This window comes from Marinovum sp. (assembly GCF_048263515.1).
In the GTDB taxonomy this organism is placed as follows: Bacteria; Pseudomonadota; Alphaproteobacteria; order Rhodobacterales; family Rhodobacteraceae; genus Marinovum.
Genome location: NZ_JBLXEC010000001.1, coordinates 1 through 56,162, shown reverse-complemented (window position 1 = coordinate 56,162; position 56,162 = coordinate 1). Strand labels below are relative to the sequence as shown.

The window sequence follows — 56,162 nt, the reverse complement described above, 5'->3', positions numbered from 1 at the left end:
GATCCTGATCGCCCTGGCGACGATGATCATGTCGCTGGCGGTGTCGATCCTCGCCGCCTATGCGCTGTCGCGCTTCCGGCTGCGCGGCGGTACCGGGCTGGGGCTGTTCATCCTGACCTCCAAGATGCTGCCGGCGACGCTGATGATCATCCCGCTGTTCGCGATCTTCAAGTCCGTCGGGCTGGTGGGTTCGCTCTGGTCGGTGGTGATCGCCCAGGCGACGCTGATCGTGCCGTTCTGCACCTGGATGCTGAAGGGCTACTTCGACACCATTCCGCCGGAACTGGAGCAGGCGGCGCTGGTCGACGGCTGTTCGCCGCTGGGCACGATCTTTCGCATCGTGCTGCCGGTGGCGGCCCCCGGTCTTGCGGCAACGGCGCTTTATGCCTTTGTGGTCAGCTGGTCCGATTTCCTGTTCGGGCGCACCTTCCTGACCACCAATGACGACAACTGGACGTTGCAGATGGGCATCGCCTCGCTCAAGGGCGAGTTCGTGACCGAATGGAACGTGATCATGGCCGGATCGCTGATGGCGTCGGTGCCGATCATCATCGTCTACCTTTTCCTTGAACGCTTTCTCGTCGGTGGCCTGGCCGCCGGATCCGAGAAGTAACGGAGCGACAGAAATGGCAACCGTACAATTCGACCACATCCAGAAGAGCTATGGCGCCGTCGAGGCGATCTCGGACTTCAACCTGCATATCGAGGACGGCGAGTTCTGCGTCTTTGTCGGGCCTTCGGGCTGCGGCAAGTCCACCGCGCTCAAGATGCTCGCAGGGCTCGAGGCGACATCTGGCGGCACCATCCAGATCGGCGGCAGGGACGTCACCGAGCTGGGGCCGGGCAAGCGCGACATCGCCATGGTGTTCCAGAATTACGCCCTCTACCCGCACATGTCGGTGCGCAAGAACATCGGCTTCGGCCTGAAGATGGCCGGGATGGATGCGCAGAACATCAATGCAAGGGTGGAAGAGGCCGCCCGGGTGCTGGAACTGACGCCGTACCTCGATCGCAAGCCGCGCGCCCTGTCCGGCGGTCAGCGCCAGAGGGTGGCGCTGGGCCGGGCCATCGTGCGCGAGCCCAAGGCGTTCCTGATGGACGAGCCGCTGTCCAATCTGGATGCCAAGCTGCGGGTGCAGACCCGGTCCGAAATCGTCAAGCTGCAGAAGCGGCTGGGGGTGACCACGATCTATGTCACCCACGACCAGACCGAGGCGCTGACCATGGCCGACAAGATCGTCGTCATGCGCGGCGGGGTGATCCAGCAGGTGGGCAGCGCCGAGGAGCTGTTCCACCAGCCGCGCAACATCTTTGTCGCCGGTTTCATCGGCTCGCCGGGCATGAACTTCTTCCGCGGTCCGGTCGCGGACGGCGCGCGCGGCCCCGTCACCCGGTTCGGCGGACAGGAGATCGCCCTGCCGGAGCATTGCCGGTCGGTGGTGGGCCGCGACATGGTGTTCGGCATCCGCCCCGAGCATATCCGGGTGTCCGAGCATGGCGCCACCATCGGGCTGTCGCTGGTCGAGAACCTCGGCACCGAGAAGATCCTGCATTTCCACACCCCGGGCGAGAACATCCTCGAGCTTGACCGCACGGTCATGGCCAATGACGAAGAGCGCGACGCCCAGACCATGCTGATCCGGGTGATCGATGATCGGCGCTACCATGACGGCGACAGCCTCGGCCTCGCTTTCCCGGTCGACAAGATTCATGTATTCGATCCTGATACACATGAGGTCGTGGGATAAGCGCTTGGACAGGTTTGACAAAATAGCCGAAAGATTTCCAGGGGCCGGAACGCTGGTCAAGGGGCTGCAAATCCTCGAGATCCTCGACCAGATCGGCCGGCCCGGCACCTCGGCGGAACTGCTCTCGGCCTCGGGCCTGCCGAAGGCGACCTTTTACCGTCTGCTGGGCGCGCTGATCGAGTTTGGCTACGTGCGCCACGATGCGCGGCTCAAGACCTATGCGCTGGGTCATCGGCTGATCGAACTGGCTGGCAAGTCGATGGCCTCCTTCGATCTGCGCACCGCGGCCGAGGCCGAGGTGCTGCGCCTGTCCAAGGAGTTGAACGAAACCGTCAGCCTGACGGTGATGGAGGGCGACCGGATCATCTATGTCGATGTCCGTCGCCCCTCCAATCCGCTGGCCATCGGAGTCGAGATCGGCCGTGAGCTGCCGGCGCTGGAAAGTGCCTCGGGCCACGCCATCCTCTCGGCGATGCCGCCGCATCAGGTCAACAGTCTGATCGGGCGGCTGCCGTCGGAGGATCAATCGGCCCTGCTGGCCGATTTCGCCATCAGCCGGGCGCGGGGTTATTCGCTGGCCAATTCGCGCTCGCTGGAAGGCGTGGTGGTGATTGCCGTGCCGGTCAGCGGACCGCCCGGCATGGGGCATGGCGCGATTGTCGTCACCGCGCTCGCCAGCCGCCTGCCTTATGAACGCCGCCACGTGATCGGACGCGACCTGATGGAGGCCGCGCGCCGGGTGATCGGCAATATCGGAAGTGCCCCTGTGAGCATCACGCCCAATCCGCGCCGCACGGCTCATGTTGAAGAAGGTCTCGAATGCCTGTCAGCCGCCGGCGCCATCGTCGGCGAAGGCCCGGTCTGGGATGCCCGCGAAGGCGTGCTGCACTGGGTCGATGTCGCGGCCCCGGCGTTTCACGTCTATGACCCCAAGCGCGGCGAAGACCGCATGACGCAGGCGCCTTACCTCGTCAGCGCCGTGCTGCCCGGCCCGGGCAACGACATGGTGGCGATCACCCAGAACGGGCTCGAACGCTATGACCCGGTGACCGGCGCGCTCGAGACGATCTACAACCCCGAAGCGCATATGCCCTCGAACCGCTTCAACGACGCCAAGACCGACAGCCGCGGCCGGGTCTGGACCGGCTCGATGAGCCTTGACGCCTCGATGCCCTCGGGCTCGCTCTACCGCTTCGACAGCCGCGCCTCGGCCAAGGCGGTGGACGGCGGCTTCCAGGTCTCGAACGGGCTCGACTGGAGCCCGGACGGGCGCACCTTCTATTTCACCGACACCGCGCTTGGCATCGTCTTTGCCTATGACTTCGACGCCGAGAGCGGCGCGATCTCGAACCGTCGCAGCTTCCTGTCGCTCGATCCGTCGGATGGCAAGCCCGACGGGCTCTGCGTTGACAGCGAGGGCAACCTCTGGGTGGCGATCTGGGATGGCTGGCGGGTGGCGTGCTACGGCCCCGATGGCACCCTGAAGCGCGAGATCGACCTGCCGGTGCCGCGCCCGACCAGTTGCTGCTTTGGCGGACCGGACCTGAAACGGCTGTTCATCACCAGCGCCTCGATCCGCCTGCCGGCCAGTGTGCTGGAGGAGGCGCCGCTCTCTGGCGCGCTCTTTGCCATCGACGTGGATGTTGCCGGGCAGCCAGTGACCGAGGTGGCGCTGTGAGCCCGCGCCATGCCGAGTTTGCCGGGCGTCACGTGATGGTCACCGGCGCAGCCTCTGGCATCGGGCGCGCCACGGCGCTGGCGTTTGCCGCCCAGGGCGCGCGGGTGACCGCCGTGGACCTGAATGCCGAGGGGCTGAAGGACACCGCCGCCGGAGCCTCTGGCATCACCGCGCTGACCTGTGACCTCGCCGACCCGGAGGCCATGCAGCAGATGCAGGCCGAGGCCGCAGCAGCCAATGGCCCGGTGAGGGTGCTGGTGAACAACGCCGGCGTTGACCGGCGCATTCCCTTTGACGAGCTGACGGCTGAAAGCTGGCGCTGGATGCTGGCGGTCAACCTCGATCACCATGCGCTCCTGTCAGGGCTGGTGGTGCCGGGGATGGCAAGCGCCGGCGGCGGTGCCATCGTCAACCTGTCCTCCACCGCCTGGATGAAGCTGGCGGGCAACCTGACTGCCTATCATGCCGCGAAATCCGCCATCGTGGGTCTGACCCGCGGTCTGGCGCGCGACCTCGGGCCGCAAGGCATCCGCGCCAATGCCATTGCCCCGGGCCGTGTGGTGACCGAGCGTGTGGCGGGAGAGGTCAGCGAAGCCTGGGTGGCCGAGACCCATGCGTTGCAATGCATTCCCGACCTGATCCGCCCCGAGGACATCGCCGATTGCGCGCTCTGGCTTGCCTCTGATGCCGCGCGCATGGTGACCGGGCAATGCATCGTGGTGGATGGCGGCGTGGTCTGACGGGCTGACCGCACAAGGCGTCCATGCAGACAGCTACAGCGTCCCGGAGATCTGCCAGGCCGTCGATCAGATCGCCTGCTGGTTCACGCGCTTCGACAGTGCGGCCGGGCTCTCCTTGCGCTCGCTGTAGCGATCCAGCAGGTAGGCCTTGTTGTCACGGGTGAGGAGGGTGAACTTCATCAATTCCTCCATGACGTCGACCATGCGATCGTAGAACGGCGACGGCTTCATCCGGCCGGTGTCGTCGAACTCGAGATAGGCCTTCGGCGTGGACGACTGGTTCGGAATGGTCAGCAACCGCATCCATCGGCCGAGGATGCGCAACTGGTTCACCGCGTTGAAGCTCTGCGAGCCGCCGCTGACCTGCATGACGGCCAGCGTCTTGCCTTGGGTCGGCCGGACACCTCCGAGCGACAGCGGTATCCAGTCGATCTGGGTCTTCATTATCCCTGTCATCGCACCATGCCGTTCGGGCGAGCACCAGACCATGCCCTCGGACCAGGTGACGAGATCGCGCAGCTCCCGCACCTTCGGATGATCCGCATCCCCGTCGTCGGGCAGGGGCAGGCCCGAGGGGCGATAGGTTCGGGTCTCTGCCCCGAGCCGCGTCAGGATGCGGGCGGCTTCCTCGGTCATCAGGCGGCTGAAGGAGCGCTCTCGCAGCGAGCCGTAGAGCAGCAGGATGCGCGGCGCGTGTGAGGCGCGTTCGGGCGACAGCAAACGCGCCGTGTCGATCGGCTGAAAATGGCGTTCCTGAAGGTTCGGGGTATCAGACAAGGCGATTTCCTTCTGCGTCGATGAGTGGCGTGCCATCCTCTTTTGCCAACGGACCGGGCGGCAGGCTGTCGAGCAGGTCCAGCACGGTCTCGCTCGGGCGGCAGAGGCGCACACCCTTGGGTGTGCAGACGATGGGCCGGTCGACCAGGATCGGATGGGCGAGCATCGCGGTCAGGACCCTATCGTCGCTGACAGCGGGGTCGAGCAGGCCCAGATCCCGTGCCGGGGATTTCGTCGTGCGCAGTGCGGTGCGGGGCGTCAGACCGGCCGCGGCGAAGAGCGCCAGCAGCTGTGGCCGCGTCCATCCGGTCTTGAGGTATTCGATCACCTCCGGCGCCGCGCCGGAGGCCTTGATGATCGCAAGCACATTGCGCGACGTGCCGCATTCGGGGTTGTGGTGGATCACGACGCTCATGACGGGTCATCCGCGGCCGGGAACCAGTGTTGCGTCCGATTGGCAAAGGCAACGAGAGAGAGCATCACCGGCACTTCGACAAGCACGCCCACCACCGTGGCCAGTGCAGCCCCCGACCCCAGGCCGAACAGGCTGATCGCGACCGCCACCGCCAGTTCGAAGAAATTGGAGGTGCCGATCAGAGCGCAGGGCGCGGCGACGTCGAACGGAATGCCCCAGGCGCGCGCCGCACCGTAGGCGGCAAGGAAGATGCCGTAGGACTGGATCAGAAGCGGCACCGCGATCATCGCGATGACCAGAGGCCGCTCGAGGATGACTTCGCCTTGAAACCCGAAGAGCAGCACCACCGTCACCAGCAGCCCGAAGATCGAGAACGGTTGCACCCGGCTCTTGAAGGCCTCGACCGCGGCTTCGCCGCCTTTCGCGACGAGGCTGCGGCGCGTCAGGTAGCCCGCGGCCAGCGGCAGCATGACATAGAGGCCCACTGACAGCAGAAGCGTATCCCAGGGCACGACGATATCCGTCACCCCCAGCAGAAAGGCGACGATGGGCGCGAAGGCAAAGACCATGATCACGTCGTTCACGCTGACCTGCACCAGCGTGTAGGTTGCATCGCCCCGCGTCAGGTTGGACCAGACAAAGACCATCGCCGTGCAGGGCGCCGCGCCAAGCAGGATCACGCCCGCCAGATAGGCCTGCGCGTCCTCCGGCGGGATCAGCCCGGCAAAGACATGCTCGAAGAACAGCACGCCCAAGGCCGCCATGGTGAAGGGCTTGATCAGCCAGTTCACCACCAGTGTCACCACGAGGCCCTTCGGCTTGTCGCCCACATGGACCAGCGCACTGAAATCGACACCGACCATCATCGGGTAGACCATCGCCCAGATCAGCACGGCCACCGGCAGGTTGACCGAGGCGATCTCCAGCCCGGCCATAGCGCCGAACAGGCCGGGAAAGAGATTGCCGAGCACGAGCCCCGCCCCGATGGCAAGCGCCACCCAGAGCGACAACCAGCGCTCGAAGGGTCCAAGACCCGCGGCGGCGGGCAGTGAGGTTTCGGCCATGTCAGTCTTCCTGAGGCTGTGGGCAGGCAATCGAGTCGATGACGGGCTGGCACAGTTCAGGACGGCCAGCACAGCAGTCCTCCATCAAGAACGCCAGCAGCCCGCGCACACCGTCCATGTCGGCGAAGTAGCGGATGCTGCGACCTTCCCGCTCGTTCCGCACCAGGCCGGAGCGCGCCAGGATCGAGAGGTTGGCCGACATCGTGTTCTGGCGCACGTCGAGGGTCTCGCCGATGTCTCCGGCTGACATGCCGACTTCGCCAGCCTTGATCAGCAGGCGGAACACATCGAGCCGGGTCGACTGGCTTAGAGCGGCAAAAGCTTCGAGGGCGTCTTTTTTATCCATATATCGAGAACTATTGATGCGATTGAAGAGTGTCAAGTGAAACTGGCTTGCGACACGGAACGGTCGGCTTGGTCCGCAAGACAGATCCTGGCCTGAGCCGCCGTCTACCACTGGTCAAGAACGCTGCGGTGCGGCCGGCGATTGCTGCCCTTCGCAGTGCTTCGGTAGTCCCCTCTGCATCAGTCCTTCAGGTAAGCCGACCTTCGTTGCGCGCAGGAGCAGTGAGTGTGATGGCGAAAGATCTCGGATGAGGCCGTGGTCGCATTGCGGTGCCGGGCCTCCGCTACATCAGCCAGACGCCTGCCCGCGAGCGACAATGGACCGGGCCCGGATCACCAGCGGCAAATCGATCATCTGGCCGTCGACCTTCGTCACGCCTTGACCCTGCCTGGTGGCAGTTTCGGCTGCCTCGACGACACGTCGCGCCCAGTCAAGCTCGGCCTCGGTGGGCGAAAAGACGTCGTTGAGAACCGCAACCTGTGCCGGATGTACCGCGTAGCCGCCCGTGGACCCGATGGCGCGAGCGTAGGACGCGGCGGCCCGCAGGCCGTCGATATCACGAAAATCGGACATGCTCGCGGCGACGGCAAAAGACGCGATCGAGGCGGCGCGAGCGGCCTGGTTGACCTGTTGAACAGCAGGTTTCAGAACATCCGGCGTGGCGGCAACGCCCATTGATGTCGCATAATCTTCGACGCCCACCGTCATGGCGACGAGCCGAGGGGAGGCGGTCGCGATCTGTCGCGCATTGAGCACCGCACCGGCCGATTCAAGCAACGTGACGAGACGGATTTCTCCCTGAGGCAGGCCACGTTCCCTTTCCAGCTCGCCGATCATCTCACTGACGGCATGGACCTGCGCGGCGGTCTCGCACAGCGGCAGATGGATCGCCGAGACGCCGTCGATCACGCAGACCTCGAGGTCGCGAAACGCCTGGGTCCAGAGCGCATTGATCCGGACCGTCACATCGACTTCAGGCGCAAGACGCGAGACCGCGCCCGGCAGCGCCACCCGGGCCTCGACCTTGCGGGCGGGATCGACGCCGGCTTCGAGATCGAGCACGATGGCATCGGCGCCGCGGCTCGCGGCCTTGGCCAAGAACTTTTCTTCCAGAACAGGTATGAACAGGAGAGAGCGCCACATGGTCATGCGCCTTCCTTGGCGCGGCGGGCCTGGCCCGGATCATCGATGCCGAGCTCGGCCAGAATTTCCGCAGTGTGCTCCCCCAGCCTCGGTGCGGGCGCGCGCACGGCACCCGGCGTGGCGCTCAGACGCGGAAAGGTCTGGTGCATGGGCAACCGCGCCATGCCGTCGCACTCGAAATCCTGCAACACCTCGCGGCCGCGAATATAGGGATGATCGACCAGGTCCGAGATGTCGCAGATCGGGCCGACAGTGACGCCTCGCGCTTCGAAATGGGCGAGGTTTTCGTCAAGCGTCCGGGTCTTCATGTTCGCGGCAATGATGGCATCAAGCTCTGCTGCATGTTCGACCCGGGCGCGCGAGGTCGCATAGCGCGGATCGTCGCACAGTTCGGGCCGTCCGATGGCGGCTGCGAGCTTTTCCCACATCGACTGCATGGAGGCCGACATCACGATATATTTTCCGTCCTTTGTCGGATAGAGGCCGCGCGGGGCCGCGACTTCGCTGGAGTTCCCGGTCCGCCGCGGCACCTTGCCTGTCGCCTCATAGGCCGCCGCCCAAGGGCCGAGGATGCCGAACAGCGGCTCGAAGAGCGAGAGGTCCACGACCTGGCCTTTTGTCTGGCCCTTGTCGCGGGCAATCACGGCGGACAGCACGCCGCCGAAGCCGGCAAGTCCGGCGACCATGTCGGCCAGGGCAAGCGGCGGCAGCAGCGGTGGTTTGTCTTCCCAGCCTGTCATCGCGGCGAAACCGGACATGCCCTCTATCAGGCTGCCGAAGCCCGGCTTGTCCTTGTAGGGTCCGGTCTGCCCCCAGCCCGACACCCGCACGATGATCAGGTTTTCATTGGCTTGCCAAAGCTCCTCCGGCCCCATCCCCCATTTTTCAAGCGTGCCGGGAACGAAGTTCTCGCAGAGGATGTCGGCGCTGGCGATCAGCTTGTCGAGCACGGCGCGCCCTGCCTCCGAGCGGAAATCAAGCTCCATGCTTCGCTTGGAGCGGGCGTAGACCTTCCACCAGCTTTCGGCTTCGCCGAAGCGGCGCAGATCGTCGCCCTTGCCGGGGCGTTCGATCTTGATCACGTCGGCGCCGAAATCGGCCAGCATGTGGGTCATCATGTTGCCGGCAGCGAGCCGTGTCATGTCGACGACGCGCAGGCCGTCGAGCGGGCCTTTGGCATCAGGCGAATAAGGGGTCTTCATGGGGTTCCTTTCCTTTAGCCGTCGGACAGGCGGTTACGATCGCGGATCAGCAGCCACGCCACGAACGGTGATGCGGCAAACAGGATGAGCGCGAAGGGGTGATCGAGGATGGCAGCGGGATTGCGGCTGAGCAGGATCACGGATTGGCGGATCGACAATTCGATCATCGGGCCGAGCACGAGCCCGATGATGAAGCAGACGATGGAGATCTCCAGCTTCAGCATGAAGAAGCCCAGCACCGCGAAGGCCAGCATGACCCCGACGGCGAAGAATCCGCCCTGGCTCACGTAAATGCCCACGACGCAGAGCAGCAGCACGATGGGATAGATGACGAAGGGCGGGACCTTCACGATCAGCGCGAAGGCGCGAAGCCCCACGCTTCCGATGATCAACACCATGACATTGGCCATGATCATTGCCGCAAAGAGCCCGTAAATCAGCGATGTATCGCGCTGGAAGATCAGCGGCCCTGGCGTCACGCCATGGATCAGGAAGGCACCGACCAGAAGGGCGGCGGTGAGGTTGCCGGGGATACCCAACGTCAGAAGGGGGATCAGGTTCGCGCCCGAGACGGCAGAGTTGGCGCTTTCGGTCGCCGCAATGCCCTCGGTGGCGCCGGAGCCCAGTTTCTCGGGCGCTGTCGAGAACCGTTTGGTGGCGGCGTAGCTGAGGAAAGCCGCCAGCGTCGTGCCAAGGCCCGGCAAGGCGCCGATGGCCGTGCCGATACCCGCGCCACGCAAGACGGTGCGTCTCAGCGTCAGGAATTCGCGGAACGGCAGGCGGTCATCGCCCTCGCTGTTGGTTACGACCTTGCTGGCGTCGGGGCGGTAGCGACGGCCCTCCTGCAGCCTCAGAATGATTTCCGGCACGGCGAGGACGCCAATGGCAACAGCCGCGAGGGGAAGGCCGTCGAAAAGGTCGACCTGCCCGAAGGTAAAGCGCGGGGACGCGGTTTCCGGGTCCACCCCGACGGTCGCAAGGAAGGCGCCGAGGGCTGCGGCAAATATCCCCTTGGTCAGCGACCGGCCCGACAATGAGGCGATCAGCGTGAGCGAGATCACCAGGATGGCCGCAAGTTCGACCGGTCCGGCCCGCAGGGCAAAAACTGCGAGCGTGGGGGCCAGCAGGATCAGCACGAGGTCCGAGCAACTGTCCCCCGCCACCGAGGAATAGAGCGCGGTCTGCAAGGCCTTGCGCGGCTTGCCGCCCTTGGCGAGGGGATGGCCGTCGAGGGTCGTCGCCGCAGAGTGCGGCTCGCCCGGCGTATTGAGCAGGATCGCCCCGATCGCTCCGCCGAAGCCGCCGCCTTTCATCACGCCCACCAGCATGCCGATTGCCGCGAGCGGCGCCATCGTGAATGTCAGCGGGATCGCCACCGCGATCGCCATGGGGGCATTCAGCCCCGGTACGGCGCCGATCACGATCCCGATCGTGACGCCAAGCACGACCGACAGAAACGTCGTCAGCGACAGCGCGTCGAGCATGGCTGCGAATATGAGTTCCATGTAGTGCGTCCTGTCAGGGCAAAGGCAGTTCCAGGCCCCACCAGAACCCGGCATAGATCACGGCGGGCGCGGCCACTGCGTTGAATGCATAGGCCCAAAGCGGGGCACGGGTGTGGATCAGCGTGAATGCGATCAATCCCAGGGGGGCCGCGATCCAGAACCCCGAGTAAGGCCGTCCGATCGCGTCTCCGACCACCCCCATCACGATCAGCATCAGCGCGACCGCAAGGATGCAAAGCGCAAGGTGCCCGGTATCCTGCCACGTCAGTCTCCCGGCCAGCGGGTCGTCCTCACCCTGACGCAGGTTGCCGGCAATCAGCACGGCGCCAAGTGCGGCCATGAGCCAGGCCAGCGCGCGGGGCGCAAGGCTGGGCGGAAGCCCGAAGGCCCCCACGTCATTCACCTGGGCAGGAATGATCCAGAAGAGCAGGAGAAGGCTGAACAGGACAATCACGATCCCGAGGATCAGGTCGGTCGCAAGACCCGGCGACGCGGTGCCGCCGGGCCCTTCGGGAGAACGTGGCATCGCGCCTTACTCCGAAATGAAGTCGAGCAGGTCGCGATAGGCCTCGGCGTCGGAGGCGATGCCTTGGGCGGTCTCGGTCCCGGTCTTGAAGGTCTCGAAACCGCGGAACTTGGTGTTCACGAAATCCTTGAAGGTGTCGGATTGCACGGCCTCTGCCAGCGCGGATTCCAGCGTCGCCACGGCGTCGGCATCCATGTCGTCCGGCCCAAAGAACACGGCGGCCTCGACGGCACTGACGCCATAGCCAAGCGCGTCCAGCGTCGGAATGCCGGGATGTTCCTCGATGCCTTCGGGGTTCAGGGCAGCGACGACCTTGAGCGCGCCGTCTTCCATCATCGGCAGCGCGTTAGAGCCCGAGAACGCCAGGTCCACATGCCCGCCAAGCACCGCCTGTCGCGCACCGGCGCCGCCCCGGGTCGGCACGATGTTGACAGCGATGTCTTCCTTTTTGCCGACATACTGCATGAGCGCGCGGTCCAGCGGAATGATCGACGCATAGTTGATCCAGCCACGTTCCTTGGCGGTTTCGAGCATGCCGGCCCAGTCGTCAAACGGGGCATCCGCCGGGGCGGCCATCACGGTCCGATAGCCATGTGTCGTGGCGATGAAGGTCACGTCGTCCGGCGTATAGGCGACGCTGCCGGTGAGCGGGGTGAACGAGAACGTCGTCGCGACGGCGAACCCGATGGTGTAGCCGTCAGGGTCTTGCGCGCGGACGTATTCTGTCGCAACCGCACCACCGGCGCCGCCGCGGTTCTCGACGATGATCTTCTGCCCCAGCGCGGCTTCCATCTCGGTCGCCAGGATGCGCGCTGCGGTGTCGCTGCCGCCGCCCGCGCGGAACCCAACCACGAGGTTGATCGGCTCTTCCGGGAACTCGGCCCAGGCCGGCGCGGCGAACGCAACTGTGGCTGCCGCAAGCGCGAGAGTATGTGAATGTTTCATGTTGGCTCCTCCCAAACCGCACGCAGAGCACGTGCCTTGCTCGTATCTTAGGGGACAGTTGCGGCGATACAGAAATACAATATTGATATTCACATTATTCCAATTTATTATATCTACGTGATCGAGAACAAACATATACGCAGCTTCCTGCGCGTCTTGGACCTGGGAAGCTTCTCGAAGGCGGCAAGGTCGCTGAATATCGCGCAGCCTGCGCTCAGCCAGCATGTGCGAAAGCTCGAGGACGCGCTTGGAACACGGTTGCTGGATCGCAGTGCGCATGGTGTTTCGGCAACGGCCAACGGGCGCGATTTCAGCACCCATGCGCGCGAGATCCTGACGCTTGTCGACCGGGCGGAGCGACGCTACCGCCGAGGCACTGACGAGATTCACGGCGAGATCCGGCTGGGCCTGCCCGGCTCGGTCTGCCCGGTGCTGGCGCCACCGCTGATGCTGGCCGCGGCAGAGAAATACCCGGGCGTGCGGCTCCAGATATTCGAGCTCATGAGCGGCGATCTGGCGGAATACCTGCGCGAGGGTCGTGCGGATATCGCGGTGCTGTTCAACGTTCACGAGACCGATGACCACACGTCGGAGGCCCTCCTGACCGAGCGATTGCACCTTATCGGCGCCGCCGACGCCCCTCTTGTTCAGGGTGACACGGTCGACGCGCAACAGCTTGCCAAAGTGCCCTTGGTCGGCACGCGACCGCCACACGGCTTGCGGCTTGTCCTCGAACGATGGTCGAGCGATGCCGGCATCGCCCTGAACTTTCGGTTCGAGGCAGACGCACCGTCGGTACTGGTCAGACTTGCTTCGGAAGGATCGTGCTATTCGATCGTCTCCAAGGCGGCAATTGCGCATGAGGTGCTCGGTGGATCGATCCGCGCCGCAGAGATCGTCAATCCGCCTATCCAGCGAACCGTCTGTCTGGCGTCCTCCAAACGGCTGCCGCCTAACAAGGCCCGCAACGTCGTGTTTGACCTGACCCGCGATGTGGCTCTTGCGCTGTTATCCAATTCCAGATGGGCAGGAGCGTCGTCGGCTACGGGCGTTCGCTGATCCAGGGCATTGGTCAGTGCCAGCTTGCCGCTGCTGCCGATCCAGCCGGCATCGAAACCGCGATGCCGTTCTGTGCACTGAAGCCGCCTTTCGTCCGTCAATACTGTCGGCCCCTCGCTTGATGAGTGCGGTCCGAGGGGGCAGGTCACAGGTCATTCAAGGGACGGTCCGCGACGCCATGCCAGACCGCACGCGACGCAGAAGTTGCATGTCGAGAGGGCAGATCAAGGTTTCCGATCAAGGGGCTCGAGATAGTCCGGGGGTGTGTCGCGATAGCTGCCGCGCAACCTGGCGATCCGGACAACCGCCCGGTCGCTGGAGCGGAGCAGGTGTTGGCGCAATCCTTCGCAGGCCTCGGATACCGATCCCTCGCGCAGGGCGCCGAGCACCTGCAGGTGCTCGTCCAGAAACGGTTCAACCGGATAGAGTTCGGCGGTGTGCTGGTAGAAGAACTTGTGGGCCAGAAGCAGTGACTGGGCTTCGGTCATCGCCTTGCGCAGCGCCGAACTGCGACAGCGTTGCAGGAGCGCGATGTGCAGATCCGCTTCGAGCTTGTCGAGCAGATGCCCGTCTGCGCCGCTGTCCGTGGCGTCCTGCAGATCACCGATCATCCGGTCGAGCGTCTGGCCCGGCAACCGGGCGCTGACACAGCTGAGCGCCGCAGGTTCAAGCAGGGCGCGCAATTCGTATAGCTCACGCACCCGCGTTTCGCTGAGCTCCGGGGCGATCCATCCCTTGCCTTCATTCTCGACCAGACCCCGGGCCTGCAGCCGGGCAAGCGCTTCGCGGGCGACCGTCCGGCTGACATCGAAGTGGCGGGCGATGCCGGTCTCGGTCAGGCGCCATCCTCCGAAGGCGATGCGCCGCGACACGGCATCTTCGACCTCGCCGTAAATCCGCTGCCATGTCGGTGGGGTGTGCGTCGTGAACGGGTCGCTCGGGGCAGGGGCCAGCTCGGCGGCGTGCTTTGGCGCATCGGAGGTCACGATGAACCCCCGCGCAGGGCCGGCCGCAGGGGTGACGAGACCCAGGTCGTCCAGCGCGGCCAATGCCTTGCGGGCCGGCGCGCGCGACACGCCGAAGCGGGTGGCAATCCGGTTTTCCATGACCCGGTCACCGGGCGAGAGAGCCCCGTCGGCAATCTCGGACACCAGGGCGTTGAGTATGCGGTTGTAGAGCGGCGCTTTCATGTCGGCAGATCCAATCCGGTATCGTCGTCGGGCGGCGTTCAGACCGATGGTCTGGGTCGCATGATCGGACAAGGCTTGCTCCTTCATGCCATTTATGGCTACTGTATACACGATACGATATGGAAGGGCGATACTTTGTTTTCCTTCCATCGAACCCAAGGCCGAGGCAGGACAGCATGACCGACACGCGCGCAGATCTGGAGAGTTTGTCGGAGTTCTGCGCGGCGATCCTGGGCGCGGCCGGCGCCGATGCCCCGAGCGCTGCAGCCGCCACGCGCGCCATGCTGCACGCCAGCAGCCTGGGCGTCGACAGTCACGGAGTGCGGCTGTTGCCGCATTACGACATGGTCTTTCGGGGCGGCAGGCTGAACAAGACCCCGCAGATGACGTTCGAGCGCAAGCGCGCGGGATCGGGCCTTCTTGACGCCGATGACGCGCACGGCGCGCTGGCCGCCTATGCGGCTGCGGATCACGCCTGTGATCTGGCGCGCGAGGCTGGGATCGGTGCGGTCGGGATCAGCCGCACATCGCATTTCGGACCTGCGGGCGCCTATGCGCTGGCCATGGCACAGGCGGGCATGATCGGCATTGTCATGTGCCACTCGGACAGTTTCGTGCGCCTGCATGACGGCGCCGAGCGCTTCCACGGCACGAACCCCATCGCCGCGGCGGTGCCGACGCGCGACGGAGACCCCTGGCTGTTCGACATGGCAACAAGTGCAGTGCCTTACAATCGCGTCCAGCTGTACAAATCGCTGGGGCGCGACCTGCCTGACGATACCGCCTCCGATGTGAACGGGATCAATACGCGCGACGCGACTGTCGTCGAAATGCTGGCACCGCTCGGCGGTGCGTTCGGGTTCAAGGGGGCGGGCCTGGCGGGGCTGGTCGAGATCTGCTCCGGCCTGCTGACCGGCATGAAGACAAGCCCGGAGATCCTGCCGATGGGCGGGCCCGATATATCGACACCCCGTGACATGGGGGCCTTCGTGATCTGCATTGATCCCGACGGCTTTGTCGGGCGCGGCCTGCTGCTGGCCGGCATGGACCGGTACCTGTCGGCGCTGCGCCAGAGCATGCCGCGAGAGGGCAAGACGGTGATGGCGCCGGGTGATCGCGAGTGGGCAGAAGCCGCGCATCGCCGCAAGGCCGGCGTGCCGCTCGACCCCGAAACCGCAAGAGCCTTTCGACGTCTGGCGCAGGAGGCAGGGATCGCTGTCCCATTCTGATCCATGGCACCACAGAAATCGAACGCGGCCGGCCGCACCGGGGTCCAAGGTCCGGACCCGGTGTCGGCCTCAGTCACCCTACCGGAGGAACCCAAGGTGGTTAAAACCATAGATAAACAGCCTGTGGGCGTGGCCCTTGTCGGCGCCGGCATGATCGCCAGAACCCATGTCGCGGCCCTGTCGGCGGCGCAAGACGAGATCGCGCTGAAAGCGATCGTGTCACGCCGGCCGGAAAACGCACACTATCTTGCCGAGTTCTATGATGGCACGCCGCCAGCTTTCACGTCCGATCTGGCGGCGGTGGCTGCCAATCCCGACATCCCCGTGGCGATCGTCGCGACACCCCCCAGCATGCGCAGGGACATCATCGAACAGCTTGCCACGGCGGGGACGCACATCCTGCTGGAAAAGCCCGTCGGGCGAAATCCCCAGGAGGCGCTCGAAGTCGTTGAAATCTGCGAAGGTGCAGGGGTGACACTGGGCGTCCTGTTCCAGCACCGCATGCGGGCCCCGTCAAAGGCGGCGGCGGCGCTTGTGAAGGATGGGGCGCTCGGCAAGCTCGGCCTCGTGGAAATCAACGTGCCCCTGTGGCGCGACCAATCCTACTACAATGAACTCGGGCGCGGCACCTATGCCCGCGATGGCGGCGGCGTCATGATCACCAACGCGATCCATTCCATCGACCTCGCCCTGAGCCTGACCGGCCCGGTCACCAGCGTCCAGGCCATGACGGCCACCACCGCATTGCACGACATGGAAGCAGAGGATTTCGCGGTCGCGGGTCTGCAGTTTGCCTGTGGGGCCGTCGGATCCTTCGTGGCAAGCACGGCGATGTATCCGCATCGAACCGAAGTCATCCGCCTGCACTTCGAAAAAGCCAGCCTCAAGCTCGACAAGGACGCGCTGGAGATTTCCTGGCGAGACGGGTCCACGGACATCGAAGCCAGGGACGATGCCCCGCGAAAGATAAATCCCCTGCTGGGCGGGAAACACGAATGGCATCAAGCCGTCATCGAGGACTTCATCGCGGCCGTCCGTCACGGCAGGCCCCCCATGGTCACGGGACGTGAGGCACTGGTTTCGCAAGACCTGATTGCTGCAATCGAGACCTCATCGCGCACGGGCAGTCCGGTGGAATTGGCAGGTCTCTAAGTGTGGGGAGCGGCGTAAGGGGACAGGCGCGTCTCGCGGGCTTGCGCCGCTCGCGTTCTCACGCGCGAGCGCCGTCATCCGGTCGCCCAAATCGGTGGGACTGTCCTTGATGCCTGCCGTTGGCGATCTCGGCCCTCTTGGCCCCAGTCGGCCAGCGTGTTCGCTGAACATCGGATCTTTGCGGCGATCGAGGTGATCGCAAGCCGTTGGTCTGTGATCGCGACGGGTCAATTCAGGCGCGCCACGCCTTTGTCACGAACAGCCGTCGGGGGCCGCAGCTCGACCAGTGTTCATACACGCAAGTCATGGTGATAGTGTCGACACACAAAGCTCCGGGAGTATCGACCATTCCAAGCCTTGCGTTCCAGAAGGCGATCACGATCCGCCACTTGCGGGTGATTGCCGCCTTGTCAGAGCTGAAACTGGTCGCGCGGGTGTCCGAGGCGCTCAATGTCTCACAGCCCGCCGTGTCCAAGCAGATTGCGGAACTGGAACGGATCGTCGGCGCTCCCATCGTGACGCGCGAGCGGAACCGGCTGTTTCTGACGCCGATCGGGCAAAGGCTCGCAGAATACGCCAGGCAGGCGCTCAATCAGCTGGACCGGGCCGCCTTTGACATCGAGGCCATGGCGAGCGGAGTTTCCGGATCGGTTTCGGTGGGGGTCGTCAGCTCGGTTGCTCCCACTCTTCTGCCCGGCGCCATTGCGCTGTTCAAAGGCAGCACGCCGCAGGCCAGCATCTCGATAAAGGAAGGCCATTTCGTCGAACTTCTGCCCGAGTTGGAGACCGGTGAACTGGATGTCCTCATTGCCCGGATTTGGCAGCCCCAGGAACTGCCCGGCATCGCCCAGCTCGGCCTTTTTGCGGAGCCGGTGGTCGTGGTGGCCGGGCGCAATCACCAGTTGGCAAAACGGGCTGACCTGGATTGGAGCGATGTGGTGGATTTTCCTTGGATTCTGCCTCAGGCCAACTCGGTGGCCCGGCGCGCGATCGATGCGCTCTTTGCCGGGTACGGGCTGACGCCACCGGCCAACACGATTGCCTCCCTGTCGTTGACATTGAACCTCGCCCTGCTGGAGGCGATCCCCGCTCTGGGTCTCATGCCGCAACGTCTGGCTCAGGCCCATGCGGCGCGCGGCGACATCGTTTCGCTTCCTTTGGACACTCGCGGCCTCCTGTCCGAAGCACGCTGCTTCTGGCGCAGCGAACAGGTCGACACGAATCCCACCCTGACGTTCTTCCTGAAGTGTCTGGAGAAGACGACGGATGACCTGAAAACCATTCCTTTTGGTTAAGGTTACCGACGGAAATTTCAATATTCTTCGGGAACGACCCGCTTTATCTTAACTGAAATCGTTTCTGGGGAGGGAAGGCGATGGCAGGTTCGATCAGGCTGGCGTCGGTTCGGGTAGGCGCATGAGAGGGGACACAATGATGGCCCTGTCTGCGTACGAGGTGTTGCAGCGCTTTGCCGACCACAGGCTGACCCCCAGTGAATATCTGGCGGCCTGCCTCGAGCGGATCTCGCAGGTCAATCCCAAGATCAACGCCCTGGCGGCGATCGATGCCGAACGCGCGGTCGGCGAAGCGGTGCAGGCAACAGGCAGATGGCGGGCCGGAGCGCCCAAGGGGCCGCTGGACGGCTTGCCGGTGGGGGTGAAGGACCTTCAGGACACCAAGGGGTTGCTGACCACCCATGGCAGCCCGCGGATGCGCGCGAACTGTCCACAGGTGGATATGCCCATGGTAGCGCGACTGCGCAACGCCGGGGCGATCATTCTGGCCAAGACCAATGTCCCCGAATGCGGCGCAGGCGGCAACAGCCGCAACCCGGTCTGGGGCGCGACGGGCAACCCGTTTGATGCCAACCTGATCGCTGGCGGGTCTTCTGGCGGATCGGCGGCGGCACTGGCGGCAGATCTTCTGCCCCTCTGCACCGGGTCGGACACGGGCGGGTCTCTCAGATTGCCGGCGGCACTCTGCGGTATCGTAGGCTATCGGCCCTCCGTCGACGTCATCGCCCATCCGACGCGGCCTTTGGGATGGTCGGGCATTTCGGTGCTTGGCCCGATGGCGCGCACGGTGGACGATCTGGTCCTGATGCTGCGGGTCTGCGAAGGGTTCGACCCCGACGATCCGCTGTCCTCACGCGCGGCGCCGAACCGGTTTGCAACGCTGCCCGCCATCAGCCTCTCGAACCTGAGGGTCGGTTTCAGCGAGGACTTCGGCGGTGCGCCGGTGGACCCTGCCATTCGGGCGACCTTCCGGGCGCGCGTCGAGAAGATCGCGCCGCAGGTTCAGGACTGCCGCGCGGTTGATCTGGCGCTCGGTGACATGGACCGGTGCTTTGACATCCTGCGCGCCGAGAGCTTCGTCTCGGCCTTCGGCGAGGTCTTCAAGTCCGATCCGGAGGCCTTCGGCCCCGATATCGCCGCCAATGTCGCGTTGGGCCAGTCCATGACGTTGGCAGACCGGGCCTGGGCGCATGCCGAACAGACGCGCATCCTGCGCCGCTTCAACGCGGTGATGCAGGATGTCGACGTGATCCTGCTGCCCACCGCGCCGGTGTCGCCGTTCCCATGGACCCAAGGGCACGCCACGGAAATCGAGGGCCAGAGCATGGATATCTATTATCGCTGGCTGGCGCTGAATTATCGCGGCTCGCTCACCGGCGGCCCGTCGATCACGCTGCCCTGCGGCCGTGACCCGTTGGGCATGCCTTTCGGGTTGCAAGTGTTGGGGCCGGTGCGCGGAGATGATGCTATGCTTGCCGCAGCACAGGCGATCGAGACTTTCTTCGCATCTGACCCGGTAACGGCGCGGCCCCGCCCCGACATGGCGAGCCTTGCGCCCTCCGACATCGACCTGCGCTCGATCGTCACCCAACCGCCCATCCTCAACAGCGCCGGCCCGTCCGAGACGGCCGCAATGCGAACGGCCGTGTAGCACAATGTATCTCATTCCCATCATCTTCATAATATTGCTGATCAGCGGCACGGCCTTTGCCTATCTGATGGGCGCGGTTTCCGTTCTTACCTTCGTGGCCCTCGACAAGAGCCAGTTCCTGTCGATCCTGCCGCAGCGCATCTTCGCACAACTCGACGTCTTCGCCTTCATGGCGATGCCGCTGTTCATCCTGACCGCCGAGATCATGGGCCGCGCCGGTGTCACCCGCAGCCTGATCGACTTTGCCATGTCCATCGTCGGTCGCTTCAGGGGTGGTCTGGGCCACGTCAACATCCTGACCAGCGTGTTCTTTGCAGGCATCTCGGGCTCGGCCATCGCGGATAGTGCCGCCTTGTCACGCACCTTCGTGCCGGAGATGAAGGCCCGCGGTTATGACCCCTATTACGCAGGGGCCATCACCGCGGCCTCGTCGATGATCGGGCCGATCATTCCGCCCTCGATCATCATGATCATCTATGGCGGGTTGACGGGAGCGTCGGTGGCCGCCTTGTTCATCGCGGGCGTGGTACCGGGCCTGCTGCTCGCCGCGTCTCTGATGGCGCTGAATGCCATTATTGCCGCAATGAAGGGACATCCCGGCGGGAAATCCGACGATCTGCCGCCGTTCCTGCCCAGCCTGCTCAACGCCGCCCCGGCGCTCTGCCTGCCGGTGGTGATCCTGGGAGCATTGGTCTTTGGGTTGGCGACACCGACCGAAGGGTCAGCGGTGGCGGTTGTGGTCGCCCTTGTGGCGGGGCAGTACTACAAAGGGCTGACCCTGCGTATGATCTTCGACGCGGTCGAGGCGACCGCCAAGATGACCGGCACGATCTTCATCATCCTCGCCGCGATTTCGGTGCTTGGCTATCTGGCCGGGCAACTCGGATGGTCGAGTGCTCTGGCGGATTGGGTCGGGTCCTTCGGGCTGACCGGCACGAAATACCTGTTCTTCCTCGTCGCGATCTTCCTGATTGCGGGCATGTTCATGGACACGCCCGTGGCCCTGACGCTGCTCATTCCGCTCTTCGCGCCGCAAGCGCTGGAACAGGGCATCAGCCCGATCCAGCTTGGCATCGTGCTGTGCTTCAACCTGTGTGTCGGGCTGATCACGCCGCCTCTGGGCAAGTGCCTCGTGGTCGTCTCGGCGCTGACAAACCTCAACTACTGGCGGCTGGCCTACGCCGCACTGCCCTTCATCGTCGTGCAGGTCCTGCTGCTGATGGCGCTGGTCTACTGGCCGGCCCTGTCGCTCACATTGCCCGGCTTGCTCGGCTTTTCAGTCAATTAAAGTACTCAAGGAGGAGAAGAACATGAAACTCAAGGCACTCTCACTGGCGGCATTGCTGGCGATGTCCGGCGCGGTCAGCGCGGAAGTCAAGATCGCCCTGGACAGCGCGCCGGATCTCGATACCAGCGGATCCTACAACTGGGCACATGCCTTCGGGGCGGCCCTGACCGAAGCCGGGATGGACGTCCGCGAACTGCCGCGCGGCGCAGTCGGCAACGAAGCCGAGAAGTTCGACCAGGTGTCGACCGGGCTGCTCGAAGTGTCGCTGTCGGATGTCCGCGCCATCGCCCAGGTCGACCCATTCATCTATGGCGTGCGGCTGCCTTATATCTTCGACGATGTCGACCACATGGACCGCGTGCTGGAAGCCGGCAAGGTCTTTGACCGCGTCAACGAAAAGCTGGCAGATCAGGATGTCGTCGTGCTGGCGCTGGCGCCGCTCGGGCCGCTTTCGGGCATCATCACCACCGATGCGGTCGTTCGGTCGCCCGCCGACATGTCGGACCTGCGGATGCGTGCGCTCGATGATGCGCAGATCGCCATGTACAAGGCTTGGGGCTCCAGCGGAACCATCGTGCCTTGGGGCGAAGTGCCGTCCGGCCTGCAAACCGGCGTGATCGACGGCTACCTGAACTCGCCCTTCGTGCCGGTGATGTTCGGGCAGACCGACTTCGTCAAGAACTTCTCGGATGCCGGCGTGATCATCCCGATGCGCGCTGTCCTCGTCTCCAAGAGCTGGTACGAAGGCCTGTCCGAGGCCGACCGGGCCGCCGTGGACAGCGCCGTCGAAACCGCTGATGCCGCGGCCCGCGCATGGCTGGCAGAAGCCTCGGAGCGCGGCCTGGCCGCACTGGAAGAAAAGGGCGTGGCCGTTCAGCGCCTGACCGCAGAAGAACGCGCGGTGTTCCGTGAGGCATCCAAGCCGGTCTACGAGTCCGGCCTGATGCCGTCCGAAGACGTGAAAGTCTGGACCGATCTGTCCGACGCCAACCGCTGACGCGCAACCGCCGGGCCTTTGGCAAGGCCCGGCCCCTTCCGCAGGAGACGATACATGCGCAATGCCATCATCACAGCGAGCAACAGCGTTCACCGCGTCGCACGTGGGGCCGCCGTCTTCGCCGTCTGCCTGATGTTCCTGACCGTGGTGTTGCAGATCATTGCCCGCTATGTCTTCTCCGCGCCACCGGTCTGGACCGAAGACGTGGCCCGCTATGCCATGGTCTGGACCGGACTTCTGGGCGCGACGCTGTCGTTCAAGACGCGCTCGGACGCGGTGCTGATGCAGAGCGTCGCGCCGAAGCGGCCTCATCTTCTGGGTTTCCTTGCCGAGGCGATCCACAGCGCGGCGGTTCTGACTTTCGTTGTGCCGGTCGTCTATTTCTGCTTCATCGGCCTGCGCGGCGGCTTTGCAAAGGGGTTTCTGGCGCGCCAAGCCGGCCTGACCGCCGACACGCTCGGCATTCCGATGGTCTGGATCTCCATGTCGGTGCCGATTGCGATGATCATCATCCTGTTGCATCTCGCTGCCCGTTGGGCCGGCGATGACCAGGCCGACACCGCCGATACGCAACTGGACTGACATCGCATTGATCCAAGCCAGCCTCGAACCATTCAAGACCAACCTCCAGAGAGACTTTCCATGACCAGGGACACGATCGCTCAAGCCATTTCCGACCTGAAAGACCTGTTGGGCGAGCGCCTGTCGACCGGCGAGTCCATCCGGGAGATACATGGCCGCGACGAGGCCTATTCCGAGCCTGCCTTGCCGGACGCGGTCGCCTTCCCCGAGACCACCGAAGAGGTGTCCGCGATCATGAAGATCTGTTCGCGGCACGGGGTTCCGGTCGTCCCTTTCGGCATCGGCACGTCGCTCGAAGGCCACGTGATCCCGATCCACGGCGGGATCAGCGTCGACACCAGCCGCATGAACAGGATCCTCGAAATCCACGAAAGCGATCTCGACGCCGTCGTGCAGCCCGGTGTTTCGCGGACCCAACTCAACGATGAGCTGCGCGCCACGGGCCTGATGTTCACGGTCGATCCCGGCGCGGATGCCACGCTGGGCGGCATGGCCGCCACCCGGGCGTCGGGCACCAACACCGTGCGTTACGGTACCATGCGCGAAAACGTTCTGGCGCTCGAGGTCGTGCTGCCCGATGGCACGATCATCGAAACCGGGTCGCGCGCGCGAAAATCTTCGGCCGGGTATGACCTGACACATCTGTTCGTCGGTTCCGAAGGCACGCTCGGCATCATCACCAAGCTGACGGTACGCCTGTTCGGCCAGCCCGACACCATCCTTGCGGCGACCTGTTCCTTCGAAACCGTCGGCGACGCTGTCAACTCGGTGATCATGGCGATCCAGATGGGCATTCCGATGGCGCGGATCGAATTGCTGGACGAGGTCCAGATGAAAGGCATGAACATCTTCAACCCGGATCTGAACCTGCCGGAAAAGCCGCATCTGTTTCTGGAATTTCACGGGTCCGACACCGGCGTGAAAGAACAGGTGGAAATGTTCGAAAGCGTCGGCGAAGAGTTCGGCGTGTCGGGCTTTGAGTGGGCCACCAAGGCCGAAGATCGCAATCGGCTGTGGACCGCACGACACAACGCCTATTACGCCGGAAAATCGCTGCGCAAGGGCTGCGAGGGTCTGATCACCGATTGCTGCGTTCCGATCTCGGCGCTGGCCGAGTGCATCGGGCGGTCCAAGGACATGGTGGCGACCTCCGGCATGATCGCCCCGATTGTCGGCCACGTCGGCGACGGCAATTTCCACCTCATGATCCTGATCGACCCGAACGACCCCGATGAGTTGGCGCAGGCCAAATCGCTGGCCTCGGAGGTCAACAGGCTCGCCTTGTCCTTCGGCGGGACCGTAACCGGCGAGCATGGCGTGGGCACCGGCAAGAAGCGCTACATGGAGGAAGAGCACGGGGCCGCCTATGCGCTCATGGCGACATTGAAACGCGCCGTGGACCCGAAGAACATCATGAATCCCGGGAAGACGGTTGAAGTCTGCTGAAGACTACACAGTGACTTGCTCCGCTGGCTGGGCGGCAGGCGCAAATGGCAGGTAGGTTGGAAATGGGCAGGATGGCTCCTGCCATCCGCCACGCCCTGCCACGAGACCATGCAGATGTTGGTGCCCATTTTACCACTCAGCTCCAGCGGCGCGGCCAATGTCGGCTCGGAACCCAACCAGACGGTGCCAGTTCTCGCGGCGCGCGCTTGCAGAAATTTTCCCGCTGCGCGACAGCAGGGCGGTCTCACTGCATTACGGCAAGACGCGCGGTCATTCAGGCAGACCGCAATAACGCTCAGTTTGGCAATGGCACGATGGCGTGCTTCAATTTAAGAGGCCGATGGCGACCACGATTTGAAACCGCGCAAACGGTTGACCGGGTTCGGGCATGGCGCATCAGGCGGCGTCCTCGGTGGCCAATACGACGGTGGCCTGACTGGACAGGAAGCCGCCGTTGGCGTGCGACACCGCGATCTGGGCCCCCTCGACCTGACGCGCGCCGGCCTGGCCGCGGAGTTGGACGACCGACTCGACCAGTGTGAACAATCCGTACATGCCCGGATGGACGCAGGACAGCCCCCCGCCGTTGGTGTTCACCGGAAGCGCGCCGCTTGGGGCGATGCGGCCACCCTCGACAAAGCTGCCGCCTTCGCCTTTCTTGCAGAACCCCAAGTCTTCGAGAAAGAGGATCGGGTTGATGGTGAAGGCATCGTAGAGCTGCAGCACGTCCACGTCGTTCGGAGTGATGCCCGCCTGGGCCATCGCGGCCGGCCCGGAGCGCGCCGCGGCGGTGGTCGTGAGGTCAGGCATCGACGAGATGTTGAAATGCGTCGTGGCCTGCGCCGCGCCGAGAACGGCTATCTGGGGTTGGCGCAGGTCGCGGGCGCGGTCGGAGCGGGTCATGACGATGGCGGCGGCACCATCGGTCACGAGACAGCAGTCGAGCAATCCCAGTGGATCGCAGACGCGCCGGGCCGAGAGCACGTCATCGACGCTCAGCGGGTCGCGCAGGAAGGCATCGGGATTGAGCGCGGCCCAGCCGCGGGCAGCGACGGCGACCTCGGCAAGCTGCTCGGGCCGGGTGCCGTAGTCATGCATATGCCGCGCGGCTGCCAGCGCATAGGCGCCGACGGGCAGGCGCAAGCCATAGGGTGCTTCGTAGGGATCCGGCGCGGCGGCGCTGACCAGCTTGCCGGTGCCGGTCCGCTGGTTCGAGCCATAGGCGATCACCGCGCAGTTGCAGAGCCCGGCATCGAGCGCCAGCGCGGCGAACATGACATGGGTCTGAAAGGACGACCCGCCGCTGCGGTTGTTTTCGGTGATCGCCGGTTCGATGCCGAGATACTGCGCGAAACTCAGGCCCGAAAGCGGCTCGCTGGGCAGCGCGATGAACAGCGCGTCGACGTCGCCGAGGCTCAGCCCGGCGTCAGCCAGGGCGCGGACTGTGGCCTGGCCGGCGAGATCGGTGGAGGAGAGGCCCGGGGCCTCGCCCATGCCGAAGGTTGCGGCGCCGACGATGGCAGTCTTGGCGCGGGGAAATCCGGTCATCATTCACTCCTCGGGGTCAAAGACTACAAAAGGCACGTCGCCGGATTGGTCTATTCTGGCGCGCACCTTCATGCCGATGGTCACCGCGTCAGGGGCGATACCGGTGACACGGCTCATCATGCGGGGCCCCTCGGCCAGGTCGATGAGCGCGACGTTGTAGCTGTTGTCACGTTTGCGCACGACGGTGGTGGAATAGACCGTGCCCCTGCCGGAGGCGGGCACCCATTCGAGATCGGTCTCGCCGGTGCCCGGCGCCAGCGTGCGGGGAAAGAAGAAGGGTGCGCCGCCTTTGGGCTGCAGCAGCATGAAGCGGCCGGCCTCGAGGTGGGCGCGGTATTCCTCTTCAGGTTTGGTGATGTCTCGGGTCATGCCACGTGCCTTTGTCCTGAGATGTCGAGTACGTCCTGCCAGGCGTCGCCGCGGGCCAGAACCTCGGCCCCCAGCCTGTCGGACCAGAGATGTTCGGATCCGGCGTCGTCGCGCCACTGCCAGAGCCTGCGGGTCAGGTGCTGCAGCACATATTCGCGGGTCACGCCGATGGCGCCGTGCAGCTGGTGTGCCAGCATCGCGCCTTTGCCTGCGGCGATGCTGGCGCGGATCTTTCCGGCGGCCACTGGGCCGAGCGGCTGCGGCTGGCTCAGTCCGCCAAGCGCCAGCCCAGCGGCGATCTGCGCCGCGGCGGTCTCACAGGCCAGGTCGGCGACAAGGTGCTGGATTGCCTGGAATTTGCCGATCGGGCGGCCGAATTGCTCGCGCGTGTTGGCGAACTCGACGCAGAGGTCGAGAACCCGGGTCAGCGCGCCGGCGATCTGCGCCGCCCGAAGCGCGGCGACTGCCATGTCGACCGGGACGGTGGTGGCTGCGCCTTGCACGCGGGCAGGAGCGTCGGCAAAGGTGAGCCGGAGGGCCGTCTCTCGCGCGATGCCGGTGAGGGTTTGTTCTTCGGTGGCGTCTGCGCGGTCCAGCAGGACAAGCGTGCCAGTGTTGGTGGAGGTCAGGACGCTGGCGGCGCCGGGCAGGGCCAGTGCGGTGAGCGTGCCGGACAGCCTGCCGTCGCTCAGGGTGATGTCGCCCGTGGCAAGCAAGGTCGGCGTCTCTGGCGGTTCCATGCCGGAGAGGCCGATCAGCCAGTCGGCCAGCATGGCCTCGCCGACACCGGCAGGCACGGCGTGATAGCCGAGCAGGGAGATCATTTCGCGCGCCAGCAGCGGCGACAGGCCGGCGCCGCCTGCCTCTTCCGGGACAAAGGCCATGCGCAGGCCCATGTCCTCGACCGCCTGCAGCAGCCGGGCGGCGGCCTCGGGCTTTTCCAGATGCTCCCCGGCCGTGTCGATCAGCAGGCGCTCCAGCTGGTCCGACAGCATCTTTGCAATCTCGTCGCTTTCGCTCATCGCATCCCCATCCCTCTGGCCATGATCCCCTTGATGATTTCCCGCGTGCCTCCGCGCAGCGAGAAGGTGGGGGACAGTTGCAGTACGCTTGCGGTCATCTCCCCGAGTGGGCCGCCACCCCGCCCGATCTCGAGGTCTGGCAGCAGTCTGCGGGCCAGCTCGGGCATGCCCTGTTCGAATTCGACACCCAGCGTCTTGACGATGGAGGCCTCGTTCATCGGGTTTTCCTCGCGTTCCAGCATCTGCGCGATTGACAGCGACATCTGCCGCAGCACTGCAGCTTCGGCCACGGCGGTGCCGACGGCCTGACGGGTCTGGCGGTCATCGGTCGGGCCCAACTCATCGATCACCGCGGAGAGCAGCGGAAAGGACGACAGGAAGCGGTCGGGTCCGCTGCGTTCGAAGGCCAGCTCGGCGGTGGCCTGTGCCCAGCCCGATCCGGGCGTGCCGATCAGCGCGTCGTGGGGCAGGAGGACGTCGTTGAAGACAACCTCGTTGAAATGGGCATCGCCCGTCAGGTCCTCGATCTCGCGCACCTCGACACCGGGCAACGACAGGTCGACGATCACCTGCGACAGGCCTTTCTGCCGGTCGGCGACTGTGCCTTCCGTGCGCACCAGCGCGATCATGAACTCAGACAGATGCGCGTTGGTGGTCCAGACCTTCTGGCCGTTGAGACGCCAGCCCTCCGGCGTCTGCACCGCACTGGTCCGGATCGCGGCGAGGTCCGACCCGGCGTTGGGTTCGCTGAGGCCGATGCAGAACGAGATCTCGCCGCGCGCAATGGCGGGCAGAAAGCGCTGACGCTGTTCCTCGGTGCCGATCCGAAGGATCAGCGGGCCGCTCTGGCGGTCCGCGATCCAGTGCGAGCACACCGGCGCGCCGGCGGCCAGCATTTCCTCGATGACCACGTAGCGTTCCATCATCGTCGCCTCGGAGCCGCCGTAGCGGGCGGGCCAGGTCATGCCGATCCAGCCCTGCTTGCCAACCTCGACCGAGAAGGCGCGATCGAAGGCCGTCCAGGAATGGCCGACGTCCCAAGGGCTCCAGTTCGGCTGGTGGTCCTTCAGGAAGTCCCGCACCCGCTGGCGGAGCGGGTCATGCGTATCCGGCAGGGTGACCGGTTCGAACTTGAACGGCGCACTCATGTCACAGCACCCCCTTGCGGCGCAGCTCGGCGAGGCGATCCGGCGCATACCCCATGTCGCGGGTGAGCACCTCGTCGGTGTGTTCACCCACTTCCGGCGGCGCCAAGCGATAGCTCGGGCTGTCCTCGGAAAAGCGCACCGGAAGGGCGGCGCCGCGCAGGGTGCCCAGTTTGGGGTGCTCGGTCGCGACGATCATCCCGGTGGATTGCACATGCGGGTCCTGTTCGAGGTCCGCGAGCGTGTTAATCGGCCCGCAAGAGACCTTGGCGCGGTTGAGGCTCTCGATCAGCTCGGCGCGGGTCCGGCCCTGCAGCGCGTCCCTGACGGCGGCCTTGAGGGCGCTGCGGTTGTTCACCCGGTCGCCGTTGCGGGCGAACCGGGGGTCGGTGATCCACTCGGGGTGACCCAGAGCCTCTGCCAGCCGTCCGAATTCCCGGTCGTTGAAGGTGGCGATCAGGACGAAGCCGTCCTCGACCTCGTAGATGCCGTAGGGCGCGGCCGAGGGATGATCGTTGCCGGTGCGGCCGATCAGCTTTCCGGCATTGACCCAAGCCGAGAGCGGGTTGGCCATGGCAGCGAACTGCGACCCGAAGAGCGAGACGTCGAGCCATTGGCCGCGGCCGCTGGTGACCCGACTTTGCAAGGCGGCCAGCACGCCGATGGCGGCCTGCTGCCCGGCGAGGATATCGGCCAGGGGCACGCCCACGCGCACCGGGCCGCCATTGGGCTGGTCGTCGGGGTGTCCGGTGACGCTGAGCACACCGGCCATCGCCTGCGCCAGATAGTCATAGCCGGAGCGGTCGGAATAGGGGCCGGTCTGGCCGAAACCGGTGACCGAACAATAGATCAGCCGCGGGTTCAGGGCCTTCAGCTGCTCATAGCCCAGCCCATATTTGTCGAGCGTTCCGGGCCGGAAGTTCTCGACGAAGACATCCGCATCCTTGATCAGCTCGCGGATGATCTCGGCGCCCTCGGGATCGGCGAAGTTCACCGCCACGGACCGTTTGTTGCGATTGACCGACTGGTAATAGGTCGATTGCGCGGTCTCGTTGCCGTCTGGGTCCTTCATCCACGGCGGGCCGACCTGCCGGGAATCGTCGCCGGTGACCGGGCGTTCGATCTTGACGATGTCGGCCCCAAGATCGCCGAGGATCTGTGTGCTCAGCGGACCGGCCACCACGCGCGTCATGTCGATGACGCGGATGTTCGAAAGGGGGGTGCTCATGATGTGACCTCCGCATGGCCGTTTGACAGGACGGTGCGCCCGCTTTGCTGGCTGAGGACGCGGAACTGCGGGGCCCCGTCCTGCTTCCAGACCTCGGTGACCAGCGTCTCGCCCGGCATGACCGGCGCGGTGAAGCGCGCCGAGAGCGACCGAAGGCGGCTCGGGTCGAGGTCGCAGAGGGCGTGCAAGACCGCGTAACCGGCGACGCCATAGGTCGCCAATCCATGCAGGATCGGGCGGTCGAAGCCGGCCTTGGCGGCAACCTCGGGATCGGCGTGAAGGGGGTTCAGATCGCCGGTGAGGCGGTAGATCAGCGCCGCTTGCGACGATGTCGGCAGGGTGATCCGCGCATCCGGCGCCCGCTCGGGCAGGGGCGCGGCGCGCTGTTTCGCACCAGCAGGCCCGCCGAAGCCGCCATCGTTCCGGCAAAAGGTGGTCTGTTCGACGGTGGCCAGAAGCCTGCCGGTGTCGCAATCGGTCACGTCCCGCTCGGAAATTACCAGAGCGCCGCGTCCTTCGCCCTTGTCGACGATACCGGTCACCCGCGTCTTGCCGCGCACCCGGCCCTCGACCGGCAGCGGGGCGTGAAACGTCGTCGATTGTTCGCCGTGAACGATGGCGACCCAGTCGATGCCGGTGTCCATCTCGCGGAACCAGAACCCGGGGCGGGCCAGTACGACGGCCATGGTGGGCAGGGCACGCAGGTTCTCTTCGTAGACGAAGCGCAGGTGATCGCGGTTCATCGGGTCGAGCCCCAGCCCGAGGCCGAGACCATAGAGGCAGGTATCCCGGAAGGAATAGCTCTGTTCCACCTCGGGAATGTCCAGCGCCATCAGTCTGTCATAGTCGATCGCCATGGGCGTCTCCTTCACTTTCCCCGGAACCGGGGTTTGCGTTTGGCGAAAAAGGCATCAATCCCCTCGCGGTGATCGGCGGTCATGCTGAGCATCGGCTGGGTTGCGGATTCAAAGCTCAGCGCCTGTTCCAGCGTCAGCGGCCCCTGCGCCAGGGCGCGGCGGATCGCGGCCACAGCCAGCGGCGCGGCACCGGTCATGCCCTGGGCCAGCGCGATGGCATCGTCCAAAGCCTTGCCGTCCTCGGTCAGCGTATCGACCAGCCCGATCTCGGCAGCCTCCTTGGCCGGAACCGGCGCGCCGGTCATCAGGATCTGCCGTGCCCGGGTGAGGCCCACGCGTTGCGGCAGCGTTGACAGAAGACCGCAATCGGCCGTGAGGCCGATCTTGACGAAGGCCGCACCGAACCGCGCGCTTTCGCCCGCGACGACGTGATCGCAGGCCGCGGCCAGCGACATGCCGGCGCCAAAGGCGATCCCCTCGACCGCGGCGACCGCCGGTTTCGGACCGCCAGCGATCAGGCGCACCAGCCGGGCCAGCGGCTCCAGCCGACGCCGTGCAAGGTCAGGGTCGGGCTCGGTGATGGCCCTGAGCTGGCGGATGTCCGCGCCGGCGGAAAAGTTGCCACCGGCACCTGTCAGGACGATGGCGCTGACGGTGTCGTCGGCGCTCAGGGCCTCATAGGCCTCTGCCGCCTGAACCCGCATCTCCATGGAAAAGGGGTTCAGGGCCTTGGGCTCTGTGAACTGCAGGACAGCAACTGTCCCATGCCGTTCGATCTGGATGAGGTCGCTCTCCATCAGTCCGGCCTCACGCGCACATCTGGCTGCCGCCATTCACCGACAGGCGCTGGCCGGTGATGTAGGAGGCGGCGTCGGAGAGCAGGAAGCAGACCGGCTGCGCCGCCTCTTCCGGCGTGCTCCATCGCGCCAAGGGGATCTTCGCCAGATAGGTGTCGCGGAACTTCTCGCCGCGGACGGTTTCGGTCATCGGGGTTTCGACCACGCCGAAGGCCACGCTGTTTGCGCGGATGTTGTAGCGGGCCAGCTCGCGCGCGGCACTCATGGTGGCGCCCAGCAGCCCGGCCTTGGCCGTCGCGTAATTGATCTGTCCGATGGTGCCCTGAACGCCCGCGTCAGAGGAGATCGAAACGATGGCGCCGGGCGAGGGATCGCCGCCTTCGGACTGAGCCTTCATCTGCCGTGCTGCCGCCTGAAGAAACAGGAAACTGCCGGTCAGATGCACGTCGAGCACCTTCTGCCAGGTGGGCAGGTCCATCTTGGTCAGCATCCCGGCACGCACCAGACCGGCGTTGTTGACCAGCCCGTGCAGCGCGCCGAAGCGCTCGACGGTGCCTGCGACGACGGTCTGGGCCAGGTCCGGATCGCTGACGTCGCCCGCAAAGCCCGCGGATCTTTCGCCCAGGGCATCCGTCGCCGATGTCACCTTGTCCGGGTCGATATCGACGATCACCGGGTGGCCGCCGAGCGCAAGGACCTGCCTTGCGACCGCAAGGCCGATGCCCTGGCCCGAGCCGGTCACGATCACGGCGCGGCCTTCGAGACGCATCGGGTTGTCCGGGTAGTCTCCGGGTGCTTCGGTCATTCTGTGTCCTCCTCGTTCGAATTTCCGGATCAGATCGCGCCGCCGTCGCGGAAGGCGGCGATCCGCTCTGTTGAAAAGCCTGCAGTCCGCAGGACGTCGTCGGTATCTGCACCAAGGCGCGGGGCCGGGGGTGTGTCGCTGGTCATGCCTGACAAGAGCGCTGGCGGGCGCGCGAAAGGCACAGCCACTCCGTTGCCAAGGGCGCGCTCCGGCAGGAGGTGGCCGACGAGCCCCCGTCCCGGATCGAGTACACCGGGCAGGTCCAGCACCTCGGCCGCCGGGATGCGGGCCCGGGAAAGGGCGGCGACCACGTCCGCGCAGCTTTGCCCCTTGGTCCAGTCTTCGGTGATGCTTGACAGGGCCGCACCGTGCTCGCCGCGCAGGGTGTCATTCGCAAAGGCCGCATCCGAGAGCAGGTCTTCCCGCCCGATCAGTGCAGCAAACCGGGAAAAGGCCGCCTGACCCACCACCTGGATCAGCACGTGGCCATCGGTGCAGGCAAAGACGTCCGAAGGCGCCGCGGCGAGGCTGCGATTGCCGATCCGGTCGCGGCGGCGGCTGCCGGTGGCATGGTCGAGGATCGGCGACATGGCGTAGTTCAGCGCGGTGTCCAGAAGCGAGGTCGAGACCTCGCCGCCCTGACCGGTCGTGGCCCGCCGCAAGAGCGCGGCCGCCACCCCGAAGGCTGCTGCCATCGCGGTGCCGTAGTCCACCACGTTGACGGCGGTGCGCCGCGGCGCAGTCACGTCGCCCGAGATATGCATCGCCCCTGACATCGCCTGACCGATGCCGTCGAAACCCGGCTGATCCGCAAGCGGGCCGTCAAGACCAAAGGCGGTGGAGGTCGCGACCACGATATCAGGCTTGAGCGCCGCCAGTGTCGCGTAGTCGAGGCCCATCCGGCGCAGCACTGGCGGCGGCTTGTTGGCCACCACCACGTCGCTCTGTGCGACCAGAGCCTTCAGGATCTCTTCGGCCTCGGGCTTGCGCAGATCGAGGGTGACCGAGCGTTTGCCCCGGTTGCAATGCAGGTAGAGCGCGCCGCCGATGTCCTGAAGCCCCTCCAGAGGCATCATGAAGCGATCCTCGGCTCCCGAAGGTGGCTCGATCCGCAGGACCTCTGCCCCCATGTCCGCGAGCATGGCCGCGCAGAACGGTCCGGCGATAAAGCGGCCGAAGTCCAGGACCCTTATGCCCGCGAGCGGTTGCAACCTCAGCGACCGGTGAACGCGGGCGCGCGTTTTTCCAGCATGGCGGTCACGGCCTCGCGGTGATCTTCGGTTTCGTGGATGATTGCCTGATAGGCGGCCGAGAGTTCCAGCAGCGAGGCGAGCTGCATGTGCTGGCCTTCGCGCAGCAGACGCTTGGTCAGGCGCAGCGCGTGGACGGGCTGTCGGGCGATCTTCGTCGCGATCTCCCGGGCGGCCGGCAACAGCTCGGCGGCTGGCACGACGCGCGAAACCAGCCCGCAGGCCAGCGCCGCCGGGGCGTCCAGCATGGCGCCGGTGAACGACATCTCCAGCGCCTTCGACATGCCGACGACGCGGGGCAGCAGAAAGGCGCCGCCGTCGCCCGGCACGATGCCGACCTTGACGAAGCTCTCGGCAAAGCTGGCGCTATCGGCGGCCACGCGGATGTCGCACATGCATGCGAGATCGAGCCCGGCGCCGATCGCCGGGCCATTCACCGCGGCAATGGTCGGAACTTCGAGGTTGTAGAGCGCCAGCGGGATGCGTTGGATGGCGCGGCGATAGCTGTTGCGGGTCTCGATTGGCGTCTTGCCGGGGGCAAAGCCGCTGCGGTCGAGCATCTTCTTGAGGTTGCCGCCGGCGCTGAAGGCTGTGCCGGCGCCGGTCAGGATCACCGCCGCGATGCTATGGTCGTTCTGGATATCCTCGACGGCCGCGACGAAGGCGTCGCAATCTGACACCTCGGAGATGGCGTTGCGGGTGTCGGGGCGGTTGATCGTCAGGGTGACGACGGGGCCGTCGCGTTCGATCTTCAGGAAATCTTCCACGGGGGGCTACTCCTTGAGCTGGCGAAGGTGGGCGGCGGTGTCCGCGACCGGCGGCAGGGCGCTCACCACATCGGACCATCGCGCGAGGAATGAGGCGAACTGCGGGGGGAAGCCGTCATAGCCGCCGGTCAGCTGGTGGCGGGCCAGCGCCGTCCAATTCGGGTTGACGAGGTTCTGGCGCGCCACTGCGACCAGATCGGCCTGTCCCTGGGCGATGATCGAGTCGGCTTGCTGCGCCTCGGTAATCAGGCCGACGGCCATTGTTCTGACACCTGTGTCATGTTTGAGCTTGGCCGCCCAAGGCACCTGGTATCCATGGGTGCCGGGAGGCCGCCGCGTAGTCACATCCTCGATGCCGCCGCCCGAGCAATCCACCACATCGACGCCAAGCACTTTCAGCCTGCGTGCAAAGGTAACACTGTCGGCGAGGGACCAATGTGCGTTGTCGCCGTCGCCCACCGACATCCGGTAGAACAGCGGCTTGCCTGCGGGCCAGGCCGCACGCACGGCGCGGACCACTTCGAGCGGGAAGCGCATGCGATTTTCGAGGCTGCCGCCCCAATTGTCTGTGCGTTGGTTCGTGAGAGGGGAAAGGAACTGGTGCAGTAGATATCCATGCGCCCCATGCAGTTCCAGCACCTCGAAGCCGGCCGCATCGGCGCGACGGGCGGCGGTGATCCAGTCCTGCAGAAGCATGTCGATCTCTGAGGCGGTCAGGGCCTCAGGTGTTGCCTTTCCCGGCGCGGCGATGGCGCTGGGAGCTTTGATATTCCAAGGAAACCCGTCGATCCCGGCGTAATCTCCCGGCGCCGCCCAGGGCGCGATGCCGGAGCCCTTGCGACCGGCGTGGCTGATCTGGATGCCGGGCACAGAACCCAGCTCCTTGATCTTGCCGGCGATCTCACCCAGCCGTCCGGCCTGTTTGTCGGTGTATATCCCGAGGTCGGCCGGGGTGATCCTGCCTTCGGCCGAGATGGCGGTGGCCTCGGTAAAGATCAGCCCTGCGCCGCCAAGCGCAAATCGCGTCAGATGTGCCTCGTGAAAGGTGCGGGCGACACCGTTCGTCCCCGCGGAATAGAGGCACATTGCAGAGACCACGGACCGGTTGACGAGTGTCAGGTCGCGTATCTGAAGGGGTGTCAGTAGTCCGTCGCGCACGGGGCATTCCTCTTTGAGCAGTCGGCAGATCTCTGCGGCGCCCTCTGATAAGCACGAAAATATACTAACCGTCAATGCTTGACTTGTACTTAATGTCAGGTCATGACTGGAGGAGAAGTTTAATCGGCGTGCCGGCAGGGTCGGACGCATCCATTCCGAGGGAGGAAGATCATGAAAGTTGGTGTCACAGTCTGGTTCCAGAACATGCCGGACATGCTCGAACGGGGCATGAAGAACGACTATTCAAAGCCGATCGTACGGCCCGATGTGGACGTGATGCGCGATGAATTCGGGCTCTGCGACCTGATCGAGCCGCTGGGCTTCGACCGCATGTGGACGATCGAGCACCATGTCTCGCCCTACGGTATGACGGTGACGCCGACGCAGATCTTCAGCTACATGGCGGGCCGGACCAGCAAGATCGGGTTCGGCAGCATGGTCATGGTTCTGCCCTGGCACAATCCGATCCGGCTGGCGGGTGAAATCGCGCTGCTGGACAACATGCTCGACGGTCGCGATCTGCGGATCGGCGTCGGACGTGGCGCGGCACCGCACGAATTCGACGCCTTCGAGGTCGACTATGGTGAATCGCGCGAACGGCTGGCCGAGATCCTGGAGATCCTGCGCCTCGGGTTGACCCAGGAGTGGTTCGAGTACAACGGCGAACACTACAAGATCCCGCGCACGACGATCCGTCCGCGTCCGACGAAGGACCTGACGTCGCAGATGCTGATGGCCTGGAGCAGCCCGGATTCGCGGGCCTTCGCGGCCAATTCCGGCGTCTCGCCGATCTTCAACAACTTCCACAACTGGGAAGAGGTGGTGAATTCGACCAACGAATTCAACGCGATCCGCGAAGGCCACGGTTGGCACCCGGTGGCCCCGGTGGTTGCCGGGCCGATGTTCTGCAGCATGGACAAGGAAAAGGTCCGTCAGGCCCGCGAATGGGTCAAGATGACCTACGATTCCTCGATCTGGCACTACGGTCTGATGAACCAGCCGTCGATGAAGAAGAAACTGGCGGGCAAGACCGGCAAGGAGCTGGAAGACGCGATCGAGGAAATCCGTGCGCGCTCGCTTGTGGTCGGGGCCTTCGGCACACCGGACGAGATCCTCGAGACCCTGAGCAATGCACAGGACAAGACCCAGTTCGCGGAACTGATCTGCCAGGTGAACTTCGGCCTGATGCCCTATGAATGGGCGCATGACAGCATGAAGCTTTTCGCCAAGGAGGTGCTGCCCGAGCTGAAGAAGATCGAGCCCAAGGGCACGATCGACTGCACGCCCTACGCAGATGTGGTGGCCTCGCGCGAGCGGGAAACGCAGTCGGCGCCCGCGGCGGCGGAGGCATAAGTCCATGCGCCGACCGTCCGAGGGGGAGCGCTACGACATGCCCGTGGTCTTCGGCAGGTCCAACCTGCCGAACGTCTCCACCATTGATCGGATCAAGACCCTCGCGCTGTCCTTCACGACCGAGGCCGGCGCGCTGGCACCCTTCATCCCCTACCACTTTGCCCTGCCGGAATCCGACACGCCGGTCGTCACCATCTCGAGCAGCATGAACATCGGCGTCGATCACATGGGCGGGCGGCAGTACAACGTGGTGCGGGTGATGACCGACGTGGTGGCCCGGGGCAGCGACGGCACGACGTTCACCGCACCCTATCACTTGGTGATCTGGGAAAACGCCACCGCGCCGATCATCGCGGGGCGGGAGTTCCAGGGCTATGCCAAGGTCGCGGCAGAGATCCCGGATCACGAGGCGGGCGAGACCGGCGGGCGGTTCCGGCTTCTGGACTATGGCACCGAGCTGTTGAGCGGTGAAATCCACGCGGCGGAGCCGGTGCCGCTGGGGGCCGGCGCCGAGGAAACGCCCGCCATTGCCGTGGGTTGGAAGTACATCCCCGGTCCCGGCAACATCGCCGACGTCGATTACCCGACGCGGCTGGTCGCTTATCGCAAGGTCCTGTCCATGCGGCGCGGCACGGGAGAGCTGCGCCTCGGCGCCCCCGACTGGCAAGCGTCGCCGATTTCGTCCCGCATCATCGAGGCTCTGCGGTCCCTGCCGGTGATCGAGATGAAACCCGCCGTGATGACCGAGGCGACGTCGCGGCTGGCACGGGACGAGGTCGAACGCATCCCGTCACTGGGCAGCGGATAAGCCGCAGTTTTCCACGATGGACAAGGGAGGAGGACATCGATGAACGCGCATGAATTCTACGACAGGATGGCCTTCGAGGCCGAGGTTCTCGCAGGCAGGGAGCTGCTGGCATGACGCTGGAGCGCGAGGATTTCGAGCGGCTTGGCCTCTCCCCTCCGACGCAGGAGGTTCTGGCCGTGGTGCAGGCCATGTGCGCCGCGCCGCCGATGAACACGCTCGGAGTCGACACGGCGCGCGCCAATGCCGGAAAGCGGCAGTCGGCGCCGGCGCGCGAAGAGGTTCACGCGGTATCAGAGCGCGAGATCCCGGTCAGTGGCGGCACCATCCGTCTTCGCATCTATCGGCCCGCGCCTGAGGGGACACTGCCCTGTGTGGTCTATTTCCACGCCGGCGGCTGGATCCTCGGCGGGTTGGACCATTCGGACCACCTGTGCCGTCGCATGGCCAACCGCTCGGCCGCGGTGGTGGTCAATGTCGATTACCGGCTGGCGCCCGAAGTCACGTTCCCGGTGCCCTTCGACGACAGCCTCGCCGCGGTCCGCTGGGTTCGAGGCAATGCAGACGAGATCGGCATCGATCCGGCCCGCATCGCTCTGGCCGGCGAAAGCTCGGGTGGCAATCTCGCCGCGGCGGTGGCGCAGGAGATCAGCCGGCAGGAGGGTGGATTGGCCTTCCTCCTGCTGCTGGAACCGGCGCTGGACATGGGACAGAGCTCGCGGTCCTGGCGCGAGTTGGGGGCGATCTTTGCCCCCAAGACGGAACAGATGGCCTGGATGTGGGGGCTCTATGCGCCAGGGAAGGAAATGCAGGACGATCCGCGGGTCAGCCCTCTTGCTGCGCCGGAAATTCCCGCCGGCCATCCGGCAACCTTGGTGCTGGCGGCCGAATACGATCCGCTGCGCGACGAGGCGATGGCCTATGCCGACAGGCTGCGCGGCGCGGGCATCCCGGTCGAGGCGCGGGTCGAACAGGGGTTGCCGCATGCGTTCTGCAACATGGGCGGCATCCTGAGCCGGGGACAAGAGACATTCGACGCCGCGGTTGCGGCGACGACAGACGCACTACGGGAGGACAGGTAGGGTGGAATTCGAAGGCAAGGTGGTCGCCGTGACCGGCGGCGCAGGCGATATCGGCAGCGCGCAGGTGCGGCTGTTTCACGCCCGCGGCGCGCAGGTGGCGATCCTCGACATAGATGACGTGGCAGGCGAAGCCCTTGCGGAAGAGCTTGGCGATCGGTGTTTCTACCAACGACTCGACGTCACCCGGCAGGAGGACTGGTCTGCCGCCGTCGAGGCCATCGAGGTGCGCGCAGGCCGGCTTGACGGCTTTGTCAACAACGCGGGACATTTCCAGCCCCGCCCGCTGCTCGAGACGCCCGAAGAGGAGTTCGAGCTGTCACATGCGGTGAATTCCAAGGGCGTGTTCCTGGGCATGAAGGCGATGATCCCGCTGCTGCGCAAATCAGGCAAGGGATCGATCGTCAATATCGCTTCCGGTGCGGCGGTGCGCGGGTTGCCCAACGCCTTTGGCTATGTCGCCTCGAAATGGTCGGCGCGCGGCATGTCGCTGGCCGCCGCGGCGGAACACGCAGCCGAGAACATCCGCGTCAACGTGATCTTTCCCGGCACCATCGACACCAAGATGTCGCGCAGCAATTCACCAGAGCGGCTGGCGCGTATCACCGACACGATCCCGATGGGGCGGTTGGGAACACCGGACGACATCGGCCACATGGTGGTTTTCCTGACCTCCGACGCGGCCGCCTACATCACCGGTGCGGAAATCAGGATCGACGGCGGACGCCATCTTTGACCCAAGGGAACGCAGACATGACGAACAAGGTAATCCTGACCTGCGCGGTCACCGGGGCCGGGGCGATCAACAGCCCGCATGTGCCCATCACGCCCGAACAGATCGCCAATTCCGCGATCCGCGCCGCTGAGGCCGGTGCGACGATTGTCCACCTGCATGTGCGCGACCCCGAAACCGGTGCGCCGTCGATGCGGTTCGATCTGTATAAAGAGGTCGTCGAGCGGATCCGGGCCAGCCAGACGGACGTGATCCTCAACCTGACCGGCGGTGCCGGATCGCGTTTCATTCCGGATGCCGCCGATCCGTCACGCGGCGGCGAAGGCACCACGCTTGCCACGCCCGCAGCGCGGATGGATCACATCCTCTGTCTCAAGCCCGAAATTGCGACGATCGATGTGGCGACCATCAACATGGGCGAGAATGCGATCATCAACACGCCCGAGCATCTGCGGCAGATGGCGCGCATGATCCGCGACGCGGGCGCAAAACCCGAGATCGAGGTCTTCGACATCGGCGGCATCCGGCTGGCGGCCAAGATGCTGGCGGATGGCGATTTCGACCAGGTGCCGCTGTTCCAGATCGTCCTTGGCGTGCCCTGGACGGCCGGGGCCACCGCAGAGACCATGCAGTTCCTCGTGCGGCAACTGCCGGATCCCTGCCACTGGGCGGCGTTTGGGATCTCGCGCTTCGAGTTTCCGATGCTGGCGCAGGCGCTGATCCTCGGCGGTCACATTCGCGTCGGAATGGAGGACAATGTCTACCTGTCGCGCGGTGAGCTGGCGACGGAGAACGCGCAACTTGTGGAACGGGCCGTGCAGCTTTCCGAGCTGCTGGGGCACGAAATCGCCACGCCGAGCGAGGCCCGCGAGATCCTCGGGCTTCGGGGCACGCAGTGAGCACGGTTTCCCATAACGAGTCGCGCAGAAAGACGGCCCTTGTGACCGGTGCCTCGGGCGGGCTGGGGGCACATTTTGCGCGCACACTCGCTGCGGACGGACATCACGTGATCCTCGCCGCCCGGCGGTCGGACCCGTTGCAGGCGGGGGTCGAAGCGATCCGCGCGGAGGGTGGCTCGGCCGAGGCGCTGGTGCTCGACGTGGGGGATGCAGAGGCGGTGAGCCGCTGTATCGCCGGTATCGACCGCCCCATCGACATTCTCGTCAACAACGCGGGGGTGAGCGGCGCGGGGCCGTCGATGAAGATTGATCCGGCAGACTTCGACCGGGTCATCGACGTGAACCTCAACGGTTGTTTCCGCGTCGCGCAGGCGGTGGCACTAAAGATGAAGGCGGAAGGGCAGGGCGGCAGCATCGTCAACATCGCCTCCATCCTCGGGCTGCGGGTCGCCAGCACGCTGGCCGCCTATACCGCGTCCAAGGCTGGGCTGATCCAGCTGACAAAGACACTGGCGCTCGAGTGGGCCCGTCATGACATCCGGGTGAACGCGCTTTGCCCGGGCTACATCGAAACGCCGATCAATGCCGAGTTCTTTGCCACCGAGGCCGGCAAGGCGCTGATCAACCGCATTCCGCAACGCCGGCTTGGACGGATGTCCGACCTTGACGCGCCGCTGCGGCTGCTGGTGTCGGACGGCGCGGCATACATCACCGGGGCGACGCTGGCCGTGGACGGCGGGCACCTCGTGAGCGGACTCTAGGAGAAGACACCGATGGATTTCACCATCCCCACCGAGGTCGAGGCCCTGCGCCGGCAGATCGCGGCTTTCGTCGCCGACGAAATCCTGCCGGTCGAGGCGGACCGGGCGAACTATGACGCGCATGGCAATATCGCCGGCCCGGCGCTCGAGACGTTGCGCACCAAGGCCCGCGCGCAGGTACTGTGGTCGCTGCAACTGTCGCCGACGTCGGGCGGGCGCGGGTTGAACAAGATGGGCATGGCGGTCTGCTACGAGGAGATGAACCGCTCGATCTTCGGACCGGTGGTCTTCAACTCCGCCGCCCCGGACGACGGCAACATGATGGTGCTTGACGCCCTGGGCACCGGGGCGCAGCGCGAGAAATGGCTGGCACCGATTGCCCGCGGCGAGGTCCGTTCCTCCTTCATCATGACCGAGCCCCACCCGGGCGGTGGATCGGATCCGGGCATGATGCGGACGCGGGCGGTCAAGGACGGGTCGGACTGGGTGATCTCGGGGCACAAGTGGTTCATCACCGGCGCCGAGGGCGCGGCCCATTTCATGCTGATCGCCCGCACCTCGGACGATCCACGCACGGGCCTGACCGCCTTTCTCTTTCACAAGGACGCGCCGGGATGGGAGATCACCCGCCGCATCGGGATCATGGGGCCGGAGGAACACGGCGGCCATTGCGAGCTGACTTTCGATGGGTTGCGCATCCCTGAAAGCGATATCCTCGGCGGGCTGGGACGCGGGCTCAAGGTGACCCAGACACGGCTGGGGCCGGCGCGGCTGACCCATTGCATGCGCTGGTTGGGCCTGTCGAAGCGCTGTGTCGAGATCGCGAAGGACTATGCCGAGCGGCGCGAAGGTTTCGGGGTGCGCCTGTCCGACAGGGAAAGCGTGCAGCTCATGCTCGGCGGTCTCGCCATGGATATCGAGATCGGCCGGATGCTGGTGATGAAGGCCGCCTGGGAGATCGACCAGGGCCGCTATGCCCAGAAAGAGGTGTCGATGGCCAAGATCCACGTCGCCAACCTGCTTCACCGGGCGGCGGACACGGCGATCCAGATAAATGGCGCGCGGGGATATTCCACCGACACCGTGCTGGAATGGATCTATCGCTATGCGCGTCAGGCCCGTCTGGTCGACGGGGCCGACGAGGTCCACAAGATGGTGCTGAACCGTCACCTCGGCCAGCTGGGCCGCGACTTCTGGTCCTGGGACCCGGCGACGGGAGGGCAAGATGAAGACTGAAGGCTTTCTCGCACCGGGGCCGGCCAACCATGTGCCGCTGACGCCTGTCGATTTCCTGACCCGCACCCTGGCGGTCCGGCCCGGCGACTCCGCCGTTGTCTGGCGCGACCGGTCCTGGAGTTGGGCAGAATTTGCGGGCGTCGTCCGCGAGATGGCGGATTGGCTGCGCGGGCAGGGGATCGGTGCGGGCGACGTGGTGTCGGTGATCTGTACCAACCGTCCGGAAATGCTGGCCGCACATTACGCTGTGCCGCTGCTGGGCGGGGTTCTGAACTCGGTCAACACGCGGCTTGATGCAGAGGTCATCGCCTATATCCTCGACCACTCGGAAAGCAGGTTGCTGCTGGCCGACCCCTCTTGCTCCGAGGCCGCGTCGGATGGCGCGGGTAGGGCCGGCGTGCCACTCTTTCTGCTGGCAGAGGACGGGCAACCGGGAGGCGCGGACCTCGGCTTTCTGGCCGCACCGGCCGCAACTTCCATCGAGCCTTCGGCTGTCAGCGACGAATGGATGCCGATTGCGCTGAATTACACTTCGGGGACCACCGGGAACCCCAAGGGGGTCGTGCTCACCCATCGGGGCGCCTATTTGAATGCCCTGGGCAATGTCATGGCGCTGGGCTTCACGCGGCGGACGGTCAACCTCTGGACCCTGCCGATGTTTCATTGCAACGGCTGGTGCCACACCTGGGCAGTGACGGCGGCGGGCGGGGTGCATGTCTGCCTCGACAAGGTCGACCCCGAGGTGATCTTCGACCTGATCGAGACCCGCGGTGTGACCCATATGTCCTGCGCGCCGGTGGTGCTCTACATGCTGCTGAACTCCGCAGCAGGGGCCAATCGCACGCCGGCCGCGCGGGTCACCGTGGCCAGCGGCGGGGCGGCCCCCACCAGCGCGCTGATCTCGCAACTGGATGCCCTGGGCTTCGAATTCACCCACCTTTACGGCCTGACCGAAAGCTACGGGCCCGCGACCCTGCGGGCGTTGAGCGAGGACGAGACCGGCCTAGACGGTGCGGCGCGCGCGGCCCTGCTGTCGCGTCAAGGGCTGGAACATGTCACCGCCAGCCAGGCCGAGGTGCTCGACGAAAACGGGCAGCCGGTGGCCTGGGATGGCGAGACCCTCGGCGAAATAGCCCTGCGCGGCAACACGGTCATGGCAGGCTATCTCAATGACGCCGAGGCCACGGAGCGCGCCTTTCGCAGCGGGTGGCTGCACACCGGTGACCTGGCCGTGCGCCATGCCGACGGACAGATCGAAATCCGCGACCGCGCCAAGGACATCATCATCTCCGGCGGCGAGAACATCTCGAGCCTCGAGATCGAAAACGTCCTGCACCAGCATCCGGCGGTGCTTTTGGCCTCGGTCGTGGCGCAACCCGACGACAAGTGGGGCGAGATCCCCTGCGCCTTTGTCGAACTGCGCGACAATGCCTCGGTCGATGCAGAGGAACTGCGCGGCTTCTGCCGGGCGCGGCTGGCGCATTTCAAGGTGCCGCGCCGGTTCGAGTTCACCGAAATCCCCAAGACCGCGACGGGCAAGGTGCAGAAATACCTGCTCCGCGCGCGGGTCAGCAACAGCGCAGGAGCAGCCTGATGCAAACGAGTATTCACGCCAAGGGCGATCTGGATTTCGACCCCTCCGCGCTCCACGGCTTCCTGTCGCAGACCTTCGGCTCGGGCGAGGCGGACATGGAGATCGAGCGCATCAGCGGTGGTCAGTCCAATCCGACCTATTTCGTGACCCACGGGCCGCGCCGGATGGTATTGCGCAAGCAGCCGAACGGTCCGCTTCTCAAGGGCGCACATGCGATCGACCGCGAGTATCGCGTACTGCGCGCCCTGAAAGGCACTGATGTGCCGGTCCCTGAGGTGTTGCTCTATCACGCCGACCCAGGCCTGGTCGGCACGCCGTTCTACCTGATGGAGCGGGTGGAGGGCCGGATCTTTACCGACTGCGCCCTGCCAGAGCTGGCGGTGGAGGAGCGGCGCGAGATTTACATGGGGCTGGCGGATGCCATGGCGCGCATGCACTCGGTGCGGCCCGAGGACATCGGGCTTGCAGACTATGGCCGCCCCGGCAACTACTTTGCCCGGCAGCTGGCCCGCTGGTCGAAGCAATGGCAGGCGGCCGAGAGCGCGCCGATCCCGGAGCTGGACAAGCTGGGTGCCTGGCTGGCGGAGAACCTGCCAGAGGACGGGCCGGCCACCATCGCGCATGGCGATTTCCGGCTCGGCAACATGATCTATCACCCGGAAAAGCCCGAGGTCGTGGCCATCCTCGACTGGGAGCTCTCGACCCTTGGCGACCCGCTGGCCGATCTCGGCTTCTGCGTCATGCCGTGGAACACCGCGCCCGAGGAATACGGCGGCACCTTGGGCAAGGACCTGGCCGCGCTGGGCCTGCCGGACGAGGAAGATTTCGTCGCCCGCTACATGGCGGGGCGGGCGGGCTCCGCGCCGCTGGCGCCGTTCCACAAGGCCTTCGCCCTCTATCGCTTCGCGGTGATCTTTGTCGGCATCGCCGAGCGTGTGCGCACCGGCAACGCGGCGGGCACCAATGCCTCTGACCTTGCGCCGCTGGCGCGGAGCTTCGCGGTGCGCGGCTGGAACATCGCCCGCACAGGACACCCCACAGGAGACCTCACATGAGCAAGCACACCTATATCGCCTCCGGCGTCCGCACCGCCATTGGCCGCTTTGGCGGGTCCCTCGCCGGTCTGTCGCCCTGTGATCTGGCGGCCTCGGTGGCTGCCGAGGCGATGACCCGCGCCGGGATCGCACCGTCGGAGGTGCAGCAGGTGGTCTTTGGCAACGTCATCCATACCGCCCCCGAGGACATGTACCTGAGCCGCGTCGCCGCGATCCGGGCGGGTGTGCCGGCCGAGGCCCCGGCGTTGACGTTGAACCGGCTCTGTGGCTCCGGGCTTCAGGCGGTGGTCAGCGGGCACGAACAGATCCAGCTGGGCAACGCCGCCTGCGCGCTCGTCGGCGGGGCCGAGAACATGAGCCGCGCCGGGCACCTGCTTCAGAGCGCGCGGTTCGGCGCCAAGATGGGGGATGTAACCGGCGTGGATATGATGACTGGCGCGCTCACCGATCCCTTCGGCAACGGGCACATGGGTGTCACCGCTGAGAACGTTGCCGACAAGGCCGGGATCGACCGAGAGACGCAGGACGCCTTTGCGGTCGAGAGCCACAGGCGCGCCGCCGCCGCCATCGACGCCGGACATTTCCGCGAGCAAATCCTGCCGCTGACCGTCAGGGCGGGCCGCAAGGAGGTCAGCTTCGACACCGATGAGCATGTGCGGCGCGACGTCACGCTTGAGGACATGCAAAAGTTGCGTCCGGCTTTCCGCAAGGACGGAAGCGTGACCGCGGGCAACGCCAGCGGGATCAACGACGGCGCCGCGGCGCTGGTGTTGATGGACGAAGACACGATGCAGCGGTCCGGGGCGACACCGCTGGGACGGATCGTGGCCTATGGTCTTGGTGGGGTGGAGCCTGCGGTGATGGGCCTCGGGCCGGTTCCGGCCAGCCGTCAGGCGCTGGAACGTGCCGGGCTGAAACCCGCCGATCTCGACGTGATCGAGTCGAACGAAGCCTTCGCGGCGCAGGCCTGTGCCGTGACCGCCGAACTGGGCCTCGACCCGGCGAAAGTGAACCCCAATGGCGGCGCGGTGGCACTTGGCCACCCGATCGGGGCCTCGGGGGCGATCATCCTGGTCAAGCTCCTGCATGAGCTGAAGCGGACCGGCGGACGCTATGGTCTGGCAACCATGTGCATCGGCGGCGGTCAGGGCATCGCGGTCATCGTCGAGGCGGTGCAATGACCTTTCTGACGCCCGATCCGTGGCGACTGGAGACCTGTCTCGACACGGAGCCCCCGGACACCCAGGCTGCATCGCCGCCATTTAACCTTCGCTGCCAGCCCGCCACCCAGTGAGCCAGGGCGAGAGCCAACGCTGAACAAGGAGACGACCCATGGACAAAACGACTGAACAGACCCAGATCGACGCGCGGGCGTTCCGCAAATGCCTCGGCCAATTCGCGACTGGCGTCACCGTCATCACCACCGAGGTGGACGGCAAACGCTACGGTGTCACCGCCAATTCCTTTGCCTCGGTGTCGATCGATCCGCCGCTGATCCTGTGGTCCATCGGGCGGAACTCGCGCAGTTTCGACGCCTTCACCAAGACCGACAATTTCGCCATCCACATCCTGGCCTCCGACCAGATCGACATCTCGCAACGTTTCAGCAGCTCTGTCGCCGACAAGTTCGAAGGCCTCGATGCGCCGGGCGGCGTGGCAGGGTCGCCGATCCTGAACGGCGCGCTGGGGGTTCTGCAATGTGTCGTGCATGAGCTGATCGACGCCGGCGATCACGTCATCCTCGTCGGCCGGGTTCAGCAACTGGAACAGGCAGAGGGCGAGCCGCTTGTCTTTGCGCAGGGCCGCTACGGGCTGGCGGTCGACCATCCGGAGCTCAAGGCTTCGGCCGCTGCGGCCTCTACCGAGGCCGAGCCGCCGGCGGAACCGCCGTTCTTCCGGCTGTTGTTCAACGCCTTCCACGCCATGTCGGACATGTTTGATGACTACCGGCGGGCCGAAGGCATCTCGACAGTGGAGTTGCGGGTTCTCGTCGGTATCACCGACCACCCCGGCCTGACAAAGGACCAGTTGATCGCGCAGATGCACCTGACGCCGCGCGAGACCCGGGATGCGATTGCCGAGCTGACCGAGAAGGGGCAGATAAGCTGTGATCCGGACGGAACGCTCTGGTCCACGGCAGACGGACAGCAGAAACGCAAGACCATGCAGGAGCATGTCGCGAGGTTCGAGAAAGACCTGCTTGGAGGCGTTCCTGACGGCGAGATCGAAGCAACCCGGCATGTGCTGGCACATGTCGCGCAGGAGCAGACGGTGCGACGCGGCTGAAGCCGGGCCGGGAGGGACGGGCGCATCACAGGATACATTGCTGCACGCGACTCTGAAAGGGCGCGGCAGGTTGGGAGGAATAGATGAACAGCAGAACTCAGGAAATCGCCACGGGCGCGGGAATAGCGGCTTTTGGCGCTGCCACCATTGTGTTGTCGGTCTCGGACCTGTCGATCGGGACATTGCGCTCGCCGGGGCCGGGGCTTTTCCCCGTGAGCATGGGGGTGGTGCTGGTCTTTCTCGGGCTGGTGGTCGCGGGCCTCGCCCTGCTGCAACAGGTGGGCGAACGCGTCTACCTGAGGCAACCGGACTGGAGGTCGCTGGGCATGGTGTCGCTGTCCATCGTGGCCTTCATCTTCGGCTTCAAGTTCCTCGGGCTGTTGCCGGCGATCTTTCTCTCGACCCTGGTGTCAAGTTTCGCCGATCCTAAGCTGACATTGCGTAAGGCGGCCATTCTCGGGGTCGGACTGGCGCTGCTGGCCGGGCTCATATTCCGCGTGGCGCTCGGCATGCACATGCCGTTGCTGCTCAATCCCTTCGGAGGATAGACCATGTCCGTAACCCAGCAGATGCTTGACGGGCTGTTCATCGCCGTCTCTCCCGAAAACCTGATGTACTGCGCGCTCGGCGTCAGCCTCGGCACGATTGTCGGGGTGATCCCCGGGATCGGGTCGCTTGCCACGATTTCCCTGCTGCTGCCGATCACCTTCTACCTCGATCCGACGACCGCGCTGATCATGATGGCAGGGATCTTCTACGGCGCGAACTATGGCGGATCGACCACCTCGATCCTGCTCAACCTTCCTGGCACGCCGACCAATGCGGTGACCTGTCTCGATGGCTATCCGATGAGCCGCCAGGGCCGGGCCGGGGTGGCGCTGTTGATGACGACGGTGGCCTCGTTCCTGGGCGGATCCTTCGGCATCCTGATGCTGATGCTGTTCTCGCCTGCGATCGTGAAGGTCGCCATTGCCTTCGGCCCGGCGGAATATTTCTCGTTGATGATCCTCGGTCTGATCGCCGCCTCGGTCATCGCCAGGGGATCGCCTGTCAAGGGCATCGCCGCGGTGGCCATCGGCATCGTGCTGGGGCTGGTGGGGCAGGACGTCGGAACGGGCCTGTTGCGCTTTACCTTCGGCTTCATCGACCTTTCCGACGGATTGAGCATCGTCGCCCTCGCCATGGGGCTGTTCGGCATGTGCGAGATCGTCGACAGCATCAAGACGGCCGGCAATCACGGGGCGGTGCCCAAGGTCTCGTTGCGCGCGATCTGGCCGACACGGTCCGACTGGCGGCGCTCCTGGAGCCCGATCTTCCGGGGCTTCGGCTATGGTTCGTTCTTCGGCACGCTGCCCGGCACCGGCGGGATGATCGCGGCCTTCATGTCCTATGCGACCGAAAAGAAATTGTCGAAACACCCGGAAGAGTTCGGCCAAGGCGCGATCGAGGGCATCGCCGGACCGGAATCGGCCAACAGCGCGGGCGATTTGACGGCCTTTATCCCGACGCTGACACTGGGTATTCCGGGAAACGTGACCATGGCGCTGATGCTGAGCGTGCTGTTCATGAACGGCATCAACCCCGGCCCGACGCTGATCACCTCGAGCCCCGACATCTTCTGGGGCGTGGTCATGAGCTTCTGGATCGGCAACCTGATGCTGCTGTTGCTGAACATTCCGATGATCGGTCTCTGGGTGCGTCTGCTGACGATCCCTTATCAATACCTTTATCCGGCAGTGATCATGTTCCTCTGCATCGGGGTCTATGCGGTCAGCAACAGTTTCTTTGACCTCTGGCTTCTGATTCTGTGCGGTGTCGCGGGTTACATCATGCGGATCACAGACATCCCGGCCGGACCGCTGCTGCTGGGCTTCGTGCTCGGCCCGATGTTGGAAGAGAACTTCCGCCGGGCGATGCAGTTCTCGCGCGGCAGCCTGGGGATCTTCGTCGAGAGCGGTATCAGCATCGCCTGCCTGCTGATCGCAGCGATCCTGATCTGCCTCGGGCTGTTCTCGGCACTTCGGGATGCGCGCCACGAGCGCAGGGAACGAAGGGCTGCCTGATCGCAGGAGCAATTGTGCCCAACACCGGCGGCTTCGGTCGCCGGTGTCGTCATGTCCGGGGGGGGGGGCGAAAGGGCTGTTTGACTGAGGCGTATCAGCCGACACGAAACACCTGTCGCAATATACAGATATAACTTGACGCAGTGTGTATATGTCTGGTTAACATTGAGTATGAAAACGTAAGGGAGGACGACGATGTTCACTTTTTCAAAGCGTCTCGCGGGGGCTGTTGCGCTTGCCGCCGGGATGCTCGCAGGCGGTCTCGCCGCGGCCGACGAATGGCCCAGCAAGCCGATCACGCTGATCTATCCGTTCGGTCCGGGAGAGACCGACATCCTGGCGCGGGCGATCGCGGAATCGATCGAGACCGCCGTCGGACAGCCGGTGACGGTCGAGCACAAGCCGGGCGCTGGCGGGGTAGTCGGCGGCACCGCAGCGGCCAAGGCTGCGCCAGACGGCTACACGGTGTTCTACGGCACCTCCAGCAACCTCTCCGCGGTGACAGAGCTTTACAATTCGCCTCCCTACCAGCCGCTCGAGGATTTCGAACCGGTGACCTATGTCGGTGACTTTCCGCTCTGGCTGTTCATCCGTGACGATCTGCCGATCCAGTCGATCGAGGAATTGGTGGCCTACGCCAAGGAGAACCCGAACGAGCTGAACATGGGCGTTCAGCACACGACCGGCAAGATCCTCGCGGCACTGTTCGAGAAAGAGACCGGTGCCGAGTTCCAGATGATCAACTATGCCACCGACCCGGATGTCGTTCCCGATGTTCTGGCCGGACGGATCGACCTGGTCTGGGGCACCGGCCAATGGGTGCAGCACCACAAGGACGGCACTGTGCGCGCGCTGGTTTCGACCACGTCCAAGCGCTCTGACGAGCTGCCCGATGTGCCGACGCTGGAAGAGGCGGGCCTGTCGCCGCTGCCGATCAAGATCTATGTCGGCACCGCGGTTCCGACCGGCACCCCGCCCGAGATCATCGCCAAGCTGAACGATGCCATCAACGACGGCATGAAAAACAACGAGATGTTCCAGAAGGCCTACAAATTCCTGCGCGTCGTCCCGGCCGATCCGAACGAGCCTGACGAGTTTGCTGCCATCATGCGCGACACCAAGGATGGCTATCAGGTCGCGGTTCCCATCGCCGGGATCGCCAAGCAGTAGCAGGCTATATCAAGCAACCAAGAAGGGCGGCACCTGAACAAGGTGCCGCCCTTCTCGTTTGGCCTGAGGGTGTGAGCGGGATGGATGGATGGTCCGACCCGCAAAACCTTATATCATTGGCTTTGTGTGCGGGTCGGGGTGGGCGCTGTCTGGTCCCGTCAGGCCAGGATCTCTTCGCTTGCAACCTCGATTCCGAAGCCGCGCATGCCCACGTAATTGCGAGCGTGCGAGGCGATCAGGTGGATCGAGCGCACCTCGAGATCGCGGAGGATCTGCGCGCCCAGCCCGATATTGTGCCAGCTTTGCACCCGCTTCTCGTCTGTCGTGGCAGGTTCGGCGAAGGCAAGCTCGGGCGTGCCGGCAGCTTCGTCGCGGAGGTAGATCAGCACGCCGGACCCCGCCTCTGAAATGCGCTGCAACGTCTCGCCGATATCCGCCGCGCCGCCGATCACATCCTTCACGATGTCCGATCGGTGCAGGCGGACCGGGGTCGGGCCTTGATCGTCCGGCGTCCCGTAGACAAAGGCGAAATGGGTCACGTCGTCAAAGGGCGTGCGATAGCCGATCATGTCCATCTCGCCGATCGGCGAGGAAACCCGGCGGTGGCCGGTTCTCTGGACAAGGTTCTCCTGGGCCTGCCGATAGGCGATCAGATCGGCTACAGACAGCTTGACCAAGCTGTGTTGCGCTGCAAACGCGTCAATCTGGCCGCCTTTCATGACGGTGCCATCGTCATTGGCAAGTTCGCAAATCACGCCGACCTCCGGCAGCTCCGCCATGCGGCACAGATCGGTGGCTGCCTCGGTATGGCCGCTGCGCATCAGCACGCCGCCGGGACGTGCGATCAGCGGAAAGACGTGCCCGGGTCGGACGAAGTCGGAGCGTCCCATGTTGGCATTTGCCAGGGCCCGCACCGTGTTGCAGCGCTGTTCCGCAGAGATGCCGGTGGTGAGCCCGTGCTTCACGTCGACCGTCACGGTAAAGGCGGTGCCCAGCGGGGCGTCGTTGTCCGTTACCATCGGCCGCAGGTCAAGTGCTTCGGCGCGCTCCGTGGTCACCGGGGCGCAGACGATCCCGCAGGTGTGCCTGACGATAAAGGCCATCTTTTCTGGCGTGCAAAGCGCGGCGGCGCAGATCAGATCGCCCTCGTTTTCGCGATCGTCGTCATCGGTGACAATCACCATCTCGCCGGCGGCAAAACGCGCAATGGCATCCTCCACGCGTTGCTTGATCTCGGAATGCATGACGTTCCCTCCCTGGGTCTCGTGTCTCCGCAATCTCGCGCAAATATGACAACTGTGTCAATATATATATTGAACTGAACGTCATGTTCAGATTTCTTGAACAAATTCTGTCGGGCAGGTAAATATAGGTGTTACAAGATATTAGATGTGCAGAGCAGCCAGGATAGCGCGAGTGAAGAGCAAGAAGACATCAGAAAAACCGACTGACTCCGCCGGGCCTGCTGGGGGCGCCGGGCCGCTTCGGTTCGGGGTTTACGCACCGCTCAAGAACGCCAGCGACTTCTTCCACCGGGCGAAGCGCAACGTGCTCGACGGTGCGCCGCCGGTGTCGGATGCGCAATGCGTTCAGGACCTGTTGCGTGTCGGCATGGCGGCGGATCAGCACGGCTTCGATGCGCTCTGGCTCCCCGAGCGTCACGGCGATGCGGCGGCCATGGGGGCCGCGCCGCTGCAGCTGCTCCTGCATCTCGCCACGCTCACCAAGTCGATCGAGCTTGGCGCTCTGCTCGGGGCGTCGCTCATGGAGGCGCCGCTGCGGGTGGCTGAAGCGATTGCCATGGCTGACATCCTTCTGCAGGGCCGACGCCTGTGCCTGGGGGCCTTGACCGATGTCCCCTATCACGAGGTCTCCGGCACCCCAGAGCCCGAGACACTTGACGCGCGGCTCGCCGAGGCGCTGGAGCTTCTGGAGGTCTTGCTGACGCAGGAATGGGCGAGTTTCGACGGCACTCACTATTCGATTTCCGAAGCCTCGGTGCGGCCGATGCCCCGCAACCGGTTCGAGCCGGGCGCTGCAAGGCTCTGGGGTGCGGGTGTGCCAGACAGCGAGCGCTTTCGGGTCTCCACCGGGTTGGCCCGTGACAAAGAGGCGGTGGCGCGGCCCGGCGACGCCATCTTCGTTCCGATCTTCTGCAACGACGACCCGGAGATCTGCGAGCGCGCCAAGGGCTGGTGGATCCAGGAATTCGACTCCGAGGTCTGGCACAGCGGCATCTTTTCGCACCCCGCCACGCGTCACATTTCCAGAACGGCCAGCCCGCGAGAAGTGTCTCAGCTGGTCAGCGACACCTTTTCCGACGCCGAAGGCATGCTGATTTCCGGGTCGCCTGACGCCTGCCGGGCGCGGATCTCGGAGCTGACCGACAAGGCCTGTTGCCAGGAGGTCATCTTTCAGGTGCATTTCGGATTGATGCCGATCGAACTGGCCGAGGCCAGCCTCGCGCTTCTCGCCGAGAGCCTCGACCGCGCAACCCCGCAACCCGCAGACGGAGGACGCTGACCATGGACAACGCCAACAAACCACGTCAGCGCCCAACAAGCCGGGGGCGGGCCACGCGTGACAAGCTGATCGCCACCGCCCGCGCGATTTTCGAGCGTGACGGTTTTTTCGACGCGCGTATCGAGGACATCGTGAGCGAAAGCGGCGTGTCGCGCGGCACCTTTTACACCTATTTCGACACCAAGCTGGCGGTTCTGAACGAGATCGTCGATTCGATCACGCTGAAATATTCTGACGGCAGCCGTTTGCCGCTCGATATTCTGCTGTCCGATCCCAACCGCTGCATCATGCAGTTCATCTCTCGATACTTCGAGGTTTACGAAGAAAACGCCCGGATGCAGGAGATCATCACCCAGGTGGGCACCGTCGATGTTCAGGTGAGGGAGCGACGCCTGGCCGACCGGCGCAAGCATGTCGACAACATCGCCTTTGCCATCCAGCTGTGGCAGGAAAACGGGCTGGCGGATGAGACCATCGACCCGAAACTGACGGCGGCGGCGCTGGCCTCCATGCTGACGAACTTTGCCTTCTGGTGGATGATCGGTGGTGATTTCCAGGACCGGCAGAGCGTCTATGATAACCTCGCGCAGATCTGGTCGCGCGCGATCGGTCTGTCGTTCGACAAGGCGTCTGCCTCGGACGGGGAGGGGGCCGCCGCGGCCTACGACGGGCCTCTCGTCGGCATTACCGACAAGCCCTCCGATCTCGACGCGGTGCCGATTTCCCGTCGCGGGTATTGGAGGTAAGCGGGTCGGAGCCGACCGGCAGTCGATCTCTTCTGCTCATTCGACAATCCGGCGCTGCGCGGGCGCCGTCGTGTTGTGCGTAAACCAAGGCGATCACAGTCCCCGCCCAACCGGATGTTCGATAATTTCTGAAGTGTCACCGGGCATCGAAACTTGCTCACAAAGTCATTTTAAATTTGACGTTAGTGTCAGCTATTGAGATAACCCTCCGTAGGCCTTCGCGTTTAGGGCAAGAGCCGTTTCGCGACGGAACGAGGGGGACTTGGCATGACACTCACCGAATTTCAGGGCAAGACCGCTTTGGTCACCGGGGCCTCTGCAGGCATCGGACGCGCTGCGGCCCTGGCCTTTGCCCGAGGCGGTGCAGCGGTCGGACTGGTGGACTTCGATGCCGAAAACGGCGCCGCTGTTGCTCGCGAGATCACATCGCTCGGGGGCAAGGCCATCTTTGCGCCCTGTGACGTGACGGACGAAGCTCAGGTCGCCTCAGCCGTGGCGCAGGTCGTCGACCGCTTCGGGGGGCTCGACTACGCCGTCAACAACGCAGGCTTCGAAGGCACGCCCGGACACAAGCTGGTCGAGATCAAAACGAGGGCCTGGCTTCATACCATCAACGTCAATCTGACCGGTGTGTTCTACTGCATGCGGGCCGAGATTGCAGCGATGCAGAAAACCGGTCGCGGCGGTGCCATCGTCAACATGAGCTCGACGGCGGGGGTGGCCTCTGGCGTCAACGCAGGCGCAGCCTATGCGGCCAGCAAACACGGCGTCGTCGGCCTGACGAAAACCGCCGCGAAGGAATATGCCCCCGACATCCGGATCAACGCGGTCTGTCCCGGCGGTGTCGCGACAGAGATGTTGAAACGCACGATCGGCGCAGACGCCTACGACGCGGCCATCAAGGACGGTCGCCTCGCCTTGCCGGAAGAAGTAGCCAAATCCATCCTCTGGCTCTGCTCGAAGGACTCTCGCCCAGTGCGGGGGTCCGCGCTTCTTTTGGACAATGGGCGGCTGGCGTGACGGAAGGACAAGGTCCATGCAGGCAGTAAAGCGATACACGTCCGAGACCGAGGCAGACGACTACGTGGTCGACCCCGACGTCCCCATCACCGATCCGCACCATCATATCTGGCAGGACGACGGGCTCATTCCCTATTCGGTTGACGATTTCCTGGCGGATGGAACCTCCGGCCACCGCGTCGAACGATCGGTCTTCGTGGAGTGTGACCAAGGGTACCGCACCGATGGCCCCGAAGACCTGCGCCCGGTCGGAGAGACGGAACTCGCCCGCGGCTATGCGCGCGACAGCCGGGTCGGGCCCGGCCCCGACATCGTCGGCATCCTTCCGGTTCTGAACGCCCGGCTCGAGACCGACCACTTGCGGGTGATCGAGGCGCATGAGCAGGCAGGCGCGGGGCTGGTGCGCGGGTTTCGCGCGCGGGTTGGATACGATCCGGCACGGCAGTATGTGCCCAAGGGTCACGAGCAATGGCCAGGTCAGCTGCAGATCCCGAACTTTTTGGAAGCCGTACGGATACTGGGCCGCAGGAACCTCGCTCTCGACCTGATCTTTTATCACCCGCAACTGCCCGAGGTTGCGGAATTCGCCAGACAGGTTCCCGACACCACCATCGTGCTGAACCATCTCGCCTTTCCTATCGGCATCGGCGGATACGCCGGCCGCGAGGCTGAGGTGGAAGCCGACCTGCGCCGCGGCATAGACCTCTGCGCGGCGCTTCCCAACGTGCGGATGAAACTCGGCGGCTTCGGCATGGCGCTGTTCGGTTATCCCTGGCCCGACAATGGCCGCCCGGCCAATTCCGACGAGATCGTCGACCTCGTAGGTAGTCGTGTGGCCTTCATGATCGATGCCTTCGGCCCGGATCGCTGCATGTTCGAGTCTAACTTTCCCGTAGACGCACTGAGCTTCGGGTATCGCACCTTCTGGAATGCCGCCAAGAAGATGGTCGCTCCCTATTCCGCAGAGGAGCGTGACCTGATGCTGCGCCTGACCGCCGAGCGGACCTATGGGCTTGGCCTGGACGATGATCCGAGGCCGATCCCCCCTTCAAGAGATGGAAGGACGCCAACCCCATGAACGACTATCAGGCCGTGATGAACCTGATCGGCAGCTACGGGCAGACGGTCGACGAATGGCCCAGGCAGCCGGAGCGCTATGCGGATCACTTCACCGAAGACGGAAGCTTTTCGGACAACGGAGTCGAGGTCGGCCCCAGATCGAAGATTCTGGCTCTGATGAAATCTGCAGCTGGCAGGACCGAGACACAGCCCCTGCTGGCCGGCACGCGGCACTACCAATTGAACCCGATCATCCATCTGGAGGGCGACAGGGGGCACGGCTCGGTGGACCTGATGGTGGTCGAGCTTTCGCCCGAGGCTGGCTGGCGAATCCGCGGCTGCGGTCGATACAAGGATGAATACGCCAAGGATCCCGACGGTGCCTGGCGCTTTCGGTCCCGGATTCTGACCTGGTTCAAGGATGCCGGACCGGACCCGCGCAACCCGGCGCTGGCCGAGGCGTACAGGGACAGGTTCCTTGCCTTCATGACCGGGTGACGCGCCTCTGCTGGGTCGACTTCCGGCAAGGGGCAGGGGCGCCAATCTGCAAGACTCGCCAGGCGTCTTCAGGCGAGCTGCCAACCGATCGAGAAAGGCGACTGTGATGACACTGGAAGAGAAGATCGAGAAGCTCGAAGCGCGTATCCAGGCTTTGGAGGACCGGCAAGCGCTGACGCAGATCCTGAGCAGCTATGGTCCGGCGGTCGACAGCCTGCGCCACGAGGATGGGGTAGTGCCCCGAGAGGTGGTGTAAGAGCGCCGACCCTCGGAGAGGTCCAAGGCTGATCAGGTCGCCACGGCGGACAACCTGACGGTGGTAGTGTCGGTGACACGCGCGAGGCTTTCAAGAGACATA

General features: G+C 64.9%; 55 protein-coding genes (1 of these 55 running past the window's edge). 33 read left to right on the top strand and 22 right to left on the bottom strand.

Features of this window, described 5'->3' with window-relative positions; genetic code table 11:
• The 4 genes in view from ACN0SE_RS00275 to ACN0SE_RS00260 are tightly spaced (at most 13 nt apart) and all read left to right on the top strand, a layout consistent with a single transcriptional unit that may run on beyond the window.
• Positions 1–613 carry the 3' portion of a carbohydrate ABC transporter permease gene (locus ACN0SE_RS00275; RefSeq protein WP_417522461.1) on the top strand. Its footprint begins 221 nt before the window's first position, so the window shows 613 of its 834 coding nt (coding positions 222–834); its start codon lies off the left edge, out of view; its stop codon occupies positions 611–613.
• 13 nt (positions 614–626) lie between these two features.
• Positions 627–1,748, top strand: coding sequence for an ABC transporter ATP-binding protein (locus ACN0SE_RS00270; RefSeq protein ID WP_417522460.1), 1,122 nt, complete (start codon positions 627–629; stop codon positions 1,746–1,748).
• Positions 1,749–1,752: 4 nt separating this feature from the next.
• Complete coding sequence (locus tag ACN0SE_RS00265; RefSeq protein WP_417522459.1) at positions 1,753–3,426, top strand: SMP-30/gluconolactonase/LRE family protein; 1,674 nt, start codon at positions 1,753–1,755, stop codon at positions 3,424–3,426.
• Positions 3,423–4,166 (top strand): SDR family NAD(P)-dependent oxidoreductase, encoded by a 744-nt coding sequence (locus tag ACN0SE_RS00260; RefSeq protein ID WP_417522458.1) that lies wholly within the window; start codon positions 3,423–3,425, stop codon positions 4,164–4,166. The genes ACN0SE_RS00265 and ACN0SE_RS00260 overlap by 4 nt, the downstream gene beginning before the upstream one ends.
• 66 nt (positions 4,167–4,232) lie before the next feature.
• Here ACN0SE_RS00260 and arsH read toward each other — a convergent pair whose 3' ends face one another.
• From arsH to ACN0SE_RS00215, 9 genes are all read right to left on the bottom strand, one after another.
• The gene (arsH, locus tag ACN0SE_RS00255; RefSeq protein ID WP_417522457.1) at positions 4,233–4,943 is read right to left on the bottom strand and encodes an arsenical resistance protein ArsH; all 711 of its coding nucleotides are present in this window, start codon (positions 4,941–4,943) and stop codon (positions 4,233–4,235) included.
• Positions 4,936–5,358 (bottom strand): arsenate reductase (glutaredoxin), encoded by a 423-nt coding sequence (arsC, locus tag ACN0SE_RS00250; RefSeq protein WP_417522456.1) that lies wholly within the window; start codon positions 5,356–5,358, stop codon positions 4,936–4,938. Before arsC ends, arsH begins: the two co-directional genes overlap by 8 nt.
• Positions 5,355–6,422 carry an ACR3 family arsenite efflux transporter gene (gene arsB, locus ACN0SE_RS00245; protein ID WP_417522455.1) on the bottom strand — a complete coding sequence of 356 codons (1,068 nt, stop codon included), beginning with the start codon at positions 6,420–6,422 and terminating at the stop codon, positions 5,355–5,357. The genes arsC and arsB overlap by 4 nt, the downstream gene beginning before the upstream one ends.
• 1 nt (position 6,423) lies before the next feature.
• Positions 6,424–6,768, bottom strand: coding sequence for an ArsR/SmtB family transcription factor (locus tag ACN0SE_RS00240; protein WP_417522454.1), 345 nt, complete (start codon positions 6,766–6,768; stop codon positions 6,424–6,426).
• Positions 6,769–7,056: 288 nt separating this feature from the next.
• Positions 7,057–7,917, bottom strand: a complete 861-nt coding sequence (locus ACN0SE_RS00235) for an HpcH/HpaI aldolase/citrate lyase family protein (RefSeq protein ID WP_417522453.1) — start codon at positions 7,915–7,917, stop codon at positions 7,057–7,059.
• Entirely contained in the window at positions 7,914–9,113 is a 1,200-nt protein-coding gene (locus tag ACN0SE_RS00230) for a CaiB/BaiF CoA transferase family protein (protein WP_417522452.1), read from the bottom strand. The genes ACN0SE_RS00235 and ACN0SE_RS00230 overlap by 4 nt, the downstream gene beginning before the upstream one ends.
• 14 nt (positions 9,114–9,127) lie before the next feature.
• Complete coding sequence (locus ACN0SE_RS00225) at positions 9,128–10,597, bottom strand: tripartite tricarboxylate transporter permease (RefSeq protein ID WP_417522451.1); 1,470 nt, start codon at positions 10,595–10,597, stop codon at positions 9,128–9,130.
• A gap of 34 nt (positions 10,598–10,631) precedes the next feature.
• Positions 10,632–11,144 (bottom strand): tripartite tricarboxylate transporter TctB family protein, encoded by a 513-nt coding sequence (locus ACN0SE_RS00220; protein ID WP_417522450.1) that lies wholly within the window; start codon positions 11,142–11,144, stop codon positions 10,632–10,634.
• Positions 11,145–11,150: 6 nt separating this feature from the next.
• Positions 11,151–12,089 (bottom strand): tripartite tricarboxylate transporter substrate binding protein, encoded by a 939-nt coding sequence (locus ACN0SE_RS00215; protein ID WP_417522449.1) that lies wholly within the window; start codon positions 12,087–12,089, stop codon positions 11,151–11,153.
• A gap of 117 nt (positions 12,090–12,206) precedes the next feature.
• On the opposite strand from ACN0SE_RS00215, the gene ACN0SE_RS00210 reads away from it, so the two are divergent.
• Positions 12,207–13,148, top strand: a complete 942-nt coding sequence (locus ACN0SE_RS00210; RefSeq protein WP_417522448.1) for a LysR family transcriptional regulator — start codon at positions 12,207–12,209, stop codon at positions 13,146–13,148.
• A gap of 224 nt (positions 13,149–13,372) precedes the next feature.
• On the opposite strand, the gene ACN0SE_RS00205 is transcribed toward ACN0SE_RS00210, so the two are convergent.
• Entirely contained in the window at positions 13,373–14,425 is a 1,053-nt protein-coding gene (locus tag ACN0SE_RS00205) for a GntR family transcriptional regulator (protein ID WP_417522447.1), read from the bottom strand.
• 89 nt (positions 14,426–14,514) lie between these two features.
• On the opposite strand from ACN0SE_RS00205, the gene ACN0SE_RS00200 reads away from it, so the two are divergent.
• The 8 genes from ACN0SE_RS00200 to ACN0SE_RS00165 all read left to right on the top strand — a co-directional run bounded on the left by ACN0SE_RS00200 (position 14,515) and on the right by ACN0SE_RS00165 (position 23,978).
• Positions 14,515–15,567, top strand: a complete 1,053-nt coding sequence (locus ACN0SE_RS00200; RefSeq protein ID WP_417522446.1) for an Ldh family oxidoreductase — start codon at positions 14,515–14,517, stop codon at positions 15,565–15,567.
• Positions 15,568–15,570: 3 nt separating this feature from the next.
• Positions 15,571–16,719, top strand: coding sequence for a Gfo/Idh/MocA family protein (locus ACN0SE_RS00195; protein WP_417522445.1), 1,149 nt, complete (start codon positions 15,571–15,573; stop codon positions 16,717–16,719).
• 314 nt (positions 16,720–17,033) lie between these two features.
• Entirely contained in the window at positions 17,034–18,014 is a 981-nt protein-coding gene (locus ACN0SE_RS00190) for a LysR family transcriptional regulator (RefSeq protein WP_417522444.1), read from the top strand.
• 139 nt (positions 18,015–18,153) lie between these two features.
• Positions 18,154–19,665, top strand: coding sequence for an amidase (locus ACN0SE_RS00185; RefSeq protein ID WP_417522443.1), 1,512 nt, complete (start codon positions 18,154–18,156; stop codon positions 19,663–19,665).
• Positions 19,666–19,669: 4 nt separating this feature from the next.
• Positions 19,670–20,953, top strand: coding sequence for a TRAP transporter large permease (locus ACN0SE_RS00180; RefSeq protein ID WP_417522442.1), 1,284 nt, complete (start codon positions 19,670–19,672; stop codon positions 20,951–20,953).
• Between the two features lie 22 nt (positions 20,954–20,975).
• Positions 20,976–21,950, top strand: a complete 975-nt coding sequence (locus ACN0SE_RS00175; RefSeq protein WP_417522441.1) for a TRAP transporter substrate-binding protein — start codon at positions 20,976–20,978, stop codon at positions 21,948–21,950.
• A gap of 54 nt (positions 21,951–22,004) precedes the next feature.
• Positions 22,005–22,532 (top strand): TRAP transporter small permease, encoded by a 528-nt coding sequence (locus tag ACN0SE_RS00170; protein WP_417522440.1) that lies wholly within the window; start codon positions 22,005–22,007, stop codon positions 22,530–22,532.
• A gap of 60 nt (positions 22,533–22,592) precedes the next feature.
• Positions 22,593–23,978, top strand: a complete 1,386-nt coding sequence (locus ACN0SE_RS00165; protein WP_417522439.1) for an FAD-binding oxidoreductase — start codon at positions 22,593–22,595, stop codon at positions 23,976–23,978.
• Between the two features lie 396 nt (positions 23,979–24,374).
• Here the strand turns inward: ACN0SE_RS00165 and ACN0SE_RS00160 are convergent, their stop codons facing one another.
• Genes ACN0SE_RS00160 through ACN0SE_RS00110 form a run of 11 tightly spaced genes read right to left on the bottom strand, consistent with a single transcriptional unit; the run spans position 24,375 to position 35,074 of the window.
• A complete protein-coding gene (locus ACN0SE_RS00160) occupies positions 24,375–25,526 on the bottom strand; it encodes a thiolase (RefSeq protein WP_417522438.1) in 1,152 nt (383 codons plus the stop codon).
• A gap of 3 nt (positions 25,527–25,529) precedes the next feature.
• Positions 25,530–25,895, bottom strand: coding sequence for a Zn-ribbon domain-containing OB-fold protein (locus tag ACN0SE_RS00155; RefSeq protein ID WP_417522437.1), 366 nt, complete (start codon positions 25,893–25,895; stop codon positions 25,530–25,532).
• The gene (locus tag ACN0SE_RS00150) at positions 25,892–26,917 is read right to left on the bottom strand and encodes an acyl-CoA dehydrogenase family protein (RefSeq protein ID WP_417522436.1); all 1,026 of its coding nucleotides are present in this window, start codon (positions 26,915–26,917) and stop codon (positions 25,892–25,894) included. The genes ACN0SE_RS00155 and ACN0SE_RS00150 overlap by 4 nt, the downstream gene beginning before the upstream one ends.
• Positions 26,914–28,065, bottom strand: a complete 1,152-nt coding sequence (locus ACN0SE_RS00145; protein ID WP_417522435.1) for an acyl-CoA dehydrogenase family protein — start codon at positions 28,063–28,065, stop codon at positions 26,914–26,916. Before ACN0SE_RS00145 ends, ACN0SE_RS00150 begins: the two co-directional genes overlap by 4 nt.
• A 1-nt stretch (position 28,066) precedes the next feature.
• Positions 28,067–29,290 carry a CaiB/BaiF CoA transferase family protein gene (locus ACN0SE_RS00140; RefSeq protein ID WP_417522434.1) on the bottom strand — a complete coding sequence of 408 codons (1,224 nt, stop codon included), beginning with the start codon at positions 29,288–29,290 and terminating at the stop codon, positions 28,067–28,069.
• Positions 29,287–30,147: a MaoC/PaaZ C-terminal domain-containing protein gene (locus ACN0SE_RS00135; protein ID WP_417522433.1), complete on the bottom strand. Its 861-nt coding sequence runs from the start codon at positions 30,145–30,147 to the stop codon at positions 29,287–29,289. Before ACN0SE_RS00135 ends, ACN0SE_RS00140 begins: the two co-directional genes overlap by 4 nt.
• Positions 30,148–30,158: 11 nt before the next feature.
• Positions 30,159–30,944: an enoyl-CoA hydratase/isomerase family protein gene (locus ACN0SE_RS00130; protein ID WP_417522432.1), complete on the bottom strand. Its 786-nt coding sequence runs from the start codon at positions 30,942–30,944 to the stop codon at positions 30,159–30,161.
• A 10-nt stretch (positions 30,945–30,954) separates the two neighbouring features.
• The gene (locus ACN0SE_RS00125) at positions 30,955–31,749 is read right to left on the bottom strand and encodes an SDR family oxidoreductase (RefSeq protein ID WP_417522431.1); all 795 of its coding nucleotides are present in this window, start codon (positions 31,747–31,749) and stop codon (positions 30,955–30,957) included.
• 29 nt (positions 31,750–31,778) lie between these two features.
• Positions 31,779–32,960, bottom strand: coding sequence for a CaiB/BaiF CoA transferase family protein (locus tag ACN0SE_RS00120; RefSeq protein WP_417522430.1), 1,182 nt, complete (start codon positions 32,958–32,960; stop codon positions 31,779–31,781).
• Between the two features lie 2 nt (positions 32,961–32,962).
• Entirely contained in the window at positions 32,963–33,766 is an 804-nt protein-coding gene (locus tag ACN0SE_RS00115; protein ID WP_417522429.1) for a crotonase/enoyl-CoA hydratase family protein, read from the bottom strand.
• A gap of 6 nt (positions 33,767–33,772) precedes the next feature.
• The gene (locus ACN0SE_RS00110; RefSeq protein WP_417522428.1) at positions 33,773–35,074 is read right to left on the bottom strand and encodes an NADH:flavin oxidoreductase/NADH oxidase; all 1,302 of its coding nucleotides are present in this window, start codon (positions 35,072–35,074) and stop codon (positions 33,773–33,775) included.
• A gap of 21 nt (positions 35,075–35,095) precedes the next feature.
• On the opposite strand from ACN0SE_RS00110, the gene ACN0SE_RS00105 reads away from it, so the two are divergent.
• From ACN0SE_RS00105 to ACN0SE_RS00040, 14 genes are all read left to right on the top strand, one after another.
• Complete coding sequence (locus ACN0SE_RS00105) at positions 35,096–36,277, top strand: LLM class flavin-dependent oxidoreductase (protein ID WP_417522427.1); 1,182 nt, start codon at positions 35,096–35,098, stop codon at positions 36,275–36,277.
• Between the two features lie 4 nt (positions 36,278–36,281).
• Positions 36,282–37,085, top strand: coding sequence for an acetoacetate decarboxylase family protein (locus tag ACN0SE_RS00100; protein WP_417522426.1), 804 nt, complete (start codon positions 36,282–36,284; stop codon positions 37,083–37,085).
• Positions 37,086–37,195: 110 nt separating this feature from the next.
• Positions 37,196–38,164: an alpha/beta hydrolase gene (locus tag ACN0SE_RS00095; protein ID WP_417522425.1), complete on the top strand. Its 969-nt coding sequence runs from the start codon at positions 37,196–37,198 to the stop codon at positions 38,162–38,164.
• A gap of 1 nt (position 38,165) precedes the next feature.
• Positions 38,166–38,897 (top strand): SDR family NAD(P)-dependent oxidoreductase, encoded by a 732-nt coding sequence (locus tag ACN0SE_RS00090; RefSeq protein ID WP_417522424.1) that lies wholly within the window; start codon positions 38,166–38,168, stop codon positions 38,895–38,897.
• Positions 38,898–38,914: 17 nt separating this feature from the next.
• On the top strand, positions 38,915–39,793 hold the full coding sequence (locus ACN0SE_RS00085; RefSeq protein ID WP_417522423.1) for a 3-keto-5-aminohexanoate cleavage protein: 879 nt from the start codon (positions 38,915–38,917) through the stop codon (positions 39,791–39,793).
• Positions 39,790–40,554 (top strand): SDR family NAD(P)-dependent oxidoreductase, encoded by a 765-nt coding sequence (locus ACN0SE_RS00080; protein WP_417522422.1) that lies wholly within the window; start codon positions 39,790–39,792, stop codon positions 40,552–40,554. Before ACN0SE_RS00085 ends, ACN0SE_RS00080 begins: the two co-directional genes overlap by 4 nt.
• 12 nt (positions 40,555–40,566) lie before the next feature.
• Positions 40,567–41,790: an acyl-CoA dehydrogenase family protein gene (locus tag ACN0SE_RS00075; protein ID WP_417522421.1), complete on the top strand. Its 1,224-nt coding sequence runs from the start codon at positions 40,567–40,569 to the stop codon at positions 41,788–41,790.
• Positions 41,780–43,384, top strand: a complete 1,605-nt coding sequence (locus ACN0SE_RS00070) for an AMP-binding protein (protein ID WP_417522420.1) — start codon at positions 41,780–41,782, stop codon at positions 43,382–43,384. Before ACN0SE_RS00075 ends, ACN0SE_RS00070 begins: the two co-directional genes overlap by 11 nt.
• Positions 43,384–44,439, top strand: a complete 1,056-nt coding sequence (locus ACN0SE_RS00065) for a phosphotransferase family protein (protein ID WP_417522419.1) — start codon at positions 43,384–43,386, stop codon at positions 44,437–44,439. Before ACN0SE_RS00070 ends, ACN0SE_RS00065 begins: the two co-directional genes overlap by 1 nt.
• Entirely contained in the window at positions 44,436–45,620 is a 1,185-nt protein-coding gene (gene bktB, locus ACN0SE_RS00060) for a beta-ketothiolase BktB (RefSeq protein ID WP_417522418.1), read from the top strand. Before ACN0SE_RS00065 ends, bktB begins: the two co-directional genes overlap by 4 nt.
• Before the next feature lie 151 nt (positions 45,621–45,771).
• A complete protein-coding gene (locus tag ACN0SE_RS00055; protein WP_417522417.1) occupies positions 45,772–46,725 on the top strand; it encodes a flavin reductase in 954 nt (317 codons plus the stop codon).
• Positions 46,726–46,808: 83 nt separating this feature from the next.
• Positions 46,809–47,273, top strand: coding sequence for a tripartite tricarboxylate transporter TctB family protein (locus ACN0SE_RS00050; protein ID WP_417522416.1), 465 nt, complete (start codon positions 46,809–46,811; stop codon positions 47,271–47,273).
• Positions 47,274–47,276: 3 nt separating this feature from the next.
• Positions 47,277–48,788 carry a tripartite tricarboxylate transporter permease gene (locus ACN0SE_RS00045; RefSeq protein ID WP_417522415.1) on the top strand — a complete coding sequence of 504 codons (1,512 nt, stop codon included), beginning with the start codon at positions 47,277–47,279 and terminating at the stop codon, positions 48,786–48,788.
• A gap of 195 nt (positions 48,789–48,983) precedes the next feature.
• Positions 48,984–49,958 (top strand): Bug family tripartite tricarboxylate transporter substrate binding protein, encoded by a 975-nt coding sequence (locus tag ACN0SE_RS00040; RefSeq protein ID WP_417522414.1) that lies wholly within the window; start codon positions 48,984–48,986, stop codon positions 49,956–49,958.
• A 158-nt stretch (positions 49,959–50,116) separates the two neighbouring features.
• On the opposite strand, the gene ribB is transcribed toward ACN0SE_RS00040, so the two are convergent.
• Positions 50,117–51,202: a 3,4-dihydroxy-2-butanone-4-phosphate synthase gene (gene ribB / locus ACN0SE_RS00035; RefSeq protein WP_417522413.1), complete on the bottom strand. Its 1,086-nt coding sequence runs from the start codon at positions 51,200–51,202 to the stop codon at positions 50,117–50,119.
• Between the two features lie 172 nt (positions 51,203–51,374).
• Between ribB and ACN0SE_RS00030 the strand changes: the two genes are divergently transcribed.
• The 6 genes from ACN0SE_RS00030 to ACN0SE_RS00005 all read left to right on the top strand — a co-directional run bounded on the left by ACN0SE_RS00030 (position 51,375) and on the right by ACN0SE_RS00005 (position 56,060).
• Positions 51,375–52,481 carry an LLM class flavin-dependent oxidoreductase gene (locus ACN0SE_RS00030; protein WP_417522412.1) on the top strand — a complete coding sequence of 369 codons (1,107 nt, stop codon included), beginning with the start codon at positions 51,375–51,377 and terminating at the stop codon, positions 52,479–52,481.
• Positions 52,482–52,483: 2 nt separating this feature from the next.
• Positions 52,484–53,227, top strand: a complete 744-nt coding sequence (locus ACN0SE_RS00025; RefSeq protein ID WP_417522411.1) for a TetR/AcrR family transcriptional regulator — start codon at positions 52,484–52,486, stop codon at positions 53,225–53,227.
• Between the two features lie 267 nt (positions 53,228–53,494).
• On the top strand, positions 53,495–54,247 hold the full coding sequence (locus tag ACN0SE_RS00020) for an SDR family NAD(P)-dependent oxidoreductase (protein ID WP_417522410.1): 753 nt from the start codon (positions 53,495–53,497) through the stop codon (positions 54,245–54,247).
• A gap of 16 nt (positions 54,248–54,263) precedes the next feature.
• Positions 54,264–55,325, top strand: a complete 1,062-nt coding sequence (locus ACN0SE_RS00015; RefSeq protein WP_417522409.1) for an amidohydrolase family protein — start codon at positions 54,264–54,266, stop codon at positions 55,323–55,325.
• On the top strand, positions 55,322–55,804 hold the full coding sequence (locus ACN0SE_RS00010) for a nuclear transport factor 2 family protein (protein WP_417522408.1): 483 nt from the start codon (positions 55,322–55,324) through the stop codon (positions 55,802–55,804). Before ACN0SE_RS00015 ends, ACN0SE_RS00010 begins: the two co-directional genes overlap by 4 nt.
• A 106-nt stretch (positions 55,805–55,910) precedes the next feature.
• On the top strand, positions 55,911–56,060 hold the full coding sequence (locus tag ACN0SE_RS00005; protein WP_417522407.1) for a hypothetical protein: 150 nt from the start codon (positions 55,911–55,913) through the stop codon (positions 56,058–56,060).
• Positions 56,061–56,162: the final 102 nt, after the last annotated feature.

Excerpts from the sequence above, each read along its gene's own strand:
- ACN0SE_RS00270 (WP_417522460.1), top strand. The coding sequence starts at position 627 with ATGGCAACCGTACAATTCGACCACATCCAGAAGAGCTATGGCGCCGTC.
- ACN0SE_RS00075 (WP_417522421.1), top strand. The coding sequence starts at position 40,567 with ATGGATTTCACCATCCCCACCGAGGTCGAGGCCCTGCGCCGGCAGATC.
- ACN0SE_RS00055 (WP_417522417.1), top strand. The coding sequence starts at position 45,772 with ATGGACAAAACGACTGAACAGACCCAGATCGACGCGCGGGCGTTCCGC.
- ACN0SE_RS00155 (WP_417522437.1), bottom strand. The coding sequence starts at position 25,895 with ATGACCCGAGACATCACCAAACCTGAAGAGGAATACCGCGCCCACCTC.
- arsB (WP_417522455.1), bottom strand. The coding sequence starts at position 6,422 with ATGGCCGAAACCTCACTGCCCGCCGCCGCGGGTCTTGGACCCTTCGAG.
- ACN0SE_RS00095 (WP_417522425.1), top strand. The coding sequence starts at position 37,196 with ATGACGCTGGAGCGCGAGGATTTCGAGCGGCTTGGCCTCTCCCCTCCG.
- ACN0SE_RS00130 (WP_417522432.1), bottom strand. The coding sequence starts at position 30,944 with ATGGAGAGCGACCTCATCCAGATCGAACGGCATGGGACAGTTGCTGTC.
- ACN0SE_RS00240 (WP_417522454.1), bottom strand. The coding sequence starts at position 6,768 with ATGGATAAAAAAGACGCCCTCGAAGCTTTTGCCGCTCTAAGCCAGTCG.
- ACN0SE_RS00020 (WP_417522410.1), top strand. The coding sequence starts at position 53,495 with ATGACACTCACCGAATTTCAGGGCAAGACCGCTTTGGTCACCGGGGCC.
- ACN0SE_RS00025 (WP_417522411.1), top strand. The coding sequence starts at position 52,484 with ATGGACAACGCCAACAAACCACGTCAGCGCCCAACAAGCCGGGGGCGG.
- ACN0SE_RS00195 (WP_417522445.1), top strand. The coding sequence starts at position 15,571 with ATGGCACCACAGAAATCGAACGCGGCCGGCCGCACCGGGGTCCAAGGT.
- ACN0SE_RS00065 (WP_417522419.1), top strand. The coding sequence starts at position 43,384 with ATGCAAACGAGTATTCACGCCAAGGGCGATCTGGATTTCGACCCCTCC.
- ACN0SE_RS00220 (WP_417522450.1), bottom strand. The coding sequence starts at position 11,144 with ATGCCACGTTCTCCCGAAGGGCCCGGCGGCACCGCGTCGCCGGGTCTT.
- ACN0SE_RS00160 (WP_417522438.1), bottom strand. The coding sequence starts at position 25,526 with ATGACCGGATTTCCCCGCGCCAAGACTGCCATCGTCGGCGCCGCAACC.
- ribB (WP_417522413.1), bottom strand. The coding sequence starts at position 51,202 with ATGCATTCCGAGATCAAGCAACGCGTGGAGGATGCCATTGCGCGTTTT.
- ACN0SE_RS00070 (WP_417522420.1), top strand. The coding sequence starts at position 41,780 with ATGAAGACTGAAGGCTTTCTCGCACCGGGGCCGGCCAACCATGTGCCG.
- arsC (WP_417522456.1), bottom strand. The coding sequence starts at position 5,358 with ATGAGCGTCGTGATCCACCACAACCCCGAATGCGGCACGTCGCGCAAT.
- ACN0SE_RS00170 (WP_417522440.1), top strand. The coding sequence starts at position 22,005 with ATGCGCAATGCCATCATCACAGCGAGCAACAGCGTTCACCGCGTCGCA.
- bktB (WP_417522418.1), top strand. The coding sequence starts at position 44,436 with ATGAGCAAGCACACCTATATCGCCTCCGGCGTCCGCACCGCCATTGGC.
- ACN0SE_RS00135 (WP_417522433.1), bottom strand. The coding sequence starts at position 30,147 with ATGGCGATCGACTATGACAGACTGATGGCGCTGGACATTCCCGAGGTG.
- ACN0SE_RS00185 (WP_417522443.1), top strand. The coding sequence starts at position 18,154 with ATGGCCCTGTCTGCGTACGAGGTGTTGCAGCGCTTTGCCGACCACAGG.
- ACN0SE_RS00045 (WP_417522415.1), top strand. The coding sequence starts at position 47,277 with ATGTCCGTAACCCAGCAGATGCTTGACGGGCTGTTCATCGCCGTCTCT.
- ACN0SE_RS00140 (WP_417522434.1), bottom strand. The coding sequence starts at position 29,290 with ATGAGCACCCCCCTTTCGAACATCCGCGTCATCGACATGACGCGCGTG.
- ACN0SE_RS00085 (WP_417522423.1), top strand. The coding sequence starts at position 38,915 with ATGACGAACAAGGTAATCCTGACCTGCGCGGTCACCGGGGCCGGGGCG.
- ACN0SE_RS00150 (WP_417522436.1), bottom strand. The coding sequence starts at position 26,917 with ATGAGCGAAAGCGACGAGATTGCAAAGATGCTGTCGGACCAGCTGGAG.
- ACN0SE_RS00040 (WP_417522414.1), top strand. The coding sequence starts at position 48,984 with ATGTTCACTTTTTCAAAGCGTCTCGCGGGGGCTGTTGCGCTTGCCGCC.
- ACN0SE_RS00225 (WP_417522451.1), bottom strand. The coding sequence starts at position 10,597 with ATGCTCGACGCGCTGTCGCTGACGACGTTTCTGTCGGTCGTGCTTGGC.
- ACN0SE_RS00125 (WP_417522431.1), bottom strand. The coding sequence starts at position 31,749 with ATGACCGAAGCACCCGGAGACTACCCGGACAACCCGATGCGTCTCGAA.
- ACN0SE_RS00230 (WP_417522452.1), bottom strand. The coding sequence starts at position 9,113 with ATGAAGACCCCTTATTCGCCTGATGCCAAAGGCCCGCTCGACGGCCTG.
- ACN0SE_RS00165 (WP_417522439.1), top strand. The coding sequence starts at position 22,593 with ATGACCAGGGACACGATCGCTCAAGCCATTTCCGACCTGAAAGACCTG.
- ACN0SE_RS00205 (WP_417522447.1), bottom strand. The coding sequence starts at position 14,425 with ATGAAGGAGCAAGCCTTGTCCGATCATGCGACCCAGACCATCGGTCTG.
- ACN0SE_RS00010 (WP_417522408.1), top strand. The coding sequence starts at position 55,322 with ATGAACGACTATCAGGCCGTGATGAACCTGATCGGCAGCTACGGGCAG.
- ACN0SE_RS00015 (WP_417522409.1), top strand. The coding sequence starts at position 54,264 with ATGCAGGCAGTAAAGCGATACACGTCCGAGACCGAGGCAGACGACTAC.
- ACN0SE_RS00175 (WP_417522441.1), top strand. The coding sequence starts at position 20,976 with ATGAAACTCAAGGCACTCTCACTGGCGGCATTGCTGGCGATGTCCGGC.
- ACN0SE_RS00145 (WP_417522435.1), bottom strand. The coding sequence starts at position 28,065 with ATGAGTGCGCCGTTCAAGTTCGAACCGGTCACCCTGCCGGATACGCAT.
- ACN0SE_RS00110 (WP_417522428.1), bottom strand. The coding sequence starts at position 35,074 with ATGCGTCCGACCCTGCCGGCACGCCGATTAAACTTCTCCTCCAGTCAT.
- ACN0SE_RS00050 (WP_417522416.1), top strand. The coding sequence starts at position 46,809 with ATGAACAGCAGAACTCAGGAAATCGCCACGGGCGCGGGAATAGCGGCT.
- ACN0SE_RS00215 (WP_417522449.1), bottom strand. The coding sequence starts at position 12,089 with ATGAAACATTCACATACTCTCGCGCTTGCGGCAGCCACAGTTGCGTTC.
- ACN0SE_RS00105 (WP_417522427.1), top strand. The coding sequence starts at position 35,096 with ATGAAAGTTGGTGTCACAGTCTGGTTCCAGAACATGCCGGACATGCTC.
- ACN0SE_RS00100 (WP_417522426.1), top strand. The coding sequence starts at position 36,282 with ATGCGCCGACCGTCCGAGGGGGAGCGCTACGACATGCCCGTGGTCTTC.
- ACN0SE_RS00180 (WP_417522442.1), top strand. The coding sequence starts at position 19,670 with ATGTATCTCATTCCCATCATCTTCATAATATTGCTGATCAGCGGCACG.
- ACN0SE_RS00235 (WP_417522453.1), bottom strand. The coding sequence starts at position 7,917 with ATGACCATGTGGCGCTCTCTCCTGTTCATACCTGTTCTGGAAGAAAAG.
- ACN0SE_RS00005 (WP_417522407.1), top strand. The coding sequence starts at position 55,911 with ATGACACTGGAAGAGAAGATCGAGAAGCTCGAAGCGCGTATCCAGGCT.
- ACN0SE_RS00200 (WP_417522446.1), top strand. The coding sequence starts at position 14,515 with ATGACCGACACGCGCGCAGATCTGGAGAGTTTGTCGGAGTTCTGCGCG.